We start from the raw sequence: 56,794 nt of genomic DNA, 5'->3' as shown, positions 1-56,794 counted from the left end.
GCGCCTCGGTGACCGTCTCGCCGCGGCACGTGTCGGTGATCGCGCAGGCGTGGGGCGCGGCGGATCCGGCGCTGCGCGATGTCGTCCGCGCCCGCGTCGAGGAGTTGCTCGACGAGCTGCCGTTGCACCGCCGCCCGCGGGTGTCCGTCCTCGTCCAGGAACGGCAGGGAACCCGATGACCACGCCCGTCGCACCGGAGAACGGCGCCGTCCCGGCCGAGCGTCCCGCACGCCCGGCGCCGTCGGACGCGGTGCTGCACAGACGCGCCCGCGCGGCGCTGACCAGGTCCGCAGCGGTCGACCGCATCCTCGCGGTGCTGATCGGATTCGTGCTCATGGCCGGGGGTGTGCTCGTCGCACTGCTGTCCTACGGCGTGTTCGGCGTCGCCCGGGCCGGACGGCCGCTGCTCGACCCGATGATCGTCGACGCGATGCGCGTCCAGCCCGACGTCGCGCGCCTCGTGGTCCTCGGCGCCGGCGTGCTGCTGGTGCTCCTGGGACTGACGTGGGCGGCACGGTCGCTGCGGCCCGAGCGGCACCCCGACCTCGTGCTCGACGGCGGACCGGACACCGCGATCGTCATCAGCTCCTCGGCCATGGCCGACGCGATCAGCGCCCAGGTGAGCGCCATCCCCGGTGTGGGACGGGCGAGGGCACGGATGGTCGGCACCGACGATGCGCCTGCGCTGCGCCTCACGCTGTGGCTGGCCGACGACGCCGAGGTGCGAACCGTGCTCGCCCGGCTGCACGACGAGGTGCTCGGGGTGGCCCGCGACTCGCTCGGGATCTCGGCGCTGCCCACCGCCGTACGGCTGGAGCTCGACACCTCGACGCCCCATCCCCGGGTGGCCTGACGCTCCGTTCACTCTCCCCACACCGCTGGTGGGGCAGGCTGCGCTGATAGGGCAGTCCTGGGCGCCCACCAGCAGGATCGGGAGGGCACGTGGCACGACCACCGCGTCATGCGGTCGCCGCAGTGCTCGTCTGCCTGGCCGCGCTCGTCGCGGGGTGCACCGTCGGCCCGTCACAACGCCCGCCGGTGGCCGTGCGCGGCGAGAACATGCCGGCCGTGCCGACGAGCCCCGCCGATCAGCCACCGCCCCCCGACGTCTCGCTGCCCGCGCCGGAGCAGCAGCACTCCTCGATGCCGTTCACCGACTGCACCGAGGACGAGCTCGCGATGCTGCCCACGCCCGTCCCTCCCGACCGGACGTTGCGGGTGGAGTGCAGCGAGCTCACGGTGCCCGCCGACCCCGACCAGCCGGGGCTCGGCGCCGCCTCGCTCGGCGTGGTGCGCGTCGGCCTGGCCTCGTCTCCGCTGGACAACCCGCCGCTGCTCGCCCTGGGCGACTCCACGGCCGTGCCGTCGGCCCGCAACGCCGTGCGGCTCGCGGAGCAGGTGTCGCCCGAGGTGTTGCAGCAGTACACGCTGATCGGGCTGGATCGCCGCGGCGCAGGCGAGGATCTGCTCGACTGCGCGCCCGACAACGCCCGCGCCGCCCTTGTCGACGCCGATCCCGGGAAGTCGGACGAGTCGACGCTCGACTCGCTGCTGGAGCAGGCCCGCGCGGTCGTGCAGGAGTGCAACCTCGCGCTCGACGGTGGGCTCAGCGGCTACCGCACATCGGCCTCGGCGTCGGACATCGAACTCCTCCGCGACGCGCTCGGCGTCGACCGGCTCTCCGCGATCGGTGTGGGCGACGGGGCGTCGGCGCTCGCCGACTGGGCGCGCACCACACCGACGGCGGTCGGCAGGCTCGTGCTCGACGGTCCCACGCACCCCACGCTCGACGAGCCCGACCTCAGCGAGAGCCGAGCCGGGGCCGCCGAGGCGGCGTTCGGGGCGTTCGCCGTGGCGTGCACGGCCCGCGCCGACTGCCCGCTCGGACAGGACCCGCGCGCCACGGTCATCGCACTGATCCAGCGGCTGCGCACGCAGCCCCTCGCCGGAGCCGACGGCGAACGGCTCACCGCGGGCGCCACCATCACGGCGCTGCTGGCCGGACTGGCCGAGCCGCGGGACTGGCCCGAGCTCGGCCGGGCGCTGGCCGCGGCGAACACCGGTGATCCCGCTCCCCTGCTCACCCGGCTCGCGCCGCTGGTCGGGCCGCGAGGGCAGTTCGACGGCATGCTCGCGGCCAGCTGCAACGATGCCCGGCGGCGCCTGTCCCCGGGAGAGATCAGCGATCTCGCGCAGCGGTGGCGCACGACGTACCCGATCTTCGGCGGGATGTTCGCGCTCCGGCTGCTGGACTGCGCGCCGTGGCCGGCGGGCGGTCCGGCGCCTGCGGCCGGCCAAGCCGACGGCGCACCTCCGATCCTGGTCATCGGCACGGCGGCCGATCCGCGCGGTCCGCAGGACGGCTCCCGGCGCACCGCCGACTCCCTGGCCTCTGCGCGCTTCCTCGGGTGGCAGGGCTCCGGGACAGGGGCCTACCCACGCACGCCCTGCGTCAGCTCGGTCGTGGACGCCATGCTGGTGGGAGGAGTCATCCCGCAAGCCGGAACGCTCTGCCCCCCGTGATCCCCCCACGGGAGCAGAGCGCGCCGACCCCCCAGGCTCAGCAGTAGAGATCCTTCGCCAGGTCGACGACCTCGGCCGCCTGCCTGCGCGGCACCGACGGAAGGGCGGCGGGCACCGTCCTCGCGATCTTGTCCGCGGTGACGCCCTTGCCGAGCTCCTCACAGATCACCGCGGCAGTCTCGATCTCCGCGCGGCCGGACCGGCTCGTCGGGATCTCGGCGGCACGCAGCGCCCGCAGGAAGGTCACGGCGCTCTCGCTCGTCGGGTCGACCTCCACGGGTCCGGTCCCCGGGCCGGGCGCGGGCGGCGGCACCTGGACCGCCGGAGCGGGCGGCGCCACCGTGGGAAGCGGCGAGCCGACGTCGGCCGGACTGCGATCGGGCCCGGCACTGACCAGCGCGGCGAGGAGAGCCACGATCGCCAGCACGACACCTACTCCGACGACCACCAGCACCGGCCGCCGGCCGAAGCGCCGCGGCTGCTGCTCGGCGAGCTTGCGGTCGAGCCGCCGCACCCGCTGGTCCTCGGCCACGGCCTCGTCGGACTCCGGCTCGTCGTCGAACTCGTCGACGTCGATGTCCTCCGCATAGTCCGCGTCGTACTCGTAGTCGCGGTCGTCGACCGGGAAGACGGTGGTCTCCGCCTCGGCGGCCTCGGCCGCGTGCCGGCGAGCCGCACGGCGACCGGCCGTCGCTCCCTCCACCGTCGGAGACTCGTCCGGCGGCACATCCCACGGAGCCCGCTCGGGGTGGCCCACGGGGAACATCGAGGGGTACGACGACGCCGGCCCGGGGGGCATCGGACGGCCCGGAGGCAGCGCACCCATACCCGGAGTCGCGCCCGGCATCACGGTCCATGACCGCGGGCCCTCGTCCGGTCCGCCCGCCAGCACCCACGAGGCCTGCCCTGGTCCGGCAGGCGCTCCCTGCCGGAGACCGGCATGCAGTGCCGCGCTGGTCCGTTCCTCGGCCGCAGCCGCGGCCGTCGCCTCGTCGGATGCCCGGCCGGCGGCGTCCGCCGCGGCCTCCGCCTCTTCGGCGGCCCGCGCGGCGGCCGCGATGGCCGCTGCAGCCCTGGCCGCCGCGGCAGCGGCGTCGATCTCGGCCACCATGGCAGCCTGCTCCGCGGCGGCCCGCCTGCGGGCGAGCTCGTCGAGCGCTTCCATGCTCACTGGCGGTGTCCTGAGGAGATCCCCCATGTACGGGCGATCCTCGGTCAGAACGCTCTCGCGGCCGTCACCCAGCACACCGCTCATACCGTCATCGGTCGCGGCGTGCCGGGCCAAGGGCCGTCCACTTACCACCTCACCGGCCATCGCACACTCCCCATCCAGGGCCGCCATCCGGCCTTTTCTCACTCGGGTCAACGACCCGATGTGGAAAAGAGCGCGGTCCCGGCGGAAGGGGTGCCTGGCTGAGTGAGACCCGGTACCACCTGTGGCGATTCCCGGGGCGCGATGTCCCGCATTTCTCACCCGATGTGATCGTCAACCCACGACAGAACCGTCCCCTTCGGCGTGTCGTGCGCTCCGGGTAATCACAGCGATCAAGCGGCGGCGTCGAGTGCGCCGCGAACGGCCGCGGTGAGCAGGTCGAGGTGATCGTCGGTGAGGGTGAGCGGCGGGGAGAACGCGACCGTGCTGATCATGGGTCGGATCAGGACGCCCCGCTCACGTGCGTGGCGTGCGACCGCGGCAGGAAGCCCCGGTTCCGAGGCCAGCCGCTCGGGGTCGAACTCCAGCGCCCCGAGCACCCCGGTGCCACCGCGGACCTCCGCCACCAGCGGATGGTCACCCAGCGAGCGCAGGGCCGCGTACAACGTGGTCTCCAGCGACTCGGCACGCTTGAGCAGGCCCTCGTCGGCCAGGACGTCGAGGTTGGCGAGGGCGGCGGCACAGACCGTCGGATGCCCGGCGTAGGTGGCGCCGTGGCGGAATGCGGGTGCACCCGGTTCCCAGAACGGAGCGGCCACGCGTTCGTGGACCACGACTCCGCCCAGCGGCAGGTACCCGCTCGTCACGCCCTTGGCGAAAACGACGAGATCGGGGACGACACCGAAACGGTCGACGCCGAACCAGTCGCCGAGCCGTCCGAAACCGCAGATCACGCTGTCGACCACGAACAGCACGCCGTGGCGGCTGCAGATATCGCGGGTCTGCTCGATATATCCCGGGGGCGGGGGAAGCACGCCGCCCGCACCGATCACCGGCTCCACGAAGAACGCGGCCACCCGCTCCGGCCCGATCAGCTCGATCTCCTTCTCGAGCGCGGCGGGGTCGTCGTAGGCGACGCGGACGACGTCCGGCACGAACGGCGCGGCGACCCGGTTGGCCGGCATGCCGCCGAGCGACGTGCCGAAGCCGTGGGTGCCGTGATAGGCGTACTCGCGGCTGATCAGCACCGTGCGCTCCGGCTCACCGGTGCGCGCGAAGTACTCCCGGGACATCTTGGCGGCGGTGTCGATCGCGTCCCCGCCGCCGCTGGCCAGGAAGATCTTGGCCCCTGGCATCGGCGCGAGCGCAGCGAGGCGGCGGCTGAGCTCCTGGGCCGGACGGTTCGCGAAGTCGCCGAAGGTCTGGTAGGTGGCGAGCTCGCGCATCTGGGCCGCGACCGCCTCGACGATCTCGGCGCGCCCGTGCCCGGCGTTGACGCACCACAGGCTCGCCGTGGCGTCCAGGTAGCGGCTCCCCTGCTCGTCGAAGAGCCACACGTCCTCGCCGCGGGTGATCACGAACTCGGAGTGGCGAACCGCGCCCATCGGGGCGAAGGGGTGCCAGAAAGCGGTGTCCGTCCCGGTATCGCTCATGCGCGATCACGCTACCCGCGAACGGGCATACACACCTCGGGCCCTATCCCTGGCCCTCTCCGCAACACCCGCGATCTGCGGCCTACCTCGCGAACAGCTGCGACCGGTCCTTGAACGCCTTGAACTCGAGCGCGTTGCCTGCGGGGTCGAGCAGGAACATCGTCCACTGCTCGCCGGGTTCGCCCGCGAACCGCAGGTAGGGCTCGATCACGAACTCCGTGCCCGCCGCGCGGAGCCGCTCGGCCATCTCGTGGAACCGCTCCACGGTGAGCACGAGCCCGAAGTGCGGCACCGGCACGCGGTGACCGTCCACATCACTGTGGCCGACGGGCCCGGAGCCCGGCGCCCGGTGGGTGACGAACTGGTGGCCGTCGAGGTCCCAGTCCACCCAGTGGACATCCGAGCGGCCTTCGGCGAGACCGAGCACGCCACCGTAGAACTCGCGGGCCCGCGCGATGTCGTCGACGGGGACGGCCAGGTGGAAGGGGGACAGTTCCGTCACGTTCGCTCCTGTCACGTTCATTCCTCGATCTCCGGACGCGCTCCGGCGCCCACCGCCGAGTCGACCACGCGTCCTGTGCCCGCGTCACGCCGGTCGGCCTCCGTCGTCCCCCGAGGCCTGCATCGCGAGGAGGACGACCGCGGCGTCCGTTGGCACCGTGACGTCGCGCCCGGTCAGCTCGGCGAAGCGCTGCAGCCTGCTCCGCACGGTGTTGCGGTGGCAGTACAGGCGCGCCGCGACGTCGGCGACGGATCCCGTGGCGGCGTAGGCGCGCACGGTCTCCACCAGCCGCTCTCGCTCGCGCGACGGCGCGAGCGAGAGCCCGGCCAGCTCGGCTCGCACGAGCTCGTCGGCGGTGTCGGCGAGCCTCGCCGCGGCGAGCGGGAGCCAGGCGTCGGGCAGCTCGCGCGGACCGTCGAGGCCGGGCAGGACGTCGGCCAGCTCACCCGCCAGCCGCGCGCTGCGCGGTACGGCCGCGACCCCGTGCGCGAGCGGGCCCACGCCGCACGGCACCCCGGCGAGCGCTGCCCGCACCGGTGCGCCGGTGCCGCCCTCCCAGCGCGCGAGGAGCACCACGTGCCGGCCGGTCGACTGGACGTGCACCTCCCGGCCGCCGGCGCCGAGCCGATCGGCGGCGCGCCGCAGCAGCTGCCCCGACGCGGGCGGGGCGGCCGCCACGAGCAGGTCGGCGTCCACGCCCACGTCGAGGGCGACCGCCACCCTAGCCACCTCGTCGCGGGTGGGGGCCTCGTTGTCCAGCAGCGCCGCCACGAGCATCGTGCGCTCGCCCAGCAGTTCGCGGGCGAGCAGCGCTGCCTCGGCCTGGTAGCTCACCTGGATCTGGGCGGAGTATTCCTCGACGACGTTCCAGACATCCTCGGCGTGAGCCACGAGCAGTGCCTCGTCGGCCGGGGCGGCGCGATCCCGTAGTGCCGACCAGAGCACGCGGAAGTCCAGCCGCACCGCCGTGAGCAGGTCGTCCAGCGGCACGCCGCGCCGGGCCCGGTCACGGCCGATCGTCGGCGCGATGGAGCGCATACGCTCGGGGAGGGTCTGGCCGGCCAGCCGGCGTAAGAGGACGTCGAAGGTGAAGGTCGCGTCGGTCACCAGCCGGTCCATCGGCACGACGCCGCGCCCGTAGGGCGGGATCACCTGCACCCGTTCGATGAACGCCACCACCAGTGTCGCCGCGTCGCCGCGCAGCCTGCCGATGAGCGCGGTCCAGCGCTCCCGCTCGGCGTCTTCAGGGTCGCCACCGTGCATCTGCACAACGTAACCGGCAATTTCCGTGCAGAATCACGCTACAAACGCCGTTCCAGAGGGCGCATGCTCATCCGATGCACCTCACGCCCCGGGAGCAGGAGCGCCTGCTCCTGGCGAGCGGCGCCGACCTGGCCCGTCGCCGGCTCGCGCGCGGCGCCCGGCTCGGCGCCCCCGAGGCGGTGGCGCTGGTGTGCGACGAGATCTGCGAGCTCGCCTGGGACGGTCTCCCGTACGACGAGGTCGTCGCCCGCGCTCGCGAGGTGCTCCGCCCCGCACAGCTCGTCGACGGTGTGGCCTCCGCGGTCCCGGCGCTGCAGGTGGAGGCGCTGTTCCCGCACGGAAGCGTGCTCGTGCACGTCGACGCGCCGTTCGGTCCGCCGCCCGCGGACGGAGCCGGGGCCGTCCGGCCCGCCGCCGGGGACATCGAGCTGGCGCCAGGGCGCGAACGGGCGGCCGCGGTGCTGCGCAATACCGGCCCGTCGGTGATCTGGGTGTCGTCGCACGTCCCGCTCGACCGGCTCAACCCCGCTCTCGACGTGCAGCTGCCCGCATCGGGCCGCTACCGGCTCGACGTCGCAGCAGGCTCCGCGGTGCGCGTGGACCCGGGAGCACAGCGCGAGGTCGCGGTCGTCCGGATCGGCGGTGACGCATGACTTCGCTTTCCCGGGCCGAGTATGCGCAGCTCTACGGACCCACTACCGGCGACCGGATCCGGCTCGCCGACACCGACCTCTGGATCGAGGTCGAGGCCGACGACACCGAGCCCGGCGAGGAGCTCATCGGCGGCTGCGGCAAGACCGCCCGGCACGGCGCGCTGGTGAGCAGCTCCGCCGACCGCGCCTCGGCACTGGACATGATCGTGCTCGGCGTCGTGCTGCTCGATCCCGTGCTCGGGATCCGCAAGACGTCCATCGGCATCAAGGACGGGCGTGTGGTGGGCGTCGGGCGCGCCGGCAACCCCGACGTGCAGGACGGCGTCGAGCTCGAGGTCGACGCGCACACCGCGATGATCACCGGTGAGGGGCTGATCGCGACACCCGGGATCGTCGACTCGCACGTCCATCTGTCCAACGCCGACCTGGCACCGGCAGCGCTGTCGGCCGGCGTCACGACGATCGTCGGGATGGGCATCGGCGGGGTCTGGGACGTCGGGGCCAACCCCCGCCACAACCTGCACTCCCTCATCGACGGCTGGGCGGGCGTTCCGGTCAACGCCGCGTTCCTGGCGCGCGGCTCGTCCACCTCGGCCGAGCTGCTGGAGGAGGCGGTGCTGTCGGGTTGCGGCGGCTTCAAGGTGCACGAGGACTGGGGCGCCACTCCCCCGGCGATCGACACCTGCCTCACCGTGGCCGAGCAGGTCGACCTGCCGGTGGCGCTGCACACCGACACACTGAACGAGGCGGGCTACCTCGCCGACACCCTTGCTGCGGTGGACGGCCGCGCGGTGCACGCCTACCACGTGGAGGGCGGCGGCGGGCACCCCGACCTGCTCTCGATCGTCTCCCGCGAGAACGTGCTCACCTCGTCGACCACGCCCACGCTGCCGCTCACGCCGTCCACGGTGGCGGAGCTCGGTCCGATGACGCTCACCGTGCACCGCGGCCACGCCCACGTGCCCAGCGACGCCGCGATCGCCTCAAGCCGCATCCGCGAGCACGCCATCTCCGCCGAGAACTGGCTGCACGACCAGGGCGCCATCAGCATCGTCAACTCCGACTCCCTGGGCATGGGCCGCATCGCCGAGACCGCCCGCCGTACGTGGCAGCTCGCGCACGTGCAGGCCACGCTCGCCGGCGAGACCGGCCCCGACGTCGTCAACAACGCCCGGGTCCTGCGCTACCTCGCCAAGCTCACCCACAACCCCGCCGTCGCGCACGGGCTCGCCGCTCACGTCGGGTCCGTGCGGCCCGGGCTGCTGGCCGACATCGTGCTGTGGAACCCGGCATGGTTCGGCGCCCAGCCGGAGCTGGTGATCAAGTCCGGATTCGTGGCCTGGGGCGCGGCCGGCTCGGGCTCCGGATCCACCCGGCTCACCCAGCCCCGCCGGATGCGCGCCTTCTACGGAGGGCTGGGCGCCGCACCCGCCCGGCTGGCGCACGTGTTCGTCTCGCAGGCGTGCCTCGACGACGCGAGCACGCGGGCCGCGCTCCCGGCCGGTCGCCGCTACTCACCCGTCGCCGGCAGCCGCGACCTGACGTGCGCGGACATGCTGCACAACACCGCCACCCCGCAGGTGGAGATCGCCCCGGAGCCGGTGCCCGTGCGCGCCGACGGCCGGGAGATCCCGCTGCACCGATCGCCGACGCTGCCGCTGACGCGGCTGCACCACCTGGGATGAGGGCGCGCGTACATGGATGTCGATCTGGTGGTGCGGGGCGCCTCCGTCGTGACGATGGACGACGAGCGTCCACGCGCCCGCAGTCTCGCCGTGCATCACGGGCGCGTGCTCGCCCTCGATGCCGAGGGCCTGCGCGGGCGCACCGAGATCGACGCACAGGGCGCCGCGCTCGTCCCGGGCTTCGGCGACGCACACAACCACATGGCCTGGTTCGGACAAAGGCTCGAGGCCCTCGACCTGTCCGGACTCACCGATCTCGCCACGCTCTACGAGCGCGTGGCCACCCGCGCCGCGGCACTGGACGCGGGCGCGATGGTCGTCGGCACGGGATACGACGACACCACGATCGGCGGGCACCCGCACCGCCGCGAGCTGGACCGGGCGGCCGGGGGGCGCCCGGTCTGGCTGCAGCACAGGACGGGCCACGTGTGCACGGTGAACGGTCCGCTGCTGGAGCGGATCGGGCTGCTGGACGGCTCGGCGAAGGTGCCGACCGGCGGGGTGGTCGTCACCGACGGCTCCGGCGAGCCCACCGGGGTGCTCGAGGAGCAGGCGCAGAACCTGATCGTGGATCTCGTGGTGCCCTACCCCGTCGACGAGCTGGCGCGGGCGATCGGGCGCGCGTCGACCGTCTACGCCGCGGACGGCCTGACCCACGTCACCGAGTGCGGGATCGGGGCCGGCTGGATCGGCCGGTCACCGCTCGAGCTGGCCGCCTACCAGCAGGCCCGCGACGCCGGTGAGCTCGGCGTGCGAGTGCAGCTGATGCCGACCGTGGGCGCGTTACGGCCGCTGTCCGGCCACGCCGACGACGCCGTACGGTTCGGCCTGGACCTGGGCGTGCGTACCGGGTTCGGCGACGACCGGCTGCGGATCGGGCCGATGAAGATCTTCCTCGACGGGTCCCTGGTGGCCCGCACCGCCGCGATGCTCGACCCGTTCTGCGACCGGCACTCGCACGGCTACCTTCAGGACGACCCCGACGTCATGCGCTCCCGGATCCTCGACGCGCACGCGTCGGGCTGGCGGATCGCGGCGCACGCGATCGGCGACCGCGCGGTCGACCTTGCCCTGGACGTGTTCGCCGAGGCACAGGCACGCCACCCGCGCCCCGGCGCGCGGCCACGGATCGAGCACGCCGCCGTCACCACGCCCGCGCAGATCACGCGGATGGCGCAGCTCGGCGTCACACCTGTGCCCCAGCCCCGGTTCCTGTACGAGATCGGCGACACGATGGCCGCCGCGATCGGGCCGGACCGCACCGACGGCCTCTACCGGCACGCGAGCTTCCTGCGGGCAGGCGTGCGCGTTCCCGGCAGCTCCGATCGTCCGGTCGCGGCGGGGGCACCGCTGCTCGGCATGCAGTCGATGGTGCAGCGGCTCTCGTCGTCGGGCGCGGTGATCGGCCCGGACGAGCGCGTCGACGCCACCACGGCCCTGCGGGCCTACACCCTCGACGCGGCGTGGATCGCGGGCGAGGAGGCCGAGCGGGGCAGCCTCACCCCCGGCAAGCTCGCCGACTTCGTGCTGCTCACCGACGACATCACCGACGAGCGCACGGTGCCTGCGGACCGGATCGGATCCACCGGCGTGGTCGCCACATTCGTCGGCGGGCGCTGCATTCACGGAGCCGCGGCGCTCGGTCTCGACCCGGAGGCGTGACCGTGGCCGAGCCGGCCTGGCCGGTGACCGTCAACGACGCGGACGCCCGCAAGGTCGCGTTCGGCGCATTCGTGGGCACCGCCCTGGAGTGGTACGACTTCTTCCTCTTCGGCACCGCCGCCTCGCTGGTGTTCAACCACCTGTTCTTCGCCAGTGACGACCCCGTGGTGGCCACAGCGGGCGCGTTCGCGTCCTTCGCCGTGGGCTTCGCCGCCCGGCCGCTCGGCGCGATCCTCTTCGGCCATCTCGGTGACCGGATCGGCAGACGGACGTGTCTGATCATCACGGTCGCGCTGATCGGTGTCGTCACCGGCGTGATCGGGCTGCTGCCCACCTACTTCTCCATCGGCGTCGCCGCGCCCGTGCTCCTCACGCTGCTGCGGCTCCTGCAGGGCGTGGCGGTCGGCGGTGAGTGGGGCGGTGCGGTCACCCTCGCCGTCGAGCACGCGCCGAAGGAGCACCGCGGCCGGTACGCGGCCATGCCGCAGATCGGCTCACCGATCGGCACCCTGCTCTCCTCCGGAGCGTTCCTCGCGGTGTCGCTGCTGCCGCCCGAGAGCTTCGACTCCTGGGGCTGGCGCCTGCCGTTCCTCGCCGCCTTCCCGTTGCTCGGCATCGCGCTCTGGATCCGGCGACGGGTGGAGGAGTCGCCGCTGTTCGAGCAGCTTCTGCGCGAGGACGAGCTGGCCCGCTCCCCCGTCACCGAGGTGTTTCGCCGGGCGTTCCCGCAGCTGCTGGTGGGCGCGGGCTCCACGCTGCTGGGAGTGGGCGGCTTCTACCTCGCCACCACCTTCGTGATCAGTTACGGCACCGAGTACCTGGGGATCGACAGCTCCGTCCTGCTCACCGGCACGCTCGTCGCGGCGGGCGTCGAGATCGTCGTGCTGCTCGTCGGCGGGCGGCTGGCGGAGTGGTACGGACCCGGCCGCGTGACGGTGGCGGGCGGCCTGGTGTCGGCGCTGGTCGCGTTCCCGGCGTTCTGGCTCATCGACACGGCGTCGACCACGCTCGTGATCCTCGGGGTGACTCTGGCCGTGGCCTGCCTCTCGCTCCCCTACGCCGTGTCCGGTGCACTGCTCACCGACCTCTTCCCGGCCCGGCTGCGCTACAGCGGCGTGGCGCTTTCGGCCAACATCGCGAGCGTGATCAGCGGTTTCGTCCCGCTGGTCGCCACCGCGCTGCTCGCCGTGAGCGGTGGGAGTTCCTGGACGCCCGCGCTGCTGCTCGTGGTGATCGCCCTGATCACCGCAGGCTCCGGGACGCTGGCCCCGCGGATCTCGCTCGGGCACGACGAGGTGGTCACCGGCTGAGGCGAAGGTCTACAGCCGCTTGGCGACGGCCGCAGAGACCTGGTGCATCGTGGTGAAGTCGCCGATCGTGTTCCGGTTCTTCAGCACGGCCACCGCGGTGCCGCTCGCTCGGTCGGCGAACGCGGCGGTCCCTCCGCTGCCGGGCATGCCGAAGACCGCCGGACCCTCGAACACGCCACCGAGCCCACCCACGGCGTATCCCAGCCCGCGCTGCACCGGGAACGAGAACACGGCGTCGACGCCCTCGACGGCCAGGGCCGTGACCTCCCGCAGCCGCGATTCCGAGATGAGCCGCACGCCGTCGACGTCGTGCATGAGTGCCGCGTACATCCGCGCCACCGCGCGGGCGGTCATGGTGCCGGTCGCCGGGATGTCGGTGGCGAGCAGGTCGGCGCGGTTGCCGAACGCGGCGACGGGCGCCGTCGCGGGCGGCGCCCACACCCAGCCCTCGGGTGCTCCCGGCGACGGCAACGCCGGCGGCTCCTCGTCCCCGCTCGCCGCGGACACGGGGTCCTCCAGCCGGGCGAGCCTGCTCATCTCCGTGGGCGGGACACCGAAGAAGAGCTCGTCGGCCACACCGAGCGGCTCGGCCACCTCATCGTGGAGCACCTGCGAGATCCGCTTCCCGGTTGCCCGCCGGACGATCTCGCCGACGATCCACCCGAACGTCTGCGCGTGGTAGCCGGTGGCCGTCCCCGGTTCCCACCAGGGCTCGGCGTCCGCGATCAGGGCGCACATCCCGTCCCAGTCGAGGAAGTCCTCGGGCTGCGTGGCGACCGGGAGCCCGGGAACGCCGGTGCTGTGCGTCAGCGCGTGCCGCAGTGTTGCGCCCTCCTTGCCGTTGGCACCGAACTCCGGCCACAGCTCCACGATCGGGGTGTCGTAGTCGAGCACGCCACGCTCGGCAAGGACGTGCACCACGGTCGCGGTGACACCCTTGCCCGTCGACGTGGCATAGAACGGGGTACTCGCCGTGACGGCCCGCCCGGTCTGCACGTCGGCCACACCCGCGACCGCGTCGACCACCTGCTCCCCGTTGCGATAGACGGCCACCTGCAGACCCCGCTCCGAGCCCGACTCGATGAGCCGGTCGAGTACCGCCTGTACGTCGCCCTGCATGTCGTCCATCGCGTTCATCCCTTCGTGGCGGCGCCGTGTGATGAGGTGTTCTCGGGTACGTCGGTGCCGGGGGCACCCCGCCGCGACAGCCGCCCGAGAGGAGACCGTCCGACATGTTGCTGCCCAACCAGCGCGTCGAGATCGTGCAGTACTGCCGTCAGATGCAGGCCGATGGGCTGACGGTGGGCACCTCGGGCAACCTGTCCGTTCGATACGGCGACCACATCGCCATCACGCCGAGCGGTGTGCCCTACGAGAACCTCACGGCCGCGTCGATCTGCGTGGTCGACCTCGACGGGAGGCCCGTGGAGGAGGGGCTCGCGCCGTCGTCGGAGCTCCCCATGCACACACGCGTCTATGCGGAGACCGACGCAGTGGCCGTGGTGCACACCCATCCGCTGTACGCCACCGCGCTGTCCACGTTGGTGGACGAGCTGCCCGCGATCCACTACATGGTGGCGCTGCTCGGCGGGCCGGTGCGGGTGGCGCCGTACGCCACGTACGGGAGCCCCGAGCTCGCGGAGGGCAGCGTGCGGGCGCTCGCCGGCCGCTACGGCGTGATCCTGCAGAACCACGGCGCCACCACCTACGGCGACACCCTCGAGAAGGCCTACACCCGCAGCATCTACCTGGAGTGGCTCTGCCGCCTGTACCACCAGGCGCAGCTGCTCGGGCAACCCCGCCTGCTGCCGCCCGAGGAGATCGAGCGGGTGGCCCGGATGCTCGGCAGCTACGGGCAGAACCCCCTCGGGCACGGGACGAACCCCGATCCGGTGTTTCCACTTCCGCGCAGCGAACCGGCAGGCCACCACTGAACCGCTGGTCGCCCGCTCGGAGCGCACCGCCTTCTACGCGCGCCCAGGCTGCAGCAGCGTCTTGACCATCCCGTCCTTCTTGGCCTGGAAGGCCTCGTACGCCTCCGGGGCGGCGTCCAGGGGCAGCCGGTGGGTGGCGAAATCCTCGGTGCCGAGCGGGTCGGCGTCGGTGAGCAGCGGGAGGATCTCGGGCACCCAGCGATGGACGTTGGCCTGGCCCATCCGCATCTGGATCTGCTTGTCGAACATCGTCTGCATCGGCATCGGGTCGGCCGTACCGCCGTAGACGCCGCTGATCGAGATCGTGCCGCCGCGGCGCACCAGCTCGATCGCCGAGTGGAGCGCGTTCAGCCGATCGGCACCGGCCGTCTCCATCAGCCGTGCGGCCAGCGCGTCGGGCAGCAGGCCCGTGAGCTGCTGGGCGAGCTTCCCGACCGGCGAGCCGTGGGCCTCCATCCCGACGGCGTCCACCACGGCGTCCGGGCCGCGGCCCTCGGTCATCTCGCGGACGTAGTCGCCGAGGTGACGGCCGTGGCCGGTCACGTCCAGCGCCGTGACGCCGCGGGCGCGCACCCGCTCCAGCCGCTCCGGCACGAGGTCCAGCCCGATGACCTTCTCGACCCCGCGGTGCAGGGCGATCCGCGTGACCATGTCACCGATCGGCCCGAGCCCGAGCACCACGAGGGACCCGCCCGGCGGGACAGCGGCGTACTCCACCGCCTGCCACGCCGTCGGCAGCACGTCGGAGAGGTAGACGAACCGGTCGTCGGGCGGCCCCTCGGGAACCGTGATGGGGAGCGTGTTGCCGAGCGGGACGCGCAGGTACTCGGCCTGGCCGCCCGGCACCTGGCCGTAGAGCTTCGTGTAGCCGAACAGCGCCGCGCCCTTGCCGTGTTCGCGCACCTGGGTGGTCTCGCACTGCGAGTGCAGCCCACGGCCGCACATGAAGCACGTGCCGCACGAAACGGTGAACGGGATCACGACCCGGTCGCCCGGACGCACCTCGGTGACCTGCTCCCCCACCTCCGCGACCACACCCATCGGCTCGTGCCCGAGGACGTCTCCCTCCTCGAGGAACGGCCCCATCACCTCGTAGAGGTGCAGGTCGGAGCCGCAGATCCCGGTCGACGTGATCCGCACGATGATGTCCGTGGGGTCCTGGATCGTCGGGTCGGGCACGGTGTCGACCCGGACGTCACGCCTGCCGTGCCAGGTGACCGCTCGCATGGAGCCCTCCTCGCCGCCTCGGCCGGTCGCTTGCTCGGCCGGTGATCGCTCGACGCAGACATTCCCCCACTGGAGCGGGGGAAACCGGGCGTAATCCCCCGACCACGGGGTAGCCGATCCGCATGACCTCTACTGAGAGCAAACCCTTGGCGGTCGTCACAGGTGCGTCGAGCGGGATCGGCCGGGAGCTGGCGAAGCAGCTCGCCAAGAACGGCTTCGATCTCCTCGTCAACGCCGAGGACGACCGCCTGGACGCCGCCGCGGCCGAGCTGCGTGGGTACGGCGCCTGGGTTCGTGCTGTCCGGGCGGACCTGCGCACCGCCGAGGGAGTGGAGAAGGTCTACGCGGCCGTCACGACGATCGGACGCCCGGTCGACGTCGCGGCGCTCAACGTAGGGGTCGGGCAGGGTGGTGCGTTCCTCGACAACGACCTGGCCGACGAGCTCGACATCATCGACCTGAACATCACCTCGACGGTGCGCCTGGCCAAGCGGCTCCTGCACGACATGGCCGTCCGCGACGAGGGGAAGGTGCTGATCACCTCCTCCATCGTGGCCACGGTGCCGGGCTCGTTCCAGGCCGTCTACAACGCGTCGAAGTCCTTCTTGCAGTCGTTCGGCCAAGCACTGCAGAACGAGCTCAAGGACACCCGCATCACCATCACAGTGCTGACGCCCGGCCCGACGGAGACCGATTTCTTCCGCCGCGCCGGCATGCGGGACACGAAGGTGGGCGCGTCGCCGAAGGACGACCCGGCCCGGGTCGCGGAGCAGGGCTTCCGGGTGCTGGTGAAGGGTGACCCGAAGGTCGTGGCCAGGTCGCTGGGCACGAGGGCGCAGGGAGTCGCGGCTGCACTGCTACCCGATCGGCTGAAGGCAGCCACCCACCGGCAGATGGCGAAGCCCGGCCCGTCCTCCCGCTGAGGACGAGCGCCGGACCCGACGCCGCGCCGGGCCCCCGCGCGGGTCGCCTGCCCTCGGTCAGGCCTTCCGGGACCTGTTCAGGTAGCGGCCGCCCGGAGCGCCGATGACCTTTCCGTCCTGGAACACGAGCTCGCCGCGCAGGAACGTCGAGGTGACCGTGGCGCCGATCTCCATACCGCGGAACGGGGTGTACTGCTGCGTCGACTCCGAGTCGGCCGGATCCACGACGAAAGACGTGTCGGGGTCGACGAGCGCGATGTCGGCGTCGAAGCCGGGGGCGATGTCGCCCTTGGTGGGCAGCCCGAAGCGGCGAGCCGGGGTCGCGGCCGTCAGCTCCGCGATCCGCGACAGGGACAGGCCCCGCTTGCGGCCCTCCCCCACCAGCCCGGGCAGCAGGTACTCGGTGCCGCCGAAGCCGGACTTGGCCGCGAACACGTCGGAGGGGTCCTCGCCGAACTTGGTCTCCTCCTTGCAGCAGGCGTGGTCGGACACCACCCAGCTGACGTTCCCGGCGAGCAGGTGCTCCCACAGCGCCTCCACGTCGGCGCGCGGGCGCAGCGGCGGGTTCACCTTGCCGCCGATCCCGTCGGCTGTGGTGACGTCGGCGAGCAGGTGACCGATCGTCACCTCCCTGCGGAAGTCCACGTGCGGGAACGTGCGGGCCATCAGCATCGCCGCCTCCATCGCCTTCGCCGACGACAGGTGCAGCAGGTTGATCGTGGGCAGCCCGGTCTCGTGGGCGAGGTAGGACGCGATGGTGACGGCGAGGCCCTCGGAGTGCGGCGGGCGCGAGGCGCTGTAGGCCTCCAGCCCGGACAGGTCACCGGCCTGCTCGACCATCCGCGTGTAGGCGGTCATGATCTCGGCGGTCTCGCAGTGCAGCGACAGGGAGATCTGGTCGGCGAGCTCCGGGTGCGCCTCGCGCGCTGCCTGCACGCCGCGCATCACGAACTCGAAGTGCGCGAGGTCGTAGCGCTCCCCCTCGGGGATCATCAGGAACGCGTTCTGGTCCGACGAGCGGCCGTGCAGCCCGTGGCTGCCGTAGAACATGAAGATCTTGAAGGACGTCACGCCGTGCTCGGCCACCAGCGCGGGGATCTCGTCGATGTGGGACGCCTGCATCGGCGCGAGGTGGAAGCCGTAGTCCACATAGGAGCGTCCCTGCGCCGCGGCGAGCACCTCGGGAAAGACCTCCGCGTAGCTCCCGCCCCGGTTCAGGTAGTACTGGCCGGTGCGCATGTAGGTGAGCGACGTGGTGACGCCGCCCTGCGCGCAGGCCCTGCTCTCGGAGGCCGTGTCGTCGGCGAGCGGGTTGTAGATGCCCCAGTGCTGGTGGGCGTCGACGACGCCGGGGAACGCGAGGCGGCCACGGCCGTCGTGCACGGTGGTGCCGGGCTCGGGTTCGATGCGTGGAGCCACCTGCGTGATGCGCCCGTCAGCCACCGCGATGTCGGCGGTGTCGACGTCCTCGACGCCGGGACGGACCACTCTGACGTCACGGATGATGAGGTCGGTCATCGATCACCTCTCGAGGGCGGTGTGCGGATCGGGTTGTCGCTGGTCATTCGGCTGACCGACGAGGGAGGCCAGGTGGTCGGCCGCAAGATAGGCGAGGCCGAGCGCGGGCAGCAGCCCGTTGCCGGCCAGGTAGCCGGCGGCTCCGTGGCCGGACATGCCGACCGCCGCGCCGCCTGACGCGTACAGGCCACCGAGCGGCGCGCCCGCGGTGTCGAGCACCTGGGCGTGTTCGTCGACCAGCAGGCCGCCCTGGGTGTGGAAGAGCGCGGGGACGACCTCGATCGCCTGGTACGGCGGGGCGAGCGGGGCAGCCACGTGTGTGCGACCGTGCGGGTCGCTCGCATCTCCCCTGGCCACCGCTGCCATCGCGGCGACCTCGGCGGCCAGGACCGGGGCGGACATCCCCGTGCGCTCCGCGAGCTCGCCGAGGGTGCCGGCGGTGCGCACGGCGCCGCTGTCGACGACGTCGCGGAAGTCGGTGAAGCTGCGGCAGAGCTCGTTGATGCGCTCGTCGAGCACGATCCAGCCGTACCCGCCGGGCTGCGCGGCCAGCAGCGCTGCGTACTCGGAGTAGCCGACGGTCTCGTCGCCGAAGCGGCGGCCCTCCCCATCGACCACCAGCCCACCCTGCATGACCGTCGTCCAGGTGACGAGGGTGCGCGCGGCGGCCGAGACCGCGGCGTGGCCCTGGTAGGCGTCCAGGCAACCGGTGGCCGCACCGAGCGACGCACCGATCCGCAGCGCGTCGCCGCGTGACTGTTCGCTGCCGTGGTAGTCGACCCCGGCGATCTCGGGAAGGTGGGTGCGGACGAGCTCGGGATCGGCGCCGAAGCCGTTGGTGGCGAGCAGCACGGCCCGCGCGCTGATCTCCTCACGCCGCCCGTCGGGGTACTCGACGACGGCGCTCCGGCTTCCTGTCCGATCGGCGCCCACGCCGACGAGGCGGGCCGGGGCCAGCAGGTCGATGCGGTCGTGCGCCCGCACGGCGTCGGTCAGGCACTGCAGCAGCACCGACCCGTGCCGTCCGGGCAGGGTGTGCATCCGCCGAGCGCTGTGCCCGGGATAGTCCACATCACCGGCCAGCTCGATCGGCATCCCGACGTGGTCGGCGAGCCACTCCACGAGTTCTGCGCTGACCGTGGCGAGGGCGGTCGCGACCCGGGGATCGGCCTGCCCGCCGGTCTTGGCGGCGATGTCGTCGAGGAACCCCTCCGGGGAGTCCTCGATGCCGGTAGCACGCTGAAAGCGCGAGCCGGCGCCCGGGATCATCGCCGTGGACATCGACGTGTTGTTGCCGCGCAGGTGGTGCTCGTCGGCCTCGACCACGAGCACGTCCATACCGAGCTGCGCCGTCCGGAGCGCGCCGGCGAGTCCACCGCCCGCTCCGGCGATCACGAGATCGACGTCCATCCGCCCCCTTCGTTCCGCTCATCGGAACGACTTCAGTCGTTCGATGCCTCTCATCTCTACCTCTCGGGCCAAAGAAGGGCAAGGCCAGCGACAGCGCTTCTTGACAGCCGAGAGAGACACCTTCAGGCTTGTTCCGTCAGGCGGTACGTTCGGACAGGCGGGGACAATGGTGACTACCGGGGCGACGACCGGGGAGCCGAGCGGAGGCACCGAGAGCACTGCGCGGGTCGCAGACGTTCTGTTGATGTTCACCGAGGGCCCGTCGGCGCTCGGCGTCTCGCGGATCGCCCGCGAGCTCGGCCTGAGCAAGGCCGTGGTGCACCGGATCCTGCAGTCGCTGGCAGGCCGGGAGCTCGTGGTGCTCGACCCGGCCACGCGGGAGTACCGGCTCGGCCCGGCCGTCGCAGCGCTCGGCGCCAGGGCGCTGCGCGACTCCGACCTGCGCTCCGCAGCGCTCGTCCTGTTGCGGCAGCTCCGCGACGAGTTCGGCGAGACCGCCACGCTCAGCACGCCGGTGCCGCACGGGCGCGTCTACCTCGACCAGGTGACCGGCACCCACGAGATCACGATGTCGGTGGAGCTGGGGCGCCGGTTCCCGCTGCACGCCGGCAGCAGCGGCAAGTGCATGCTCGCCTTCGCCGAGCCCGCGGTGATCGCCGGGGTCCTCGACGCTCCGCTGGAGAAGCTCACCCCGGCCACGATCGTCGACCCGGACGTGCTCACCGCCGAGCTCGCCATGGTCAGGGAGCGCGGCTTCGCCACCTCCGCAGGCGAGCGGCAGGGCGACGCGGCGTCGGTCGCGGCCCCGGTCTTCGGGCTCTCGGACGAGGTGGTCGGCGCGATCTCCGTGTGCGGCCCGCGCTACCGGATGGGTGAGGAGCTCGTCGGGCTGATCGCCCCGCGCGTCGTCGCGGTGGCCGAGCACATCTCGCGGCGCCTCGGCGCCACTCCCGGTGCCCACATGCGATCCGGCACCGGCACGAATGCGACCGCAGGCGCGGTTGCCACCGGAAGGACGTGATCACGACGCCGGACACAGTCAGCGGCGACGCTCTCGCAGGCCTGCGGGTTCTCGACGTCGCCACACTCTTCGCCGGGCCGCTGGCCGCCACCATGCTCGGCGACCACGGCGCCGAAGTGATCAAGATCGAGCACCCCCGCGGCGGCGACCCGTCGCGCACCCACGGCGTGCAGCGCGACGGCGTCGGGCTCTGGTGGAAGATGCTCGGCCGCAACAAGAAGTCGGTCACCCTCAACCTCTCCACCGCGGATGGCCAGGAGCTGTTCCGATCGCTCGCCGCCGACGCCGACGTCGTGATCGAGAACTTCCGGCCCGGCACGCTCGAGCGTTGGGGCATCGGCTGGGACGTGCTCAGCGAGCTCAACCCGCGACTGGTGCTCGCGCGGGTCACCGGTTTCGGCCAGTTCGGGCCGTACTCGAACCGGCCCGGCTTCGGCACCCTGGCCGAGGCGATGAGTGGCTTCGCCGCGATCACCGGTCAGCGGGACGGGCCACCGACGCTCCCGCCGTTCGGGCTCGCCGACGGTGTCGCCGCGCTGACCACCGCGTTCGGCATCATGACCGCGCTGCGCGCCCGCGACTCCACGGGCCGCGGCCAGGTGCTCGACATGGCGATCATCGAGCCGCTGCTCACGCTGCTCGGCCCGCAGATCATCGGGTACGACCAGCTCGGCGTGCTGCAGCAGCGCACCGGCAACCGCTCGGGCAACAACGCGCCGCGCAACACCTACCGCTGCGCCGACGGCCAGTGGGTCGCCGTCTCCACGAGCGCCCAGTCGATCGCCGAGCGGGTGCTGCACCTGGTCGGACGCCCCGACCTGGCAGCGCAGCCGTGGTTCGCCTCCGGCCGGCAGCGCGCCGAGCACGCCGACGAGCTCGACGACGCGGTGGGCGGCTGGATCGCCCGGCGCAACCGCGACGAGGTGATCGAGGAGTTCGAGAAGGCCCAGGCCGCCGTCGCCCCGATCTACACCGCGGCCGACGTGCTGGAGGACCCGCAGTTCCGGGCGCTCGGCAGCATCGTCCGGATCGACGACGACGAGCTGGGCCCGATCCGGTTCCAGAACGTGCCGTTCCGCCTGTCGGAGACCCCGGGCCGGGTCCGGACGTCGGGCCCGCCGCTGGGCCGGCACACCGCGGAGGTGCTCGCCCGCTACGGCGTCGACGAGGCACGGCTGGAGCAGCTGCGCGCGACGGGTGCGGTATGACCGCCCCGGCCACCGCGCTCGGCCGGGCCCGCAGCTGGCTCTACGTCCCCGCCCACCGCACCGACCTCGTGGGCAAGGCGCTGGCCGGCGCCGCCGACGCGGTGGTGCTCGACCTCGAGGACGCGGTACCGCCGCAGGCCAAGGACACCGCGCGCGCCGCGGCCGTCGCGGCCCTGGAGGCTCCCCGGGCCGTGCCGGTGTGGGTGCGGATGAACACCCTCGACAGCCCGTGGGCACGTGCCGACACCGATGCGCTCGCGAGCGCCCGTCCCGATGGGGTGCGCGTGCCCAAGGCGACCGACGCCGCCGCGGTCGCGGAGCTCGCCGAGCGGCTCGCCGTACCGGTGCACCTGCTGCTGGAGTCGGCACTGGGTGTCGAGAGCGCGTTCCTGCTGGCCCGCTCCCACCCGCTGGTCGCCGGAGTGTCACTCGGCGAGGCCGACCTGGCCGCCGACCTGCACGTCCGCAACCCGGCGGCGCTGCGGTGGGCCCGCCAGCGCGTGGTCGTGGCCAACCGGGCGGCCGGACTCCCGAGCCCGGTGGCCGCGGTCTGGACCGACCTCGCCGACCTCGACGGCCTCGTCGCCGACAGCATCGCCGCCCGCGACGACGGCTTCTTCGGCCGCTCGGTGATCCACCCCACCCAGCTCGAACCCGTGCACCGGGCGTTCACCCCGGCTCCGGCCGAGATCGACTCGGCACGTGCGCTGCTCGACTCGCTGCAGGCCGCCACGGAGAACGGGCAGAGCGCATTCGTGGACGACCGCGGCCGGTTCGTCGACCCCGCGGTGGTCGCGGGCGCGCGCTGGCTGCTCGACCTCGCCCCCGCACTCGACGATCCGGCCGCCCCGACGGCGGCCGGGAGGGAACGCACATGACGACCGCCCGAACCACAGGCGCCACCGACCCCACCACGGCCGCCCTGCTCGCCGCGATCGCCCGCGGCGTGCGGACCGTCGAGCTCAGCCATCCGCTCGTCACCGGCATGTCGACGTCGCCGAACCATCCCGGGTTCCGGATGACGTTGATCCGCCGCCACGGCGACACCGTGCGTCCCGACGGCGGGTCCGCCTCCAACGAGCTCATCATCACCGGCGGCCACGTCGGCACCCACGTCGACGCGCTCTCGCACGTCAGCCAGGACGGGTGCCTGCACGGCGGCGTGGACGCCGAGGCGGGGCAGCGCGGCGGCCGGCACGCCGAGCACGGTGCGGAGCGCATCCCGGCGATGATCACGCGCGGTGTGCTGCTCGACGTCGCGGCCACGCGTGGTGTCGAGGTGCTCGAGGGCGGCCACGGCATCACGGCCGAGGACCTCGCCGCGGCCGCGGAGCGGGCCGGCGCCGAACCCGGCCGGGGTGACGTCGCTCTGGTGCGCACCGGCTGGGCCCGGCACTTCGCCGACCCCGTGGCCTACATCGGCCACGACAGCGGCGTCCCGGGGGTCACCGAGGACGGTGCGCGCTGGCTGGTCGAGCGCGGCGTGATCGCGACCGGCGCCGACACCACGGCCTACGAGCGCATCCCGCCGGGAACGGGCCACCGTGTGCTGCCCGTGCACCGGATCCTGCTGGTGGAGAACGGCATCCACATCATCGAGCACCTGGACATGGAGGAGGCCTCCCGGCAGGGGCTCACCGAGTTCCTGTTCGTGCTGGCCCCGCTGCGGATCGTCGGGGGCACGGGGTCGCCGGTGCGTCCGGTGGCGGTGGTGGGGGCATGATCATGATTACGTCCACCCCGGCCCAGCAGGTGGGAATGCTCGCCGAGCGGGTTGTCCGCGACGGCCTGCCCGCCTTCCTGCGTGACGATCTTGCCGCCCGCGCGGTCGACGTTCTCGGCAACTGCCTCGCCGCACGAGGCGAGGAGCCCGCCCGGATCGTCGACGCCGTCGTGCGCGAGTGGGGCGGCACGGGTGTCGCGACCGCCGTCGGGTCACGCGACCGGCTGCCAGCGCCGTCGGCCGCGCTCGTCAACGGCACGCTCGCGCACAGCCTGGACTTCGACGACACCCACCTGCCGTCGGTGCTGCACCCGTCCTCCGCGGTGTTGCCCGCCGCGCTGGCCGTCGCCGAGCAGGTGGGGGCGTCCGGCACGGCGATGCTCGACGCCGCGGCCGTCGGCATCGAGGTGACCTGCCGGCTCGGGATGGCGGGCTACGACGAGGAACTGGGCAACTCGGTGTTCTTCGAGCACGGCCAGCACGCCACCGCGATCTGTGGGGCGATCGGGGCCGCCGTGGCCGCCGGGATGCTGCGCCGGCTCGACGCCGACACGATCACCTCGGTGATCGGCATCGCGGCGAGCATGGGCGCGGGCATCATCGAGGCCAACCGCACCGGCGGCACGATCAAGCGCGTGCACTGTGGGTGGGCGGCACACGCCGGTGTGGCCGCTGCCGACCTCGCGCGCCACGGGCTCACCGGACCACCGACCGTGTTGGAGGGCCGCTTCGGGTTCCTGCAGGCGTTCTGCGGCGACCGGGCGCACGTCGAACGGGTCACCGACGGGCTCGGCGAGCAGTGGGAGACGCCTGGCATCTTCTTCAAGCCCTATCCGTGCAACCACTTCACCCATGCCGGGATCGACGCGGCGCTGGCGCTGCGGGCGTCGGGGGTGACGGCGGAGTCCGTGCGGGGCCTGACGCTCGGCGTCCCCGCTCCCGTGCTGCGGACGATCGCCGAGCCGCCGGAGGAGAAGGCGCGGCCCCGCTCGGGCTACCACGCCGCCTTCAGCGGTCCGTACACCGTCGCGGCGGCTCTGCTGGGCGGCGGCGGCCTCGGGCTCTTCCACGAGGACTTCACCGACGCAGCCGCGGCCGACCCCGCCCGGCTGGCGCTCGCGGCGCTGGTGCGGTGCGAGGCCGACGCGGAGTCCACCGCGATCTTCCCGCGCCAGTTCCCCGCGGTGCTCACCGCCGAGCTGGCCGACGGCCGCACCGTCACCGAGCGGGTGCGGGCCAACCGCGGAGGCCCGCAGCGACCGCTGTCGGACGCCGAGCTGTCGGTGAAGTTCACCGGCAACGCCGAGCGGTCGGTGAGCCCCGAGGCTGCCGGGCAGCTCGCACAGGCCGTGTGGGACCTTCGGGACGGACGCGACGTCGCGGGTGTCACGGAACTTCTTCGCCAGGCGTCCTCATTGCGTTCCGCTTAGCGGAACGGTTGTAACGACCTGGTAGACACGCGCAATTGCGGGTTCAACACATTGACCCGGAATAGCACCGAGTGCCAGGCTCGACCGAACAAACGGAAAGCGTTCCGGTCAGCGGAACGAATTCGATGTGAGTCCGTTCCAGCCGCAGCACAGCGAGGTACGCCGCCAATGAGGACCCGTTTTCGCTGGGCGACGATCGTTCTGGTCGTCGCGCTGATCATCATCAACTACATCGACCGCAGCGCGATCTCCTTCGCCGTCGCTCCGTTGGAGCGGGAGTTCGGAATCACCACGGCCCAGTACGGCGTCATCAGCAGCGCCTTCTCGGTCGGCTACATGGTGTTCGCCTTCTTGTCCGGCCCGCTGGTCGACCGTTTCGGCCCACGCCGCGTGCTCCTGGTGGCGATCACCATCTTCTCGATCTCCGTGGCACTCATCCCGGTTGCCGGAGGGTTCGCCGGACTGTTGCTCCTGCGGATCCTCCTGGGGGCAGGCGAGGCACCCGCCTTTCCCGCCGCCACCCGGATCGTCAGTCGCTGGCTGCCGTCGGTGGAGCGCGGGTTCGCCCTGGCGCTCATCGGTGGGGTCGCCGTCTCCGGCAGCCTGCTGATCGCCGGCCCCCTGCTCACCCAGCTGATCGCCCTGATCGACTGGCGGGGCACGTTCTGGCTGATGGCCGTGCTCGGGATCGCCTGGGCGATCGCCGCGATCGGGCTGCTCACCAACACCCCCGAAGAGTCCCGCCGCGTCAACGGGCGCGAGTTGGCCCATATCGCAGCAGGGCGGGTGGCGGAGGAGTCGGCGAGCCGTGGCCGCGTCGACTGGAGGGCGCTGCTCACCAACCGCAACCTGTGGATCGTCGCCGCCGGCTACTTCGCCTGGGGCTTCATGTTCTGGGGCTTCCTCTACTGGCTGCCGCAGTACCTCTCGTCCTACGGGCTCAGCATCAAGGAGGTCGGCGCCTTCTCGGTGGCCCCGTGGGCCGCCGGCGTGGTCGGCGCGCTGGTCGGCGGGTTCGTCGTCGACCGGTTCTACGCCCGCACGCAGAGCATCCGCAGCCGCTTCACGATCATGGGCGTCGCGCTGTTGCTCTCGGCCTGCTCGCTCATCCCCGTCTTCCTCCACCCCACCCTCACCGTCGCGCTGGTGTTCATCTCGCTCGGCGTCGGGTTCGGGTTCATCACCGGCGGGATCTGGTGGGTCGCCTCGATCGACGCCGAGCCCGCCCAGCCGGCCAGCGCTGCCGGGTTCACCGACGCCTCGTTCGCCCTGTCCGGGATCGTGGCGCCGATCATCATGGGGCTGATCGTCTCCGGCACCGGCACGTTCACCAGCGGCTTCGTTCTCATGAGCGTGCTGGCCGCCGTCGGCGCACTGCTCATGCTGTTCTGCCCCCGGGAACGCCGTGCTGCACCGTCCGACACCGTGCGGGCCACCCCGGCGTGAGCCGGCGGCAGGCGGGTCAGAATGGCGCGATCGACCAGTCGCCGGACGACGTCACGATCGCGACGGCCGGGGCGCGCAACGGCACCGTGCCTTCGTAGGAGCCGATCTCGTTCACGGCGAGCTCGGTCGTGTCCCCGCCCACGATCCACACGGCGAAGTTCGACTCTCCGCGGTTCTTGATCAGCGCCCGGGTCGTGGCGCCGTTGATGGCGACCACGTCGTCGCCCGTCCCGGTGATCCTGGCCCCGTCGGTGATCCGCACAGCCGACAGGCCGGGCGTCACCGTCACCTTCCATGATCCGTTCGCGGTGATCGTCAGCACGGACGTCCGCGCGGTCTCGGAGACGTCGATGAGGTGGCGCCCCGAATAACCGCCGATCTCGTTGACCAGAAGTGCCTCTCTGCCGTCCGTCTTCAGCGCTGTGTTGCCGGAGCACTGGAGGCATTCGAAATCGAGCACGGCCACGCCGACCGGTTTCTCGAGGTTCAGCACCTCGTCGCCCTGTCCTTGGTAGGAGATCGGTGCGGCCGGCGGGCCCGGGGCCGGATCGACCGTGTCGGCCGGCACAGCTTTCACCGATGCCGGGACGTGTTCGCCGATGATCGTGGCCGGCGCGTCGGGTCCCGTACTCGTGTTGATCACGATGACGAACAGCACGGCGACGGCAGCCACGCTCCACGGCCACTTCTTCGTCCGCTTCACCTTCGGCACAACCAGCATCGGCCGGACCGGATAGGGCGGCGCCCAGTGCATGGGCTGTGTCGCCTCGGACGGCTGCGGGGCACGGCTGGGCGGCGCAGGGTGGTGAGACATCCGAGCTCCAACTCTCGATGGTCCCCCGACCCATGGAGCTATCGGCGACAGCAGTCGACGCCGTTACAACTGTGCGTGTCCGGCGTGTCACGCACGGTCAGAACGGCGCCGATCGCTCACCCGTCGAACTACGTCGCGGTGGAGTCGCTCGCGGCGGCCGGGACCGACGCCGGTGCCACCGCATCCGGCGCGGTGCGCCGCCACGGCCCTCCGAAGAAGCAGATGGCCACCCCGAAAACGACCATGCAGCCGGCCGTCACCCCCATCCACACCTGCCAGTTCGTGGCCGCGACCACCTGTGGCGCGACGAGGAGCACCACCACGGCCATGCCCTTCACGAGGAAGGAGAACAGGCCCCAGGCCGTGCCCTGCAAGCGCGGATCGATGTTCTCGGCGTCCTCGGAGAAGTTCGCCATCCACGGCGAGTAGGCCGCGCCGAGCAGCCCACCGAGGAAGAGCCCGGTGACCATGAGTGCGGGAATGGAAACGGTGTCGCGCCCGATCAGCCACACCAGCACCAGCAGGACGACCAGCCCGGCGATGGTGCCACCGAGCTCGAAGGGGCGGCGCAGTTGCCACCGGTCCGACAGGCGCCCGGCGGCGACGACGATCACCAGGTCCAGGATCCAGAACACCGTCATCACCGAGGACGCCTGAGCGGTGCTCATGTCGAAGGTCTGCACGAGCATCGTCTGCCCGTAGAGCGTGAGCGTCAGGTACAACACCAGCCAGAACGCGATGCCGATGACGTGAGCCCAGATCGTGCGGTGCACGAGCAGATCACGTATCTGCGGGGGCCGCGTCTCGTCCACGGCGGTGCGGACCGACCGCTCGGTCTGCACGATCTTGGCCCGCAACGCGGGAGAGAGCTCGGCGATGTTCAGCGCGATCACCACAGAGACCACGAGCGAGACCGCACCCATGATCACGAACTGGGACTCCCACGCGCCGTTGAACAGTGTCAGAGTGGCCCCGGCGATCGCCGCTGCCAGGAAGTTCGCCCCCACCGGTCCCCACGTCCAGAACCCGAAGGCCTGCGCACGGCCCATGCGAGGGGAGAAGTCGCGAACGAGCGGAGCAGTGCTGGCCACCGCGACACCGTCGATGAACGCCAGCACCACCCGGGCGACGAGCAGTTCGGTCGGCGTCTGGACCAGCACCATTCCGAAACAGCACAGGGAGGTGAGCATCATGAGCGGGACCAGCAGCCGTACGCGTCCGACCTTGTCGGTGAGTCTGCCGCCGATCATTCCGGCCACCGCACCTGCCACGGCCGCAGCGGCCGAGATCGCCCCGTACGTCCCCAGGCTCATGTGCAGGTCCTCGAGCAGGAGCGGCACGACCGGGGCGATCACCGCCTCGTAGGAGCAGATGAGGCTGGCCAGCACGGCCATCGCCAGGATGCGCAGCCTGCGACTGCCCGTGGGGTACTCGTCGAGTTGGCGTACGTACGAAGGGCTCACGGCGACCTCCTTGTCGCAAAGACCCGAATGTCACGCCAAGCCACACTTGGAATGCGGCTCTAGAAGACGCTTCTCAGATTCGTCCCCTGCGGGAGGAGATGTCAAGGTCGAGAACGGAGGTGCCGCGGCACCGGGTGCCGGTCGTCCCCGTCGAGCGCGGGCAGGCCTTCCGTCACTCGGCGGGTGCCGGTGCCGACCTGGTGACCAGAGCGACGCCGACCGCGGCCAGCACCGTTCCGATCATCGCCCCCACCTCGAGCGGTTGCCCCAGCAACGGGATGGCGGCCAACGCCGTCACGGGCGGAACCAGGAAGAGGTAGCTCGTGGCCGCCCCGCCACCCCTGCGCCGCAGCAGGACGAAGAGCAGGACGAGCCCGCCGATCGAGCTCACGAGGCTTGCCCACACGATGGGCCAGACCGCGGAGAACGTGAGCGGTATGGACAGGCCGCCATGGCCGAGCGCGAGCGGTGTGATCGCGGCCGTGGCCACGACCAGTTGCACCGTCAGACCACTCCGGAGATCCATCACCGCGCCGAATCGCTTCTGGTACAACGTGCCGCCGGCGAATGCCGCCAGCGATACCAGCAAGGCGAACAGTCCGGCCACGGAAACACCGCCGCCGAGTTCGGAACCGACCGCGGCCGCAACTCCTAGCAGGCCGAGCAGCAATCCGACCCATTGCCGCTTTCGCAGCAACTCACCGAACGCGGGGACGGCGATCGCCGCGATCACCAGCGGGCCCGCACTGGCGATGAGCGACGCGAGACCCGCGGACACCCCCATGCCCAAGCCGATGTAGATGCCGCCGAACTGAACGGCATGCAACACGAATCCCGTGACGATCAGATGGATCCACGCCATCGGCCTGCGCGGCCACCGGGCCCGGGTCGCAATGGCGACGGCGCCCATCACCACCGCGGCCACCAGGAATCGCCACCACAGCAGCGTGAGAGCCGACATCTCGCGCATGCCGATCTTCCCGACGAGATAGCCGCTCGACCAGATCGCGATGAACAGAGCGCCGGGAAGCGCGGCGAGCAGAAGAGCATTCACCTTCGCGGGCAGGCGGCCGGCCGCGCTGTCGCGCACATCGGAGGAACGCCCCCGGTGCCCGGTGGAGACCTCGGCAGAGCCTGCACGAGCAGCCGTGAGCGCAGCCAGTATTCGCATATCGTGAATCCGATCGTGAACGAGTGACGGGGAGTTCCGTTGGATGCTCTGCATTGCACGAACAGGCGTCACCACGGACGCGGGCAGGAGTCAGCCGCGGCAGGGCCCGTTTCCGGGTGCCGCAAAGAGAATTCGCAGGACTCGTACTTGCGGAGTTGCGACGTCGATCCGCCGGGATCGTGGGACGAAGGGGTCAGGCCTCGTTCGGGTTCGCGGCGTGCTTCGCGAAGAAGTCGGCCAGCGGGGCTCCCACCGCCCCGGGATCGTTCTCCGTCGGGATGTGGCCGGCATTGGCCACACGCACCAGCGTCGTGTTCGGCACCTCGGCGGCGAACCGCTCGGCGTGGTGAACCTGCTGGAAGGGATCGTCCTCGCCCCAGACCAGCAGCTTCGGAATGGTGGATGCGCGCAGCGACGGCATCAGGTCGAGGGTGTAGCGATTGTCCGCCGCAGCGGCGAAGGCCATCCAGGACCGCGCAACACGCTCCACGGCGAGCGGCTCGAGGTACTCCTCCACCAGCGCATCGGTCGCCGCGTCGGCCAGCGCGTCGACGACCGCCCCACGCCGGATCTCCACCAGATCGCGTGCCGACGTTGCGGCGACCAGGGCCGGATCGGCGAACCGGGCGATCCTCGGCTGCGGCCACGAGTCGTAGGTCACGCCGTTGACCAGCGCGAAGGCGTCGACGGCTCCCGCGGCGAGCAGGTGCTGCGCGATCGCGCCACCGATGTCGTGCCCGACGATCGACACGGGCCCCTCGACGCCGAGCACGCGGGCGAAGCGCAGCACCCAGGCGGCGAGGTCGGGGATGGTCGCGGTCCGCACCGTGAGCTCTCCCCCGGAGCGGCCGAATCCGGGCAGGTCCACGGCGACAGGCCGGAGACCCGCAGCGGCGAGATCGTCCAGGATCGGGAGGAAGACCCGGCTCCAGTACGTGCCGTGCAGCATCAGGACGACCGGGCCGTCACCGGCGGTCAAGTAGCTTGCCTGCGCGCCGTCGACGTCCACGGTCGCGCGCTTCTCATCGTTCAGTGACATCCGATCTCCTCCGTTTCCCGTTCGTCGTCGACGAACTTACTCGTATAAGCACCCCGGGATCGGTTCTTATGCCGGTCTCGGGGACCGGGACGTGTGCGTCGAGTCACGGCCATCCGAGGACGTCCGCGATGCTCTCGTGGGCGCCGGCCCGTCGATGCGGACCGGCGTCCGGCTCCGACTGTGCAGTGTCAGAAAATTTCTCGAAGAAGATGTGGAGGGGATGTCGAGACCGGCCTGGCGGCTCCGTCCCAGGGCCAGATGCAGCCACCGTGGCCGCACCGCACCAAGGAGACCCACCATGGCGAAGTACCTGCTTCTCAAGCACTACCGCGGCGCCCCCGAGGCCGTGAACCCCGTCCCGATGGACCAGTGGACCCCGCAGGAGGTCGAAGACCACGTGCAGTACATGAACGACTTCGCCGCCCGGCTCGAGAGCACCGGTGAGTTCGTCGACAGCCAGGCGCTCTCGTCCGAGGGCACGTTCGTCCGGTACGACGGGGAGGGCCGACCGCCGGTCACCGACGGGCCCTTCGCGGAGACCAAGGACGTCATCGCCGGCTGGATGGTGATCGATGTCGACACCTACGAGCGCGCGCTCGAGCTCGCCGGTGAGCTGTCGGCAGCCCCCGGAGCAGGCGGCAAGCCGATCCACGAATGGCTCGAGTTGCGCCCGTTCCTGGGCGCCACGCACACGGTCACCGAGTGACCCGCCCGGCTCGGCCAGGTCAGGGGCCAGATCAGGTGATGGACGAACTGCTGCTGAGGGAGCTGACTCCCGCGGTGATCGGCGTTCTCGTACGTCGCGGAGTCGATTTCGCGACGGCCGAGGACGCCGTGCAGGAAGCACTCATCCAAGCCGCGCTGACCTGGCCGGACCGGCAACCCGCCGACCCGAAGGGCTGGCTGGTCACGGTTGCCTGGCGCAAGTTCCTCGACACCCACCGCTCCGACGTCTCACGGCGCGACCGGGAGCAGCGGGTCGACGCCGAGCCGCCACCCGGACCGGCCGAGACCGCAGACGACACGCTGCAGCTCTTCTTCCTCTGCGCCCATCCGTCGCTGACCCCGGCGTCCGCGGTGGCCCTCACGCTGCGGGCCGTCGGTGGCTTGACCACCCGGCAGATCGCCCAGGCCTATCTCGTGCCGGAGGCGACGATGGCGCAGCGGATCAGCCGGGCCAAACGCACGGTCGGCGACGTGCGGTTCGAGGAGCCAGGCGACCTGGCGACGGTGCTACGGGTGCTCTACCTGGTCTTCAACGAGGGCTACACCGGCGACGTCGACCTGGCGGCCGAGGCGATCCGGCTCACCCGGCAGTTGGCGTCGATGACCGACGACGAGGAGACCGCGGGGCTGCTGGCGTTGATGCTGCTGCACCACGCTCGGAGACCGGCGCGGACCAGGCGCGACGGCAGCCTGGTCCCGCTGGCCGAGCAGGACCGCTGCCGCTGGAACACCTCGCTCATCGCCGAGGGCGTTGCGATCCTGCAGAAAGCGCTGGGTCGCGACCGACTCGGCGAGTTCCAGGCCCAGGCCGCCATCGCCGCCCTGCATGCCGATGCGCCGCGCGCCGAGGAGACCGACTGGGTGCAGATCGTCGGCTGGTACGACGAGCTGCTCCGGCTCACCGGGAGCCCGGTGGTGGAGCTCAACCGGGCGGTCGCGGTCGGCGAGGCCGACGGCGCCGCGGCCGGCCTCGCCGCCCTGGCCAAGGTGGACCCCGGCCTGCCTCGCCACACCGCCGCCTCGGCATACCTTCACGAGAAGGCGGGCGACCTCGAGACCGCGGCACGGCTGTATGCCGACGCCGCCCGGTCGGCCCCCAACCTGGCCGAACGTCACCACCTCACCCTGCAGGCGGCGCGGATCAGCCAAGCGCTGCGCGGGTGAGTCCGGCGCGCAAGCACGCTACTCGGAGCCGGGCCGGAAGTGCGTGATGATCCGGTCCGCGTAGAACACGTCCCACGGCACGTTCGGATGCTGCGCGGTGTGCTCCTTGTCGGAGCCGACGAGCACGTAGACCAGCTCGCTGGCGACCGGCGTGACGCCGAGGACCTCCGGCAGCCTCGACAGCTTGATCAACCAGTCGGCGTACCAGGAGGCCCAGTCGGCGTCCTCGCCGTCGACGAGGCGGTACACCTGGTGGTGAGTCTCACCGGCCCCGCGCAGAATCGCGGCCAACACGGTGACCTGGTCGTCCATCGTGGTCCTCCCGTCGATCGGGCCGTTCAGCCACTGTCCTCGCTGGTCACGCGGCGGGCGCGGCTCGGCTGCACCCGCATCGGCTCGCCGGGCATCTTGGGGTACTCGGGCGGGTAGGGCAGGTCGCCGAGCCCGCGGTCGCGCTCGTCGGCGGCATACCAGTCGAGCACGGTCTCGAGGCCGCCGATCGCATCGTCCATACCTTTGTGCGGGTCGCCGCGCTCCGCGAACAGACCCGGCACCGTCCTGACGTCGAAGTCCTCCGGCTCGACATCGGGAAGCGTGTCCCAGGTGACCGGCATCGACACCGTGGCCCGCGGACGCCCGCGAACCGACCACGCGGAGGCGACCGTGCGGTCGCGCGCGGCCTGGTTGTAGTCGAGGAACACGCGCTCGCCGCGCTCCTCCTTCCACCAGTCGACGGTGGCCTTCGCCGGCAGCCGCTCGGCCACCCGGCGCGCGATCGCGATCACCGCGTGCCGGACCGCGATGAAGTCCCACTCGGGCCGGATCCGGGAGAAGACGTGGATGCCCCGGCCGCCGGAGGTCTTGGGCCAGCCCACCAGACCGGCCTCGTCGAGCACCTCGCACAACACGCCCGCCACCTCCTTCGCGTCGGCGAAGTCGGTGCCCGGCTGGGGGTCGAGGTCGATGCGCAGCTCGTCCGGACGGTCGGTGTCGGCGCGGCGCACGGGCCAGGGGTGGAAGTCGAACGTGCCCATGTTCGCCGCCCACACCAGCACGGCCTGCTCCGTGGGGCAGAGCGACTCGGCGGTGCGCCCGCTCGGGAACGTCACCCGCGCGGTCTCGACGTAGTCGGGGGCGCCCTTCGGCAGCCGTTTCGAGTAGAACGGCTCGCCGTCGACCCCGTCGGGGTAACGCTTGAGGTTGGTCGGCCGATCACGCAGCACCCCGAGCAGCGGCCCCGCCACGGCGCGGTAGTACTCGACCACCTCGCCCTTCGTGATCCCGCGCTCCGGGAAGTACACCCGGTCGGCGCTGGTCAGCCGCACTTCACGGGGGCCGTGCGGCCCGGGGACGGTGAGCACCACCGCGCTCTTGCTCGCCACGGTGGCGCACGCTACCGGCTACCCTCGACCGATGCGCGAACTCCACGACCCGAAACGCACAACCAGGTCACGGCAGTTCGACGACGAGCTGATCGGCCTGGACCCCGACGACCCCGAAGCCCAGGCCTTCGCCGCGCACCTGGACCGCATGCAGCAGCACGGCCCCGCGTACACGGTGGAGGGCTATATCGCGGGCGTGAGCAACTTCGCCGACTCCGCCAACCGGGCGGAGGGCGGCCGACGCTGGGCGGCCGTGGTGGTGGTCATGCTGCTTCTCGCGGTGGCGGCCTACATCGTCTGGGAAGCCCTGGTGTTCGTGCTGGTCACCTGGCTCTAGCGGGCACGACCCCGCTCGGCGGCACGAAGGGCGCATCCGGACATAGTCTGGAGAGCATGGATCCCCAGACCGATCAACCACCGAAGGTCGTCAAGACCGACGCCGAGTGGCGCGAGCAGCTCACCCCCGCCGAGTACCAGGTCCTGCGCAAGGCCGGCACGGAGCGGGCGTTCACCGGTGAGTACACCGACACCAAGACCGCCGGCGTCTACTCCTGCCGGGCGTGCGGTGCCGAGCTGTTCCGTTCCGACACCAAGTTCGAGTCGCACTGCGGCTGGCCCTCGTTCTTCACCCCGCTCGCGGGCGACGCCGTGATCGAGCGCGTCGACACGAGCTTGGGGATGAAGCGCGTGGAGGTGCTGTGCGCCAACTGCCACAGCCACCTCGGGCACGTCTTCGAGGGCGAGGGCTACGGCACACCCACCGACCTGCGCTACTGCATCAACTCGATCTCGCTGCGTCTGGAGCCCGACAACTCCTAGCGATCTCCTCCGCTCAGCTCTTTTATCCGGCTCGCCCGACCGGTAGGAGTGTGATCCACACCCAGTCGCCGCGCCGGAGGTTCTCCATGCCGCGTTCCCGTCCGCTGCACATCCTGCTGGCCGGCGTGATCGGACTGACTGCGTGGACACCGGGAGTCGCGGCGGCGGATCCGCCGGATGACGGCCTCAACGGGAGCAGGCCGTGGCCGGGCTACATGATCGTGCTGCCCGAGCTCGACCCGCTTCCCGTGGGCGGCGGCGAGACCACGCTCTTCGTCGGGATCAACGAACACGCGGGCTACGCGGCCGAGGTCCCGCCGCAGTGGAACGGCGACCTCGTCCTGTGGGCCCACGGCTTCCGCGGCAACGGCGCGGACCTCACGGTCGACGCGCCGCCGTACGGGCTGCGGGAGCGGTTCATCGCGCAGGGATACGCGTGGGCGGCGTCGTCCTACGACCGCAACGGTTACGACGTCGCCTCCGGCGTGCAGTCCACTGCGGCACTGGCGACGGAGTTCACCGAGCTCGTCAGGGCACCGGAGCGGACGTACCTCGCGGGCGTCTCGATGGGCGGGCACGTGGTGGCCCGGGCGCTGGAGGAACACCCCGGTACCTACGCCGGCGCGCTGCCGATGTGCGGCGTGCTCGGCGACCACGAGCTCTTCGACTACTTCCTCGACTACCAGCTGACCGCAGGCGCTCTGGCCGACGTGCCGGCCTACCCGGCGGGTCCCGACTTCGCCACGGCGGTGCTCCCACGGATCTACGGCGGTCTCGGGCTCGCCGACGGCAACCCAGCCGTCGACACCCCGGCTGCACAGCAGCTACGGGCGGCCACCGTGCTCGACTCCGGCGGTCCGCGACCCGGCACCGACGCCTCGTTCGCCTACTGGAAGGACTACCTGTTCGGCCTCGGCGTGCCGGACGCGTCGCCGACACCCGTCGAGGGCGTGGCCGCCGATCCCGGGGTCGTGGCAGGCAACGTCGGCACCGACTACGCCCCCGACGAGCCGGTCGACCTCGACGCGGACGTGCAGCGCGTGGAAGTGGCCGACGAGCGCACGCGGGAGTCCCGCGATCTCACCCCCGTCGCGCAGGTGTTCGGCAAGCCGGACGCGCCCGTGCTGTCGCTGCACGACCTCGGCGACATGTTCGTGCCGTTCTCCATGGAGCAGATCTACGCGCAGGAGGTGCAGGCGGCCGGCCGCGACGAGCTCCTCGTGCAGCGGGCGATCCGCGCCACCGGCCACTGCGAGTTCTCCCCCGCCGAGGCCGGCCAGGCGTGGGACGACCTCGTGGCCTGGGTAGAGGACGGCACACGGCCCGACGGCGACGACGTGACGGACCCCGAGACCGTGGCCGACCCGGACTTCGGCTGCCGCTTCACCGATGCGGCCGCCTACTCCGCGAGCGGCAGCCCCGGCGAGGACAACACGCGCCCGTTGTTCGCGCCCTGCCCCTGAGCGCGGTCAGCCGAACCGGACGATCAGGGGAAGGAGACGACGAGCTCGCTCGGCTGCACCCGCGGCCCGGTGAAGAACGGCACCTCCTGCCGGACGTGCCTGCGCGCCTCCGTGGCCCGCAGGTGCCGCATGAGGTCGACGATCCGGTCGAGCTGGTCGGCCTCGAAGGCGAGGATCCACTCGTAGTCGCCCAGCGCGAAGGCCGGCACGGTGTTGGCGCGAACGTCGGGGTAGCCGCGGGCCTGCATGCCGTGGTCGGCGAGCATCTGGCGGCGCTCGTCGTCGGGCAGGAGGTACCAGTCCAGCGACCGCACGAAGGGGTAGACGCAGACGTAGTGCTTGGGGTCCTCCCCCGCGATGAACGCGGGCAGGTGGCTCTTGTTGAACTCAGCCGGGCGGTGCAGCGCCACCTGGCTCCAGACCGGTGCGAGGACGCGGCCGAGCGCGGTGGTGCGGCGGAGGTCGGCGTACGCGGCCTGCAACGCCTCGACGTTCTCGGCGTGCCACCAGATCATGAAGTCCGCGTCGGCACGCATCCCCGCGAGGTCGTACACGCCGCGGACGGCCACACCCTTGTCGGCCAGCGCGTCGAGGAACTCCGTGAACTGCGCGGCCGTCGCGGTGCGGTCCTCACCGAGCTTCCCCGGCTCCACCCGGAACACCGACCACATGGTGTAGCGGATGGTGGCGTTCAGGTCGGCATAGTCGAGACGAGCCATGCCTCCATCCTGCCACTGCGCAGGCACCGCACGAACGGCACTCTCGATCACTGAAACCGGGCGAACGGGCCGTTCACGTGGAATGCGGTCACACTGGCGCGGGATGCGCCGTCAGGTGCTCGACGAGCCGGTCGGCGGCCGCTCGGCCCGTGCCGATGCACGCCGGGACCCCCACGCCGTGCAGGGCCGACCCCGCCACGGCGAGCCCAGCGGGGAGCCCGTGCTCGATCGCCCGCACACGGTCGAGGTGACCCACCCCGTACTGCGGCAGGCCCCCGCCCCAGCGCTGGACGTGGACGGCGACAGGTTCGGCCGAGATCCCGGTGAGCGTGGCGAGATCGGCCCGGACCCGGCGGACGAGCTCGGCGTCGTCGACCTGCAGGGTGGCGGCCTCGCCGAACCGGCCGAGGGACGCGCGCAGCCGGACCAGGCCGTCGGGCGACAGGTGGGACCACTTGTTCGTCGAGTGCGTGAAGGCCTTCGCCGACAGCGGCTCCCCGGTGGCGATCAGCACACCAGAGGTGGGCGGGAGGCCCGCCGTGTCCTCGCCGCGGTAGGCCAGCGCGACGACGACCGAGGAGGCCAGCTCGATCTCCGCCGCGGCACGGGCGGCGGACGGCGCCGCCTCGGACAGCAGCCGGGCTGCCGCGGGTGCCGGGATCGCCAGCACCACGGCGTCCACGTCGAGCCCCTCTGGGGCCGTGGTGGGCCCCAGGGTGAGCCGCCAGCCGGTCTCCTGGGGACACAGCTCCCGGACCGTGGTGCCGAGCCGCACGTGGGCGTCCGCCTCGGCCGCGAGGGCGTCGAGGAGCACCCGGTAGCCACCGGAGAGGGCACCGAAGACGGGCGCCGGGGCATCCCCGCGAGCGGGCGGAGGAGCCGGGGTGGCCGCGTCGGCCGCAGCCGTCAGGGACGGGGCGCCGTCGTCGAGGGCAGCGGCGAGAGCGGGGATGGTGGCCCGCAGGCCGAGCGCGTCGACCCGGCCCGAGTAGACCCCGCCCAGCAACGGGTCGGCGAGGCGGTCGGCGAGCTCCTCGCCGAACCGCTCGCGCAGCAACCCGCCTAGCGCGACGTCGCCCCCACGCTCCCAGCCCAGCGGCAGGGCAGGCTCGGCGGCGACGGTGGCCAGCCCGGCCGCGGAGAGCAGGCCGTCGAGCCGGGCGGCGCTCGTAGGCACCCCGAGCAGGGTGGCGGCGGGCAGCGCCGCGCTGTGCCCGCCGGCCCGCAGCGACGCCTTCGCCGCAGTGGGGTGCACCTGCTCGCCGCTGAGCCCCAGCTCGGCGAGCAGAACCGCCATCTCGGGGCGCCTGGCCAGGAACGCCTCCGCGCCGACGTCATAGGGCACGCCGGCGAGGTCGACAGTGCGCAGCACGCCTCCGGTGCGGTCGCGCTGCTCGAGCACCGTGATCGTCGCGCCGGAGCCGAGCCGCGCGCGCAGCCGGTGTGCCGCGGCGAGCCCGGAGACGCCTGCGCCCACCACGGCGATCCGCGGGGCGCCGGACGAGGTCGTGCCGTTCGTCACGGCTGCAGGCCGTGCACCAGGTCGACGAGCCGGGTGAGGACGTCCGGATCCGTGCTGGGCAGCACCCCGTGGCCGAGGTTGAAGATGTGGCCCGGCGCCCGGTGTCCCTCCTCGACGATCCGGCGGGTCTCGGCCTCGATGGACGCCCAGTCGGCGAAGAGCACGGCGGGGTCGAGGTTGCCCTGCACCGCATGGGCGTAGCCGAGCCGGCGCGCGGCCTCGTCGAGCGGGATGCGCCAGTCGACGCCCACGACGTCGGCGCCCGCCTCCGCCATGGCGCCGAGCATCTCGCCAGTGCCCACACCGAAGTGGATCCGCGGCACACCGGCGTCGGCGAGCCCGGTGAGCACCTTGGCCGAGTGCGGCTGGGCGTAGGCCCTGTAGTCGCGCTCCGAGAGCGCCCCGGCCCACGAGTCGAACAGTTGGACGGCGTCGACGCCTGCGTCGATCTGGGCCCGCAGGAACACCTCGGTGGTCTCGGCGAGCCGGCCCATCAGCGCGTGCCAGACCTCGGGGGCGGACCGCATGAGCGCCTTCGTCCGCTCGTGGTTGCGGCTGGGGCCGCCCTCCACGAGGTAGGACGCGAGGGTGAACGGGGCGCCGGCGAAACCGATGAGCGGGGTGTTCCCCAGCTCGCGCAGCAGCAGGCCGATCGCGTCGGCCACCGGGGCGACCTGCTCGGCGTGCAGCCGCGGGATGCGATCGACGTCGGCCATCGTGCGTACCGGCTCGGCGACCACCGGCCCCGTGCCCGGCACGATGTCCACGCCGACGCCCGCGATGTAGAGGGGCACGACGATGTCGCTGTAGAGGACCGCCGCATCGACGCCGTGGCGGCGCACCGGCTGGAGCGTGATCTCGCACGCCAGATCCGGCGTGAGGCAGCACTGCAGCATGCCGATGCCGGTGCTGGCGCGCAGCGCGCGGTACTCGGGCAGCGAACGCCCCGCCTGCCGCATGAACCAGACCGGGAGGTGCGCGGGGACCTCGCCACGCGCCGCGGCGAGCAGCGGCGCGGAACGCAGGTCACGCCGAGCCACACGCGCGGAGTCGAGCATCATGACCTCATGGTCGCACGGACCCGAAGTTGATCACCCGTCCGTGCACCTTCGGGCGTGCGATCGCGCGGCGCGCCTCGGCACCCGAATACGGAGAGCGACCTAGAGTGATCGCTCGTGCCCGACGCGACCGCGCAACCCCCGGAGTTCCTGGAGGCGGTCGCCTCCCTGCGCGCTGTCCGACCGAGGCCCGAACTGCTCGTCTCGGCCCTGGAGGCGCCACCCCGGCTCGCCCCGTACACGTGGGCGTTCAGCGTGGAGGCGGACGCCGGCCGCAGCCCAGGTGAGGACCTCGACGAGCCCGACACCTCCGGCCGCCTGATCCTGCTGCACGATCCCGCCGGCCAGGAGGCGTGGGAGGGAACGTTCAGGCTCGTGTGTTTCGTGCAGGCCCGCCTCGATCCGGAACAGCTCGGCGACGAAATGCTGCCCGTCGTCGGATGGTCATGGCTCACAGAGGCCCTGGACCATTGCGGTGCGGAGTACGTTGCCCTCGGCGGCACAGTCACCCAGACGTCCTCGGTACGCTTCGGCGACATCGCAGGTCCGCGCCGCGACGACGACGTGGAGCTGCGCGCCTCGTGGACACCTACCGCACCGGATCTGTCCCGTCACGCAGAGGCATTCTGCGGTCTCGTGGCCTCGGCGGCCGGTCTGCCGCCGGTCGGGGTGCTTCCGCTCGGTCACCGAACACACTGAATGCGCTGCGACCTGCGCATTCCACCCCGGACGTGATCAGTCCCATCACCCGTGTGGGTGGATGGATATCGACAACGCTGTAACTTTCACCCGGAGAACTTCGAACCACCACACGACGTTAGACCGCTTGGGGGGCTACGCTTCCTCCACGACACCTCCTCGGGCGGTCGGGCGACAGCTCCATCCGACCGGGGTTCTGGTGCCGGTCGGGGGGCAACGACCGACTCCAGGGAGGTAGTGACGTGGCCGTTGTGGGCCAGGGCGCACCAGCTCGCGGCACTCCGGGTGCTGTGCTGTCGCCCGCGATGGTCCCGCATCCGCGGGAAGAGCTGTTCTCGGTGCTGGTGGTCGACGACCACCCGCTCCTACGCGAGGCGATCGCCGCGCGGCTGCGTTCCATGGGAGCAGGCACGGTGTACGAGGCCGCATCGGTGGCCGAGGCGCGGGCGCGAGCCCATGCCAACGGGCCATGCGACCTCGCGATACTCGATCTCGGCCTGCCCGACGGCAGCGGGCTCGACCTCGTCACCGAACTGCGCTCGCTGGGCTGGAACAGGCTCGTCGTGCTGGCGTCCTCGGACGACCCGTACGCGGTCCGCTCGGCGTTCCAGGCCGGGGCGCAGGCCTACCTGCTGAAATCGGCGTCGGCGGCGATCGTCACCGACGGCGTCAAGCGGGTGCTCGACGGCGGTGTCTACGCCGATCCGACGGTGGCACCTCTGCTCGCCACAGGCACGCGGGTGCCGGGCACCGACAACACGCCGCGCGAGCTCTCCGCCCGCGAGGTCGAGGTGCTCCAGCTCGTGGCCGACGGGCAGTCCAACAAGGAGATCGGGGAGGCCCTGAGCCTCTCGGCTCTCACGGTCAAGAGCCACCTCTCCCGGATCGGGCGCAAGCTCGGCACGGGTGACCGCGCCCAGATGGTTGCTCTTGCGATGCGTGCCGGGGTCATCCGCTGACCGCAGAACCTCAGCACCACGCACACGAGCCGGACGCTCCGTCACCCGTTCCTCCACCCGTTCCGCTGCTGGCGCCCCGCGATGGGCTCACCGGGGTCGTCAGCCACCGCGATGCGCTGCTGCGCACCGCGGAGGCTTTCGCTGCGGGCAGCGGACCCATCGCGGTGGACGCCGAGCGGGCGTCGGGCTTCCGGTATTCGCAGCGCGCTTATCTCGTACAACTGCGCAGAGCCGGTGCGGGTACGGCCCTCATCGATCCGATTCCGTTGCGGAGCGATCTTTCTGAGCTCGCATCGGCTCTCGACGGCGCGGAGTGGGTGCTGCACGCGGCGAACCAGGATCTGGCGTGCCTCGCCGAGACGGGCCTCACCCCGTCGGAGCTGTTCGACACCGAGTTGGCCGGACGGCTGGCCGGGCTTCCGCGCGTCGGCCTCGGGCCATTGGTGGAGCAGATGCTCGGCCTCAGCCTGGAGAAGGGTCACGGCGCTGCCGACTGGTCACGCCGCCCCCTTCCCGAGGACTGGCTCGTCTACGCGGCACTCGACGTCGAGGTGCTGGTCGAGCTGCGCGACGTGCTGGCAGGCCTGCTCGCCGAACAGGGCAAGCTGGAGTGGGCGAAGCAGGAGTTCGAGGCCGTGCGCACGGCCGGCCCACCCCCGCCCCGAGCCGAACCGTGGCGGCGCACCTCGGGCCTGCACAAGCTGCGCAAGCCGCGTGCCCTCGCCATCGTCCGGGCCCTGTGGGAGGCACGCGACCGGCTTGCGGCGGAACGCGACATCGCACCCGGTCGTGTCCTTCCCGATTCGGCGATCATCGAGGCCGCTTCGTCCGCACCCGCGTCGCCGAACGAGCTCTCCGAGCTACCGGTCTTCCGCGGGCGCTCCCAGCGGCGCCTCACGGGCTACTGGTTCGGCGCGCTCCGGCAGGCCGCGGCGCTCGACCCCGCCGAGCTACCCAAGGTCGCTCCGCCCGCGGACGGGCCGCCTCCGGTAGGTCGCTGGCCAGATCGCGATCCCGATGCGGCCGCCCGCCTCGCCGCCGCCCGCGCCGCGGTCGCGGGCGTCAGCCAGGAGCGGTCCGTGCCGGTGGAGAACCTGCTGCAGCCCGATCTCCTCCGCCGCCTGTGCTGGTCGCCACCGGCCGACGGGGACGTGCCCGCGGCCCTGCGGGCGGGCGGCGCCCGGCCATGGCAGGTCGAGCTGCTCACGCCGCTCCTGGAGGCCGCGCTCCAGGCCCGCAGCTGATCACCCCGCCGGCAGTCGCACCGTCACCGTGAGGCCGCCACCGGGCACCGGTTCGCCGCGCACGATTCCGCCGTGTGCCTGCACCACCGCTCGCACGATCGAGAGCCCCAGCCCCGAGCCCGGTGTGTCGGCGGTGCGCTCCACCGGTCCACGCCGGAAGGGCTCGAACAGCTCGGGCACACGCTCGGCGGGGATCATCGGGCCACTCGAGGTCACCCGCAGCTCGGCGGAGCCGTCGCGTACCCCGGTGCAGACGTCCACCCAACCGCCGGTCACGTTGTGCCGCACCGCGTTCTCCAGCAGGTTCCCGGCCACGCGCTCGAGCAGCACGGGATCACCCCTGGTCGGAGCGGGCGCGGCGCGGACCTGCACCCGCAGCCCCCGCGCGGCCACGTCGGCGCGCACAGCGGCCAGTGCGGGCCCCGCGAGCGCGGCGAGGTCGACGGGCCGCACGTCGGCCAGCTCGGCACCCTCGGTACGGGCCAGGAGCAGCAGACCGGCGATGAGATCGTCGGCACGACGGGTGGCCTGCCGGACCACCTCGGCCATCCGGCGCAGCTCCGTGACGTCGGCCGCAGGGTCGGAGAGCGTGACGTCCACCTCTGTGCGCAACACCGACAGCGGCGTCCGCAGCTCGTGGCTGGCGTTGGCGACGAAGCGCCGCTGAGCGTCGAACGCCGCCTGCAGCCGGTCCAGCATCGCGTCGAAGCCCGCCGCCAGCTCTGCGACCTCACCGCGTGCGTCGCGCACCCCCGTGCGGGTGTCCAGCGACTCGACGGTGAGCCTCCGCGCCGTGGCCGTGACGGCGTGCAGCGGGCCGAGCACCCGGCCGACCAGCACCCACGACACCACCGCAGCCGCCACGACGAGGAGCGGGAAGGCGATCAGCCCCGCCCGTAGCACGTCGGCCCGCGCGGCGGCGCCGACCGCGTCCTGGAGCTGCTCGGCGGGCACGGCCACGTCGCCAACGCGAACGGTGGTGCCGGGCGGCAGCGACGGAACGGCCCGGGCCACTCCCCCGACCAGCAACCAGCCCAGCCACAGCAGCAGCGCACTCACCAGCGCCACGACGACCGTGCTGACCAGCGTCAGCCGCGGACGCAGTCCGACACTCCGGCCACCGAACCGCCACCAGGCGCCCGGGGGAGGCGCCTGCTCGCTCCCATCGGGGCGCACGGCGCCCTGCGCGGGCTCCTGCACCCTCGCCACCGGCCTTGCTGGTTCGGCCATGGCAGCCCTCGTCAGCCTGCGGCCGGCACCCGGTAACCCGCGCCGACCACGGTCTCGATCACACCGGGCTCACCGAGCTTCTTGCGCAGGGTCATCACCGTGACCCGGACGGTGGTGGTGAACGGGTCGGCGTTCTCGTCCCAGACGCGCTCCAGCAACTCCTCGCTGCTCACCACCGCGCCGCCCGCACCGAGCAGCACCTCCAGCACGCCGAACTCCTTGCGCGTCAGCTCAACGGGCCGGTTGGCCCGGAGCACGGTACGCCGGGCCGGGTCGAGCGCGAGATCGCCTGCGGTGAGCAACGGCGGCACGGCCGGGGTGGCCCGGCGGCCGAGCGCACGGCAGCGAGCCACGAGTTCGGGGAAGTCGAACGGCTTGGCGAGGTAGTCGTCGGCGCCGCGGGACAGGCCGTCGATCTTGTCGGCCAGCGTGCCGCTGGCGGTGAGCATCAGCACCCGCGTGGTGGCCCCGGAGGCGACGATCTCGGCGCACAGCCGGTCGCCCGACATCCCGGGCAGATCCCGATCGAGCACCACCACGTCGTAGCGCGTGACGACCGACTTCTCGTGGCCCGTGTCGCCGTCGTAGGCGACGTCGACGGCCATGCCCTCCCGGCGTAGTCCACGTGCCACGGCGTCGGCCAGCGCCCGTTCGTCCTCGACGATGAGAACGCGCATCAGCGCGCCTGCTCTCCCCGGGCCGACGGCGCGGGCTCGTCGACGACCTGGAAGCCGGGGAGGGCAGCAGCCCACTCGGTGACCCGCCGCGACACGTCCTGCGCGGTCAGTCCGGCGGCGGCGAGCACGTCGGCCCGGCTGCCGTGGTCGAGGAACTGCTGCGGGATCGCGAGGTCGCGCAGCGGGACGTCGCACTCGGCGGCACGCAGCGCGTCGGCGAGGGCGGAACCGAACCCGCCGTGGCGTCCGCAGTCGGAGACCGTGACGACGAGCCGGTGGTCGCGCGCCAGGCGCACGAGCACCTCCGGCACCGGCAGCACCCAGCGCGGGTCGACGACGGTGACCGTGATGCCCTGCTGCTCCAGCCGCTGCGCGGCCGCGACGCCCAGCTCACCGAATGCCCCGGCGCACACCATGAGCACGGTGGAGCTCCGGTCGGCTGCCGGGCCGGGCTCACGCAGGACGTCGACGCCGTCGATACGGCGCACGGCGGGCACCGACTCGATCACGGCGCCCTTGGGGAACCGGATGGCCGTCGGCCCGTCGTCGACGGCGACCGCCTCCGCCAACTCCTCCCGCAGCGTGTGCGCGTCGCGTGGCGCCGCCACCCGCATGCCGGGCACGATCCCGAGCACCGACAGGTCCCACATCCCGTTGTGCGACGGCCCGTCGTTGCCGGTGACGCCGGCACGGTCCAGCACGAGGGTGACGGCCTTGCCGTGCAGCGCCACGTCCATCAGCAGCTGGTCGAAGGCCCGGTTGAGGAACGTCGAGTACAGGGCGACGACGGGATGCAGGCCGCCCGCCGCGAGTCCGGCGGCGGAGGTGAGCGCGTGCTGCTCGGCGATGCCGACGTCGATGCAGCGCTCGGGGAACGCCGCGGCGAACGGGGCGAGGCCGGTGGGGCCGAGCATCGCCGCCGTGATCGCGACGACGTCGGGCCGCCGCGTGCCGAGCGCCACCATCTCCTCGGAGAAGACGCTCGTCCAGCCGACGGACGGAGGCCCGGTCGGGAGCCCCGTCTCCGGGTCGAACGCGGACGGGCTGTGCATCTGCTCGGCGGTGTCGTTCTCCGCGGGCGGGTAGCCCGCGCCCTTGCGCGTGACGGCGTGGACGATCACCGGGCCGCCGAAGTGGCGGGCGCGGCGCAGCGCCGACTCCATCGCGGCGATGTCGTGCCCGTCGACGGGGCCGAAGTACTTGAGGCCGAGGTCGGAGAAGAGCTCCTGCGGGCTCAGCGCGTCCTTCATGCCCGCCTTGAGCGCGTGCAGTCCGGAGTAGAGGGCGTTGCCGACCACCGGAGTGCGCGCGAGCGCCTGCTTGCCGGCGTCGAGCACACGCTCGTAGCCCGGCTGCAGGCGCAGCGTGGCCAGCCGGTCGGCCAGCCCGCCGATCGTCGGCGAGTACGAGCGGCCGTTGTCGTTGACCACGATGACGATGTTGCGGTCCCCGGCACCGGGCGTACGGGCCGCGGGGTCGTCCACACCGGACGCGCCCCCGATGGCGCCCGGGCCGCGCCCGACGGCGGCGTCGGCGCTGGGCCTGCGTCCACCGGTGGCGATATTGTTCAACGCCTCCCAGGCCATCCCGCCGGTGAGCGCACCGTCGCCGATCACGGCGACGACGTGGCGCTGCTGCCCGGTGAGCGCGTAGGCGCGCGCGATGCCGTCGGCCCACGACAGCGAGGTGGACGCGTGGCTGTTCTCGACGTGGTCGTGCTCGCTCTCCGCCCGGGACGGATAGCCGGAGAGACCGCCGGTCTTCTTGAGCTGCTCCCAGCCGTTCTGACGGCCGGTGAGCATCTTGTGCACGTACGCCTGGTGTCCGGTGTCCCAGATCAGCGTGTCGCGCGGGGAGTCGAACACGCGATGCAGCGCGATGGTCAGTTCGACGACGCCGAGGTTGGGGCCCAGGTGCCCGCCGGTGCGGGAGACCGAGGCCACGAGCTCTCTGCGGATCTCCGCGGCAAGAGGGGCGAGCTGGTCGGCCCCCAGTCGCTTGAGATCGGCCGGTCCGCGGATCGATCGCAACACGGTCACCGACCCAGCTTACGAGAGGCAGCCCGCACCGGCTTCATGGTGGCGTTCAGGTGCCGCTGCGCGGGCCAGGGATCTCCACCGGTCCAGCGAAGCGCACCAGGTTGCGCCCGTCACGCTTCGCTGCGTACAGCGATGCGTCGGCGGCGTTCAGCACCTGTTCGAGGGTGGTGCCCTCGTTCGGCACCGCGGCGCCCCCCACGGAGATGGACAGGCCCGAGATGCTGAGGTCGCCGTCCGGGGTGCCGACCGGGACCACGAGCTCCGCCACGCGCTTGCGGAGGCGCTCGGCGATGGTGCGCATCTCGGTGTTCCCGTCCGGTCCGGGAGCGAGGTCGGGCAGCAGCACCACGAACTCCTCACCGCCGAACCGGCCCACGATGTCCTGCTCGCGTACCGAGTTGCGCAGCTCCGTCGCCACCGCGGCCAGCACCTCGTCGCCTGCGAGGTGTCCGTAGGAGTCGTTCACCAGCTTGAAGTGGTCGAGATCGAGGATCAGCACGGCGGCCGTGCCGCGTGAGCGGTGCACGCGGCGCACGATCCGCGCGCCCTGCACCTGCCAGGCCGCGGCGTTCAGGAGCCCTGTCTTGGCGTCGGTGCTCGCCACCTCCTCGAGCTGCCGGACGAGCACGGCGCGGTGCAGCACGAGGATCGGTGGCAGGACGAGAGCCACGAGGCCCGGCGTGGAGCCGAGCGCGACGGCGGCCAGGGCACCCATGCAGATGGTGGCGATCTCGACGGCGTTGTCGTCCCACCCGCCGAAGATGTCCCGCAGCCCGGGGCGCTCGCTGGTGAGGACGATCACCACGGCGACGAGCACCGCGTTGACCAGGACGTAGAGCAGCACGGCGAGCGCGATCCCGGCGACGCCGCCCAGATCAGCGGCGGCGGTGGGCAGGCCGCCCGCCCCCTGTACCACGGCGTGCGCCGCGTTGGCCGCGAGCACCACGGTGGCTGTGGTGTAGACGTGCCGGTGCAGCGGCACCTTCGCCGGCCGCCACACCCGCTGCCACAGGTGGAGGTACACCGCCGCGATGACGGCCGCGGCGAGCATCGGCGGGAGCAGCAGCGCGGCCGCGAACGTCCACACGGAGCTCAGGTCGAAGTAAGCGGTCTGGGCCGCGCGCCGCCGGATCCGCTCTATACCGGTGGCGAGTTCGGTGTGCACCACGCTGAGCACCGTCAGGAAGACGGCGAGCCCGATCGCTCCCGGCGGCGGCGTGGCGCTACCGGCGACGACGAGCGCGACAGCGGAGACCTCGACGGCCAGGACGACGACGACCGCCCGCCGGGGCAGGGCCCACAGGTCGTTCCTGCCCGAAGTCGGCGACAACGGCTCGTCCACGACCGCGATCCCCCTTTCGCCGACACCGAGAACGGGTGCGGCGCCGAGGTTAGTGAGCCGCAGTTGACGTGTCAGGAGGTTCGTGATCGCTCTTCGGGGTGGACTAGTCGACCTTGTCGTCACCCTCTGTATCGAAGTGGTGTCACTCCGGGGTGTTGTCAGCCGGTGGCAGCCGGCGGCTCGCCCGCCGCTGCAGAGAGGTGGGGCGAGTGCTGAACGGCGTGGTGACTGGGCACCGTGAACCCCATCCGCACCACGTTGCGCCCCGCGCGCTTGGCCGTGTAGAGGGCGGTGTCGGCGATCTGGAGCAGGGTGCGGAGGTCGCCGCCCTCGGCGGGCGAGATGGCCGCTCCGATCGACACCGTCAGACCGGCGACCGTCAGCGGACCGTCGGGGGTGGGGATCTCCACCCGCAGATCGGCGACCCGACGGCGGATCCGCTCCCCCACCGCCTCGAGCTCCGCCGTGCCGCTGCCCTCCAGGCCACCGAGCAGGATCACGAACTCCTCGCCGCCGAACCGGCCGACGAGGTCGCGATCACGGACCTCGGTGCGCAGGGCGTCGGCGACGGCGGCGAGCACCTGGTCGCCCGCAAGGTGACCGTGGGTGTCGTTGACCAGCTTGAAGTGGTCGAGGTCGAGGACGAGCACGCCGCGGGCGCCGTCGTGGCGGCTCACCCGGCGCAGGGCCCGCTCGGCCTGGGCGTGCCACGCGGCCGCGTTGAGCAGCCCCGTCTTGCCGTCGGTGCTGGCGGCCTGTTCGAGCTGGCGGACGAGAACGGCGCGGTGCAGCACCAGTAGGGGTGGCAGGACGAGCAGCACGAGCCACGGGTTGATGCCGAGCGCGACGGCGGTGAGCGCACCGAGGCAGAGGGTGGCGATCTCCAGCATGTTCTCGTCCCATGGCGCGAACACCTTGGAGAGGTTGGCCTCCGGGGTGCTCACCGCGATGGCGCCGGCCACCAGACAGCTGTTGACCGTGGTGTAGACGAGCAGCGCGAGCGCCAGGGCCCAGAGCTGGTGGTCACTGCCGGGATCGGTGCCACCGCCGGCTCGCTCGAGGACGGTGGCGGCCGCGAGGCACGCGAGCACCACGGTGGCGGTGTTGAACACCTGTTTGTAGAGCGGGACACGCAGCCGCCACGCGCGCCACCACAGATGGCAGTGCACGATCACGGCCACGAGCGCCGCGTACGACGCGGGCAGGGCCACCGCGGCCGCGAACGTCCACACCGAGCTGAGGTCGACGTGGTTGCCGTCGGTGACCCGGCGGCGGACACGCTCGACGCCGAGGGCGACCTCGGTGTGGGCGATGCCGAGCAGACACAGCACCACCGCCACCTGGAGCTGACCAGGAGTCAGCGGAGGGTGGCCGAACAGCCCGAGGACGACGAGCGCCAGCGACGTGGCCTCGACGAGCAGCACAGGGCCCACCAGCCGCGTGGGGAGCGACCAGACCGCCCACTGCCGAACGGCGAACGCGCGCGCCCGTGAACTGCCCTTCTCAGTGGCTTCGTCAGTTCCCATCCGCGCTCTCTGTGTCCGCTGGGCGTGGGCCGAAGCCTAGTGGAGCCCGACGACAAGGACCACCCACTCGGGGAGTGAGGACACCCGCTCGTGTCACAGTGACGCGGCTCGGAGCGACAGGCCGTAACGATCCCACTTCCGGGTCAGTGAGGTAGGCCGAATGCACGGCGCTCCGAGGTTCGCGCGGCGAAAACCAACACAAGTATGCAACAAAGTCCGCTTCGTGCTCCGAAGCGCTTGTGCGGGACCGCCGGCGCATCTCTCCTGCAATTCGACTACTCACGCCTGCGTCGGCGCCTCACGACGTCCGCTGAGTGACGACACGAGCGATGCGAGGAGGCAGTGGCATGCGCAACCACAACTGGTGATTCGGGCGAGCGTCAAGCGTCAACACCTAAGGAGGAGGAGAGAGCCGTGCGCAACCACAACTGGTGAAACCGCCATAGCGCCCCGACCGCACCGACCGAGGAGAGCTTCGTGCGCAACCACAACTGGTGAACCGCTCCGCTACCCGCCGACCGCCGAGGAGTGCCCGTGCGCAACCACAACTGGTGAACCGCGTCCCATCCGTCACCCGGCCCACAGAGGAGGCCTTCGTGCGCAACCACAACTGGTGAGACCGCTCGTCCCCGACCGGCCCGAGAGAGGAGGACCCGTGCGCAACCACAACTGGTGAGCCCTCGCCCGACGACCCGCACGGCACGCAAGGAGGCGGCAATGCGCAACCACAACTGGTGAGCACACCCCGGCATCCGACCGCAAAAGGAAGAGAGGACGTCATGCGTAACCACAACTGGTGAGCACTCCCCCGCACTCATATCCCGAAGGAGAGACGCGACATGCGCAACCACAACTGGTGAACCCGCCCCGAAGCCGCACCGAGCGAGGAGGCCCCGTGCGCAACCACAACTGGTGACGAATAGCCCGACCACCCGCACGGCCCAAGGAGGTGGCAATGCGCAACCACAACTGGTGACCAGACCACAGCAGACCACCCACGAATGGAAGAGAGGACGTCATGCGCAACCACAACTGGTGAGCACTCCCCCGCACTCATATCCCGAAGGAGAGACGCGACATGCGCAACCACAACTGGTGAACCCGGGCTTCACCCCTACCACCCGTCCGTGAAGGAGGCCATGTGCGCAACCACAACTGGTGACCGACTCCCGCGCCCCGTCCAGCCCGAAGGAGAGCACCCCGTGCGCAACCACAACTGGTGACCAACCCCCACACCCCCGCCCGACCCGAAGGAGAGCACCCCGTGCGCAACCACAACTGGTGACCAACCCCCACACCCCCGCCCGACCCGAAGGAGAGCACCCCGTGCGCAACCACAACTGGTGACCAACCCCCACACCCCCGCCCGACCCGAAGGAGAGCACGCCATGCGCAACCACAACTGGTGAACCGGACCCGTCGCACCGATGAAGGAAGGAGGACGCGCGATGCGCAACCACAACTGGTGACCGACAACCACCTGCGGGCAAGGCCGGGATCAGCCGCTCGCCAGCACTGTCGTAGCGACAGGCTCGCTGCTCCGGTTGGCGCGGTGCCACGCCACCGCGACCCCGGACGACAGGAGCACTCCCACCGCTCCGGCGACCGCGATAGCAGTCGCCGGATCCCAGTGGTCGGCCAGCACCCCACCGATGAGGACGGCCACCCCCTGGGCCGCGATGATCCCGGACGCGGCGACCCCGATCGCCCGGCCGCGGCCCGCCGCAGGCGTGGCCCGCACGAAGCTCGCTTGGGTCTGCAGGAGGTAGGCGGTGGACAACATCCCCGACACCGCCCACAGCAGCAGAGTGAGCGGGACCGGCGGGCGGAACAAGCAGAACACCAACGGAACGCCTGCGCCGGCGGCGAGCACCCCCACGAGCCGAGCCCGGATCACGCTTGGAACGAACCGCACGAAGAGCCAGGCGCCGACCACGCTCCCCAGCGGGTCGGCCGCCATCAGGAACCCGACGACCGTGGGGCCCGCACCGACCTGGTCGGCGTAGGGCGCCGCGAGCGCCTCAGGCACGACGTACCAGCCGACGAGCCACGCAAGGAGCACGAGCGCGCGCCGCCGTGGGTCGGCGGCGATCTCGGTGAGTGCGGCGACCACGCCGCCCAGCCCCGCGGCGGGGGCGTCGGCTGCGACGGTCGCGTCGCCGCGGTCGTCCCCGTCCGTGGCGGGCACCGGCCGGTCGCGCAGTCCCGCCCGGACCAGCACAGCCGACAAGGCGAACGACACGGCGTTGCCCAGGAGCGCCATGGACGGGCTGATGGCGGCCACGAGCACGCCACCGCTCGCGAACCCGGCCAGCTGCGCGGTCTGGCTCGTGATCTGGCGAACGGCGAGCCCGCGCTCGTAGAGCTCGCCGCGCAGGATCTCGGGGAGGAGCGCGCCCTGGGCAGCGGTGTGCGGGGCGCCGAGCAACACCACCACGACGAGGAGCATGCAGAGCGCCCACAGCGGTAGGTCCGGGATCGCCATGGCGGCGACGAACACGGCGCGCACCACGTCCGCGGCGATCATGACCTCGCGACGGCGGTACCGGTCGGCGAGGCCCGACAGCAGCACCCCGCCGAGCAGTGCCGGCAGGAATGTGAGGGCATAGGTCGCGGCCGCCCACGCCGCAGAGCCGGTGCGGCCGTAGACCAGGACCGCCAGCGCGACACGCGCCAACTGGTCGCCCGCGATCGAGAACAGCTCCGCGGCCCAGACGATCTGGAACTCCCGTATGCGGAACACCGCGCGCAGCTCTGCACCCGCCATCCGGACGTTCTCCCCTCGAGTGCGCCAGGCCGCCTCGTGGGCCGGCTCAACGGAGGGTAGGCGAACCAACGCATCCGGTCAGGACGGCACATGAACGCTTCCGGACCGGAACCACCCGGCCCTGCGGCACGGAACGGATCCGCGACGGATGGGGCGGGCCGGCCCTCGGGCGGCGTCAGCGCAGGTCAGGCAGAGCGTCACTCAACGGCACGGCCGCCATTCCGTGGGCGGCGGCCACCTCGGGCTGCACGATCTGCCCGGCAGCGACATTGACGCCGGCCGCGAGGGCGGGGTCGGCAGCCACGGCGCCCGCGGGCCCGCGGTCGGCAAGGGCGAGCACGTAGGGCAGCGTGGCGTTGGTGAGCGCGCGAGTGGACGTGTTCGGCACCGCACCGGGCATGTTCGCCACGCAGTAGAAGATCGAGTCGTGCACGGGGAACACCGGGTCGTCGTGGGTGGTCGGCTGGGAGCCCTCGAAGCAGCCGCCCTGGTCGATCGCGATGTCCACGAGCACCGACCCCGGCCGCATCCTCGCCACGAGGTCGTTCGACACCAGCTTCGGCGCCTTCGCCCCGGGCACCAGTACGGCCCCGATGACGAGGTCGGCCCAGAGGCACGCGCGCTCGATCTCGTAGGCGTTGCTGGTGATCGTCTGCAGGTGCCCCCGGTAGCTGAAGTCGATCTGGCGCAGCCGGTTGATGTTCGTGTCGAGCACCCTCACCTCGGCCTGCATCCCCACCGCGATGCTGGCGGCGTTCATGCCCGAGACACCGGACCCGATGACGGCCACCTTCCCGGCGGGCACGCCGGACACCCCGCCGAGCAGCACGCCCCGCCCACCGGCGGTCCGCTGCAGATAGTGCGCACCGACCTGGGGGGCCATCCGGCCTGCCACCTCGCTCATCGGCGCGAGCAGCGGCAGCGAGCCGTCGGCGAGCCGGACGGTTTCGTAGGCGATGGCCGTGGCACCCGCGGTGACCAGGGCGTCGGTGCACTCCTTCGACGCGGCCAGGTGCAGGTAGGTGAAGAGGACCTGGCCCGGGCGCAGCCGGTGGTACTCCTGCGGGATCGGTTCCTTGACCTTCAGGACGAGCTCGGCCACGCTCCAGACCTCGTCGGGGTCGGCGCTGGTGCGCGCCCCGGCCGCGACGAAGTCGGCGTCGGGCAGGCCCGCACCCACTCCGGCGTCACGTTCGATGAGCACCTCGTGGCCTCGGCCCGTGAGCTCACGCACGCCGGCCGGGGTGATCGCCACCCGGTACTCGTGGTTCTTGAGCTCGCGCGGGACTCCAACCAGCACCTGGCCGATCCTGCCCTAGTCGACGCCCGCCGTCATGGTGAGAAGGTCGCTCACGTGGGCGATCTCGTTCACCGTCCGGACCACCCGGCGCCCGTCACGACCGGCGATGACGCGGGTGATCCCCGTGTAGTCCAGTGGGAAGGTCAGCGGGCGGGCGAGGCCGAGCAGGTGGGCGAGCCAGGTGTTCACCACCCCGGCGTGGGCGATCACCACTGCGCTCGACCGGCCGGGATGAGCCGCGATGATCTGTTCGAGAGCGCCGTCGACCCGCGCGGTGAACGCCGGGACGTCGACGTGCTCGGGCAGGAGTCCGGCGAGCATGCGCTGCCACGCGGCGGGGTCGAGCCGGGCCATCTCATGGACGGGCACGTAGTGCTCGGAGTCGGCGTCCGAGCTCCGTCAGCCCGGGGTCGGCGGGACCGCCCGCCCGGTCGGCGTGCGCCGCATCGGAGGCGTGGATGCGTTCCGGCAGCGCATGCCGGACGAGCATGAGCTGCACCGTGGTCAGTCCGGGACGTGCGCGGCGTGGCCTGCGGCGCGCAGGGCGACGCGCAGCTTCTCCGCGTGGGCGTCCTGCTCCGCGGCGTCGACCGACTTCGCCGCGTTGGCGAAGTCGAAGGCCGCCATGTCCCAGGCCGGGAACACGTGCAGGTGCAGGTGGGGCACCTCGAAGCCGGCGACGAGCAGCCCGACGCGCGGCGGCTCCCACAGCTCCTGCACGGCGGCGCCGATGGTGTGGGACACGCTCGTCAGGTGGGCGAGCAGGTCGGGACCGGCGTCGATCCAGTGGTCGACCTCCTCGCGCGGCACGACGAGCGTGTGCCCGGGTCCGAGAGGATTGATCGACAGGAAGCCGACGGCACGCTCGTCCGACCAGACGAAACGCGCGGGCAGCTCGCCGTTGATGATCTTCGTGAAGAGAGTGGCCATCAGACGTGACCCTAGCGGCTCGATGGGCGTCTTCTAGGCTCGGAGGATGGCCAGGACCATCGCTACCAACACCGAGGTCGACCGCGACGAGCTCGTCGCGTTCCTCCGGCCACGCCACCACGTGATCCTCCTGACACCACGCAACGACGGCAGCTGGCAGGGCTCGCCGGTCACCTCCGGCGTCGACGCCGAGGGCCGGATCGTCATCTCCACCTACCCCGAACGGGCGAAGGCGATCAACGTCGCCCGGCACGGCAAGGCCGCCGTGGTGGTGCTCTCCGAGGACTTCAACGGCCCGTGGGTTCAGGTCGACGGGGATGCCGAGCTGCTCACCCTCCCCGATGCGCTCGAACCGCTCGTCGACTACTTCCGTTCGATCTCCGGCGAGCACCCGGACTGGGACGAGTACCGCGCCGCGATGACTACTCAGGGCAAGGCCCTGATCCGGATCACGCCCACCAGGTGGAGCCCGGTGGCCACCGGCGGATTCCCCGCTCACCTGGCCTGACACCCCGCACCAACGCCCGGTGCGCCGCTGCATCCGGCGGAATCTCCACTCACCCCGGTAGCCTCACACGGACGGAGCGTCGCCGCTCCGACGCGCCTGAAGATCGAGTACGACGGCCGTGGCCGATCGCTGATTGACAACACCGGAGGAACTTGATGCGGCCGTGGCCAGGTCACGCCTACCCGCTGGGCGCCAGCTACGACGGCGCGGGCACGAATTTCGCGATCTTCTCGGAGGTCGCTGAGCGAGTGGAGCTCTGCCTCTTCACGCCCGACGGTGAGGAGGAGCGGATCTCGCTCGTCGAGGTCGACGGCTTCGTCCACCACGGCTATCTACCGAACGTCGAGCCCGGGCAGCGCTACGGCTACCGCGTGCACGGCCCGTACGACCCTGCGAAGGGCCTGCGGTGCAACCCCAACAAGCTGCTCATCGACCCCTACGCCAAGGCGCTCGACGGCCCGGTCCAGTGGGACGAGGCGGTGTTCGGCTACCCCTTCGGCGATCCCGACGCCCGCAGCGACACCGACTCGGCGCCGTTCGTGCCCAAGTCGGTGGTGGTCAACCCGTTCTTCGACTGGGGCACCGACCGCTCGCCGCGCATCCCCTACCACGAGACGGTGATCTACGAGGCCCACGTCAAGGGCCTCACCATCGCGCACCCGGAGATCCCGGAGGACCTGCGCGGCACCTACACCGGGCTCGCCCACCCGGTGATGATCGACCACCTCAAGAACCTCGGCGTCACGGCCGTGGAGCTCATGCCCGTGCACGAGTTCCTCAACGACCACCACCTGCAGGAGAAGGGCCTCTGCAACTACTGGGGCTACAACACCATCGCCTACCTCGCCCCGCACCACGCCTACGCGATGCCGGGCCCGCGCCCCGGCAACCAGGTGCAGGAGTTCAAGGCGATGGTGCGCGACCTGCACGACGCCGGCATCGAGGTGATCCTCGACGTGGTCTACAACCACACGGCCGAGGGCAACCACATGGGCCCCACGCTCTCGCTGCGCGGCATCGACAACAGCGCCTACTACCGGCTGGTCGACGACGACCCGCGGTACTACATGGACTACACCGGCACCGGCAACTCGCTGAATGTCCGCAGCCCGCACACGCTGCAGCTGATCATGGACTCGCTGCGGTACTGGGTCACCGAGATGCACGTCGACGGCTTCCGCTTCGACCTCGCCTCCACCCTCGCCCGCGAGTTCTACGACGTCGACCGGCTGTCGGTGTTCTTCGACCTCGTGCAGCAGGACCCGGTGATCAGCCAGGCCAAGCTCATCGCGGAGCCGTGGGACGTCGGCCCCGGCGGCTACCAGGTGGGCAACTTCCCGCCGCTGTGGACGGAGTGGAACGGCAAGTTCCGCGACACCGTGCGCGACTTCTGGCGCGGCGAGCCGGGCACCATCGGCGAGTTCGCCTCCCGGCTCACCGGCAGCTCCGACCTGTACAAGGACGACGGCCGGCGCCCGTACGCGTCGATCAACTTCGTCACGGCGCACGACGGCTTCACGCTCGCCGACCTGGTCTCCTACAACGGGAAGCACAACGAGGCCAACCTCGAGGGCGGCAACGACGGCGAGAGCCACAACCGTTCCTGGAACTGCGGGGTGGAAGGCCCCACCGACGACGCCGCGGTGCTCGACCTGCGCGCCCGCCAGCAGCGCAACTTCCTCACCACGCTGATGCTGAGCCAGGGCGTCCCGATGCTGCTGCACGGCGACGAGCTCGGCCGTAGCCAGGCAGGCAACAACAACGTCTACTGCCAGGACGGACCCGTCTCGTGGGTCGACTGGTCGCTGGCCACGAAGAACGCGCCCCTGCTCCACTTCACCGCGGGCGTCGTGGCGCTGCGCACAGCCCACCCGGTGTTCCGGCGGCGTCGATTCTTCGACGGCAGGCCGATCCGGCCCCGGCGCCGCGGTGGCGACGCGCTGCAGGACATCGCCTGGTTCACCCCGGCCGGTGAGGAGATGACCGACCA

Annotated in this window: 51 protein-coding genes (2 of these 51 running past the window's edge); 25 read left to right on the top strand and 26 right to left on the bottom strand. The window is 71.8% G+C overall.

From position 1 onward, the window contains the following. From ACQPZQ_RS12510 to ACQPZQ_RS12500, 3 genes are all read left to right on the top strand, one after another. On the top strand, positions 1–179 hold the final stretch of the coding sequence (locus ACQPZQ_RS12510) for a DUF6286 domain-containing protein (protein WP_433295201.1). It extends 361 nt beyond the left edge of the window; the window shows 179 of its 540 coding nt (coding positions 362–540); the start codon falls outside the window, past its left edge; the stop codon is at positions 177–179. Beyond that, on the top strand, positions 176–853 hold the full coding sequence (locus ACQPZQ_RS12505) for an alkaline shock response membrane anchor protein AmaP (RefSeq protein WP_433295199.1): 678 nt from the start codon (positions 176–178) through the stop codon (positions 851–853). Before ACQPZQ_RS12510 ends, ACQPZQ_RS12505 begins: the two co-directional genes overlap by 4 nt. Positions 854–942: 89 nt before the next feature. Continuing rightward, a complete protein-coding gene (locus ACQPZQ_RS12500) occupies positions 943–2,523 on the top strand; it encodes an alpha/beta hydrolase (RefSeq protein WP_433295197.1) in 1,581 nt (526 codons plus the stop codon). A gap of 37 nt (positions 2,524–2,560) precedes the next feature. Here the strand turns inward: ACQPZQ_RS12500 and ACQPZQ_RS12495 are convergent, their stop codons facing one another. The 4 genes from ACQPZQ_RS12495 to ACQPZQ_RS12480 form a co-directional block, all read right to left on the bottom strand. After that, positions 2,561–3,778, bottom strand: a complete 1,218-nt coding sequence (locus ACQPZQ_RS12495; protein WP_433295195.1) for a DUF732 domain-containing protein — start codon at positions 3,776–3,778, stop codon at positions 2,561–2,563. A 290-nt stretch (positions 3,779–4,068) separates the two neighbouring features. Then, on the bottom strand, positions 4,069–5,328 hold the full coding sequence (locus ACQPZQ_RS12490; protein ID WP_433295193.1) for an aspartate aminotransferase family protein: 1,260 nt from the start codon (positions 5,326–5,328) through the stop codon (positions 4,069–4,071). Between the two features lie 82 nt (positions 5,329–5,410). Beyond that, the gene (locus tag ACQPZQ_RS12485; protein WP_344724154.1) at positions 5,411–5,830 is read right to left on the bottom strand and encodes a VOC family protein; all 420 of its coding nucleotides are present in this window, start codon (positions 5,828–5,830) and stop codon (positions 5,411–5,413) included. Positions 5,831–5,914: 84 nt separating this feature from the next. Then, the gene (locus ACQPZQ_RS12480) at positions 5,915–7,093 is read right to left on the bottom strand and encodes a PucR family transcriptional regulator (RefSeq protein ID WP_433295191.1); all 1,179 of its coding nucleotides are present in this window, start codon (positions 7,091–7,093) and stop codon (positions 5,915–5,917) included. A gap of 74 nt (positions 7,094–7,167) precedes the next feature. Here ACQPZQ_RS12480 and ACQPZQ_RS12475 point away from each other — a divergent pair, with 74 nt between their 5' ends. The 4 genes from ACQPZQ_RS12475 to ACQPZQ_RS12460 are packed head-to-tail and all read left to right on the top strand — an operon-like array spanning position 7,168 to position 12,403. Continuing rightward, positions 7,168–7,746 (top strand): urease subunit gamma, encoded by a 579-nt coding sequence (locus tag ACQPZQ_RS12475; RefSeq protein WP_433295189.1) that lies wholly within the window; start codon positions 7,168–7,170, stop codon positions 7,744–7,746. Beyond that, entirely contained in the window at positions 7,743–9,431 is a 1,689-nt protein-coding gene (locus ACQPZQ_RS12470; RefSeq protein ID WP_433295187.1) for an urease subunit alpha, read from the top strand. The genes ACQPZQ_RS12475 and ACQPZQ_RS12470 overlap by 4 nt, the downstream gene beginning before the upstream one ends. Positions 9,432–9,443: 12 nt before the next feature. Continuing rightward, on the top strand, positions 9,444–11,093 hold the full coding sequence (locus ACQPZQ_RS12465) for an amidohydrolase (RefSeq protein WP_433295185.1): 1,650 nt from the start codon (positions 9,444–9,446) through the stop codon (positions 11,091–11,093). Between the two features lie 2 nt (positions 11,094–11,095). Beyond that, on the top strand, positions 11,096–12,403 hold the full coding sequence (locus ACQPZQ_RS12460) for an MFS transporter (RefSeq protein WP_433295183.1): 1,308 nt from the start codon (positions 11,096–11,098) through the stop codon (positions 12,401–12,403). 9 nt (positions 12,404–12,412) lie between these two features. Here the strand turns inward: ACQPZQ_RS12460 and ACQPZQ_RS12455 are convergent, their stop codons facing one another. After that, positions 12,413–13,531 (bottom strand): serine hydrolase domain-containing protein, encoded by a 1,119-nt coding sequence (locus ACQPZQ_RS12455; protein ID WP_433295181.1) that lies wholly within the window; start codon positions 13,529–13,531, stop codon positions 12,413–12,415. Positions 13,532–13,635: 104 nt separating this feature from the next. On the opposite strand from ACQPZQ_RS12455, the gene ACQPZQ_RS12450 reads away from it, so the two are divergent. Continuing rightward, positions 13,636–14,337: a class II aldolase/adducin family protein gene (locus tag ACQPZQ_RS12450; RefSeq protein WP_433295179.1), complete on the top strand. Its 702-nt coding sequence runs from the start codon at positions 13,636–13,638 to the stop codon at positions 14,335–14,337. A 33-nt stretch (positions 14,338–14,370) separates the two neighbouring features. Here ACQPZQ_RS12450 and ACQPZQ_RS12445 read toward each other — a convergent pair whose 3' ends face one another. Then, complete coding sequence (locus ACQPZQ_RS12445; protein WP_433295177.1) at positions 14,371–15,564, bottom strand: zinc-dependent alcohol dehydrogenase; 1,194 nt, start codon at positions 15,562–15,564, stop codon at positions 14,371–14,373. Positions 15,565–15,686: 122 nt separating this feature from the next. Here ACQPZQ_RS12445 and ACQPZQ_RS12440 point away from each other — a divergent pair, with 122 nt between their 5' ends. Continuing rightward, positions 15,687–16,487 (top strand): SDR family NAD(P)-dependent oxidoreductase, encoded by an 801-nt coding sequence (locus ACQPZQ_RS12440; protein WP_433295175.1) that lies wholly within the window; start codon positions 15,687–15,689, stop codon positions 16,485–16,487. Positions 16,488–16,544: 57 nt separating this feature from the next. Here ACQPZQ_RS12440 and ACQPZQ_RS12435 read toward each other — a convergent pair whose 3' ends face one another. Next, complete coding sequence (locus tag ACQPZQ_RS12435) at positions 16,545–18,005, bottom strand: dihydroorotase (protein WP_433295173.1); 1,461 nt, start codon at positions 18,003–18,005, stop codon at positions 16,545–16,547. A gap of 3 nt (positions 18,006–18,008) precedes the next feature. After that, positions 18,009–19,415, bottom strand: a complete 1,407-nt coding sequence (locus ACQPZQ_RS12430) for an FAD-dependent oxidoreductase (protein ID WP_433295171.1) — start codon at positions 19,413–19,415, stop codon at positions 18,009–18,011. Between the two features lie 166 nt (positions 19,416–19,581). Between ACQPZQ_RS12430 and ACQPZQ_RS12425 the strand changes: the two genes are divergently transcribed. The 6 genes from ACQPZQ_RS12425 to ACQPZQ_RS12400 all read left to right on the top strand — a co-directional run bounded on the left by ACQPZQ_RS12425 (position 19,582) and on the right by ACQPZQ_RS12400 (position 26,243). Beyond that, a complete protein-coding gene (locus tag ACQPZQ_RS12425; RefSeq protein ID WP_433295169.1) occupies positions 19,582–20,436 on the top strand; it encodes an IclR family transcriptional regulator in 855 nt (284 codons plus the stop codon). Beyond that, complete coding sequence (locus ACQPZQ_RS12420; protein WP_433299156.1) at positions 20,436–21,644, top strand: CaiB/BaiF CoA transferase family protein; 1,209 nt, start codon at positions 20,436–20,438, stop codon at positions 21,642–21,644. The genes ACQPZQ_RS12425 and ACQPZQ_RS12420 overlap by 1 nt, the downstream gene beginning before the upstream one ends. Continuing rightward, positions 21,641–22,522, top strand: coding sequence for an HpcH/HpaI aldolase/citrate lyase family protein (locus ACQPZQ_RS12415; protein WP_433295167.1), 882 nt, complete (start codon positions 21,641–21,643; stop codon positions 22,520–22,522). The genes ACQPZQ_RS12420 and ACQPZQ_RS12415 overlap by 4 nt, the downstream gene beginning before the upstream one ends. Further along, a complete protein-coding gene (locus ACQPZQ_RS12410) occupies positions 22,519–23,367 on the top strand; it encodes a cyclase family protein (RefSeq protein WP_433295165.1) in 849 nt (282 codons plus the stop codon). Before ACQPZQ_RS12415 ends, ACQPZQ_RS12410 begins: the two co-directional genes overlap by 4 nt. Beyond that, complete coding sequence (locus tag ACQPZQ_RS12405; protein ID WP_433295163.1) at positions 23,364–24,797, top strand: MmgE/PrpD family protein; 1,434 nt, start codon at positions 23,364–23,366, stop codon at positions 24,795–24,797. The genes ACQPZQ_RS12410 and ACQPZQ_RS12405 overlap by 4 nt, the downstream gene beginning before the upstream one ends. 168 nt (positions 24,798–24,965) lie before the next feature. Then, positions 24,966–26,243, top strand: a complete 1,278-nt coding sequence (locus ACQPZQ_RS12400) for an MFS transporter (protein ID WP_433295161.1) — start codon at positions 24,966–24,968, stop codon at positions 26,241–26,243. Between the two features lie 16 nt (positions 26,244–26,259). Here ACQPZQ_RS12400 and ACQPZQ_RS12395 read toward each other — a convergent pair whose 3' ends face one another. The 4 genes from ACQPZQ_RS12395 to ACQPZQ_RS12380 all read right to left on the bottom strand — a co-directional run bounded on the left by ACQPZQ_RS12395 (position 26,260) and on the right by ACQPZQ_RS12380 (position 30,730). After that, positions 26,260–26,964 (bottom strand): hypothetical protein, encoded by a 705-nt coding sequence (locus ACQPZQ_RS12395; RefSeq protein ID WP_433295159.1) that lies wholly within the window; start codon positions 26,962–26,964, stop codon positions 26,260–26,262. 221 nt (positions 26,965–27,185) lie between these two features. Next, positions 27,186–28,520: an MFS transporter gene (locus ACQPZQ_RS12390; RefSeq protein ID WP_433295157.1), complete on the bottom strand. Its 1,335-nt coding sequence runs from the start codon at positions 28,518–28,520 to the stop codon at positions 27,186–27,188. 172 nt (positions 28,521–28,692) lie between these two features. Further along, positions 28,693–29,691, bottom strand: coding sequence for a DMT family transporter (locus ACQPZQ_RS12385; protein ID WP_433295155.1), 999 nt, complete (start codon positions 29,689–29,691; stop codon positions 28,693–28,695). Between the two features lie 193 nt (positions 29,692–29,884). Beyond that, positions 29,885–30,730 carry an alpha/beta fold hydrolase gene (locus ACQPZQ_RS12380; protein ID WP_433295153.1) on the bottom strand — a complete coding sequence of 282 codons (846 nt, stop codon included), beginning with the start codon at positions 30,728–30,730 and terminating at the stop codon, positions 29,885–29,887. A 298-nt stretch (positions 30,731–31,028) separates the two neighbouring features. Here ACQPZQ_RS12380 and ACQPZQ_RS12375 point away from each other — a divergent pair, with 298 nt between their 5' ends. Then, complete coding sequence (locus ACQPZQ_RS12375; RefSeq protein ID WP_433295151.1) at positions 31,029–31,436, top strand: YciI family protein; 408 nt, start codon at positions 31,029–31,031, stop codon at positions 31,434–31,436. A gap of 38 nt (positions 31,437–31,474) precedes the next feature. Then, positions 31,475–32,620, top strand: coding sequence for an RNA polymerase sigma factor (locus ACQPZQ_RS12370; protein ID WP_433295149.1), 1,146 nt, complete (start codon positions 31,475–31,477; stop codon positions 32,618–32,620). Between the two features lie 18 nt (positions 32,621–32,638). On the opposite strand, the gene ACQPZQ_RS12365 is transcribed toward ACQPZQ_RS12370, so the two are convergent. After that, positions 32,639–32,932 carry a hypothetical protein gene (locus ACQPZQ_RS12365; protein ID WP_433295147.1) on the bottom strand — a complete coding sequence of 98 codons (294 nt, stop codon included), beginning with the start codon at positions 32,930–32,932 and terminating at the stop codon, positions 32,639–32,641. Between the two features lie 26 nt (positions 32,933–32,958). Continuing rightward, a complete protein-coding gene (gene ligD / locus ACQPZQ_RS12360) occupies positions 32,959–34,002 on the bottom strand; it encodes a non-homologous end-joining DNA ligase (protein WP_433295145.1) in 1,044 nt (347 codons plus the stop codon). A 31-nt stretch (positions 34,003–34,033) separates the two neighbouring features. Between ligD and ACQPZQ_RS12355 the strand changes: the two genes are divergently transcribed. The 3 genes from ACQPZQ_RS12355 (at position 34,034) to ACQPZQ_RS12345 (ending at position 36,284) form a co-directional block, all read left to right on the top strand. After that, positions 34,034–34,339: a hypothetical protein gene (locus tag ACQPZQ_RS12355; RefSeq protein ID WP_433295143.1), complete on the top strand. Its 306-nt coding sequence runs from the start codon at positions 34,034–34,036 to the stop codon at positions 34,337–34,339. A gap of 56 nt (positions 34,340–34,395) precedes the next feature. Continuing rightward, positions 34,396–34,821, top strand: coding sequence for a peptide-methionine (R)-S-oxide reductase MsrB (gene msrB, locus ACQPZQ_RS12350; protein ID WP_433295141.1), 426 nt, complete (start codon positions 34,396–34,398; stop codon positions 34,819–34,821). Positions 34,822–34,907: 86 nt separating this feature from the next. After that, positions 34,908–36,284 carry a hypothetical protein gene (locus ACQPZQ_RS12345; protein ID WP_433295139.1) on the top strand — a complete coding sequence of 459 codons (1,377 nt, stop codon included), beginning with the start codon at positions 34,908–34,910 and terminating at the stop codon, positions 36,282–36,284. 23 nt (positions 36,285–36,307) lie between these two features. On the opposite strand, the gene hemQ is transcribed toward ACQPZQ_RS12345, so the two are convergent. From hemQ to hemE, 3 genes are all read right to left on the bottom strand, one after another. Then, complete coding sequence (hemQ, locus tag ACQPZQ_RS12340) at positions 36,308–37,003, bottom strand: hydrogen peroxide-dependent heme synthase (protein ID WP_433295137.1); 696 nt, start codon at positions 37,001–37,003, stop codon at positions 36,308–36,310. 88 nt (positions 37,004–37,091) lie between these two features. Further along, positions 37,092–38,525 (bottom strand): protoporphyrinogen oxidase, encoded by a 1,434-nt coding sequence (hemG, locus tag ACQPZQ_RS12335; protein ID WP_433295135.1) that lies wholly within the window; start codon positions 38,523–38,525, stop codon positions 37,092–37,094. After that, positions 38,522–39,583 carry a uroporphyrinogen decarboxylase gene (hemE, locus tag ACQPZQ_RS12330; RefSeq protein WP_433299154.1) on the bottom strand — a complete coding sequence of 354 codons (1,062 nt, stop codon included), beginning with the start codon at positions 39,581–39,583 and terminating at the stop codon, positions 38,522–38,524. Before hemE ends, hemG begins: the two co-directional genes overlap by 4 nt. 117 nt (positions 39,584–39,700) lie before the next feature. On the opposite strand from hemE, the gene ACQPZQ_RS12325 reads away from it, so the two are divergent. The 3 genes from ACQPZQ_RS12325 (at position 39,701) to ACQPZQ_RS12315 (ending at position 42,485) form a co-directional block, all read left to right on the top strand. Further along, positions 39,701–40,282, top strand: coding sequence for a DUF3000 domain-containing protein (locus ACQPZQ_RS12325; protein ID WP_433295133.1), 582 nt, complete (start codon positions 39,701–39,703; stop codon positions 40,280–40,282). A gap of 305 nt (positions 40,283–40,587) precedes the next feature. Then, positions 40,588–41,241, top strand: a complete 654-nt coding sequence (locus ACQPZQ_RS12320; protein ID WP_075949948.1) for a LuxR C-terminal-related transcriptional regulator — start codon at positions 40,588–40,590, stop codon at positions 41,239–41,241. Positions 41,242–41,306: 65 nt separating this feature from the next. Continuing rightward, entirely contained in the window at positions 41,307–42,485 is a 1,179-nt protein-coding gene (locus ACQPZQ_RS12315) for an HRDC domain-containing protein (protein ID WP_433299152.1), read from the top strand. Here ACQPZQ_RS12315 and ACQPZQ_RS12310 read toward each other — a convergent pair whose 3' ends face one another. The 9 genes from ACQPZQ_RS12310 to ACQPZQ_RS12270 all read right to left on the bottom strand — a co-directional run bounded on the left by ACQPZQ_RS12310 (position 42,486) and on the right by ACQPZQ_RS12270 (position 54,296). Continuing rightward, on the bottom strand, positions 42,486–43,715 hold the full coding sequence (locus ACQPZQ_RS12310) for a sensor histidine kinase (protein ID WP_433295131.1): 1,230 nt from the start codon (positions 43,713–43,715) through the stop codon (positions 42,486–42,488). It lies immediately after the preceding gene. An 11-nt stretch (positions 43,716–43,726) separates the two neighbouring features. After that, the gene (locus tag ACQPZQ_RS12305; protein WP_241039179.1) at positions 43,727–44,392 is read right to left on the bottom strand and encodes a response regulator transcription factor; all 666 of its coding nucleotides are present in this window, start codon (positions 44,390–44,392) and stop codon (positions 43,727–43,729) included. After that, positions 44,392–46,431, bottom strand: coding sequence for a 1-deoxy-D-xylulose-5-phosphate synthase (locus ACQPZQ_RS12300; RefSeq protein WP_433295129.1), 2,040 nt, complete (start codon positions 46,429–46,431; stop codon positions 44,392–44,394). Before ACQPZQ_RS12300 ends, ACQPZQ_RS12305 begins: the two co-directional genes overlap by 1 nt. A gap of 46 nt (positions 46,432–46,477) precedes the next feature. Then, the gene (locus tag ACQPZQ_RS12295) at positions 46,478–47,773 is read right to left on the bottom strand and encodes a GGDEF domain-containing protein (RefSeq protein ID WP_433295127.1); all 1,296 of its coding nucleotides are present in this window, start codon (positions 47,771–47,773) and stop codon (positions 46,478–46,480) included. A gap of 158 nt (positions 47,774–47,931) precedes the next feature. Further along, complete coding sequence (locus ACQPZQ_RS12290; RefSeq protein WP_433295125.1) at positions 47,932–49,299, bottom strand: GGDEF domain-containing protein; 1,368 nt, start codon at positions 49,297–49,299, stop codon at positions 47,932–47,934. A gap of 1,498 nt (positions 49,300–50,797) precedes the next feature. Then, positions 50,798–52,066: an MFS transporter gene (locus tag ACQPZQ_RS12285; RefSeq protein WP_433295123.1), complete on the bottom strand. Its 1,269-nt coding sequence runs from the start codon at positions 52,064–52,066 to the stop codon at positions 50,798–50,800. Between the two features lie 175 nt (positions 52,067–52,241). Then, the gene (gene ald / locus ACQPZQ_RS12280; protein ID WP_433295121.1) at positions 52,242–53,366 is read right to left on the bottom strand and encodes an alanine dehydrogenase; all 1,125 of its coding nucleotides are present in this window, start codon (positions 53,364–53,366) and stop codon (positions 52,242–52,244) included. A gap of 15 nt (positions 53,367–53,381) precedes the next feature. After that, entirely contained in the window at positions 53,382–53,735 is a 354-nt protein-coding gene (locus ACQPZQ_RS12275; protein WP_433295119.1) for a histidine phosphatase family protein, read from the bottom strand. Positions 53,736–53,870: 135 nt separating this feature from the next. Next, a complete protein-coding gene (locus tag ACQPZQ_RS12270) occupies positions 53,871–54,296 on the bottom strand; it encodes an HIT family protein (RefSeq protein WP_241039172.1) in 426 nt (141 codons plus the stop codon). 46 nt (positions 54,297–54,342) lie between these two features. On the opposite strand from ACQPZQ_RS12270, the gene ACQPZQ_RS12265 reads away from it, so the two are divergent. Both ACQPZQ_RS12265 and glgX read left to right on the top strand, forming a co-directional pair. Further along, positions 54,343–54,804 carry a PPOX class F420-dependent oxidoreductase gene (locus ACQPZQ_RS12265; RefSeq protein ID WP_433295117.1) on the top strand — a complete coding sequence of 154 codons (462 nt, stop codon included), beginning with the start codon at positions 54,343–54,345 and terminating at the stop codon, positions 54,802–54,804. Positions 54,805–54,959: 155 nt separating this feature from the next. Next, a protein-coding gene (gene glgX / locus ACQPZQ_RS12260; RefSeq protein WP_433295115.1) for a glycogen debranching protein GlgX crosses the window boundary here: on the top strand, positions 54,960–56,794 show its 5' portion. The gene runs 334 nt beyond the window's last position; 1,835 of the gene's 2,169 nt are visible here — the first part of the coding sequence; its start codon is at positions 54,960–54,962; the stop codon falls past the right edge of the window.

This window comes from Pseudonocardia sp. CA-142604, assembly GCF_050948475.1.
Lineage (GTDB): Bacteria > Actinomycetota > Actinomycetes > Mycobacteriales > Pseudonocardiaceae > Pseudonocardia > Pseudonocardia alaniniphila.
Note: the sequence above shows the minus strand (reverse complement) of the source record. Positions and strands in the feature narration are given on the sequence as shown.

Excerpts from the sequence above, each read along its gene's own strand:
- ACQPZQ_RS12505 (WP_433295199.1), top strand. The coding sequence starts at position 176 with ATGACCACGCCCGTCGCACCGGAGAACGGCGCCGTCCCGGCCGAGCGT.
- ACQPZQ_RS12495 (WP_433295195.1), bottom strand. The coding sequence starts at position 3,778 with ATGAGCGGTGTGCTGGGTGACGGCCGCGAGAGCGTTCTGACCGAGGAT.
- ACQPZQ_RS12490 (WP_433295193.1), bottom strand. The coding sequence starts at position 5,328 with ATGAGCGATACCGGGACGGACACCGCTTTCTGGCACCCCTTCGCCCCG.
- ACQPZQ_RS12480 (WP_433295191.1), bottom strand. The coding sequence starts at position 7,093 with ATGCACGGTGGCGACCCTGAAGACGCCGAGCGGGAGCGCTGGACCGCG.
- ACQPZQ_RS12475 (WP_433295189.1), top strand. The coding sequence starts at position 7,168 with ATGCACCTCACGCCCCGGGAGCAGGAGCGCCTGCTCCTGGCGAGCGGC.
- ACQPZQ_RS12470 (WP_433295187.1), top strand. The coding sequence starts at position 7,743 with ATGACTTCGCTTTCCCGGGCCGAGTATGCGCAGCTCTACGGACCCACT.
- ACQPZQ_RS12465 (WP_433295185.1), top strand. The coding sequence starts at position 9,444 with ATGGATGTCGATCTGGTGGTGCGGGGCGCCTCCGTCGTGACGATGGAC.
- ACQPZQ_RS12455 (WP_433295181.1), bottom strand. The coding sequence starts at position 13,531 with ATGGACGACATGCAGGGCGACGTACAGGCGGTACTCGACCGGCTCATC.
- ACQPZQ_RS12450 (WP_433295179.1), top strand. The coding sequence starts at position 13,636 with ATGTTGCTGCCCAACCAGCGCGTCGAGATCGTGCAGTACTGCCGTCAG.
- ACQPZQ_RS12445 (WP_433295177.1), bottom strand. The coding sequence starts at position 15,564 with ATGCGAGCGGTCACCTGGCACGGCAGGCGTGACGTCCGGGTCGACACC.
- ACQPZQ_RS12440 (WP_433295175.1), top strand. The coding sequence starts at position 15,687 with ATGACCTCTACTGAGAGCAAACCCTTGGCGGTCGTCACAGGTGCGTCG.
- ACQPZQ_RS12435 (WP_433295173.1), bottom strand. The coding sequence starts at position 18,005 with ATGACCGACCTCATCATCCGTGACGTCAGAGTGGTCCGTCCCGGCGTC.
- ACQPZQ_RS12430 (WP_433295171.1), bottom strand. The coding sequence starts at position 19,415 with ATGGACGTCGATCTCGTGATCGCCGGAGCGGGCGGTGGACTCGCCGGC.
- ACQPZQ_RS12425 (WP_433295169.1), top strand. The coding sequence starts at position 19,582 with ATGGTGACTACCGGGGCGACGACCGGGGAGCCGAGCGGAGGCACCGAG.
- ACQPZQ_RS12415 (WP_433295167.1), top strand. The coding sequence starts at position 21,641 with ATGACCGCCCCGGCCACCGCGCTCGGCCGGGCCCGCAGCTGGCTCTAC.
- ACQPZQ_RS12410 (WP_433295165.1), top strand. The coding sequence starts at position 22,519 with ATGACGACCGCCCGAACCACAGGCGCCACCGACCCCACCACGGCCGCC.
- ACQPZQ_RS12405 (WP_433295163.1), top strand. The coding sequence starts at position 23,364 with ATGATCATGATTACGTCCACCCCGGCCCAGCAGGTGGGAATGCTCGCC.
- ACQPZQ_RS12400 (WP_433295161.1), top strand. The coding sequence starts at position 24,966 with ATGAGGACCCGTTTTCGCTGGGCGACGATCGTTCTGGTCGTCGCGCTG.
- ACQPZQ_RS12395 (WP_433295159.1), bottom strand. The coding sequence starts at position 26,964 with ATGCTGGTTGTGCCGAAGGTGAAGCGGACGAAGAAGTGGCCGTGGAGC.
- ACQPZQ_RS12385 (WP_433295155.1), bottom strand. The coding sequence starts at position 29,691 with ATGCGAATACTGGCTGCGCTCACGGCTGCTCGTGCAGGCTCTGCCGAG.
- ACQPZQ_RS12380 (WP_433295153.1), bottom strand. The coding sequence starts at position 30,730 with ATGTCACTGAACGATGAGAAGCGCGCGACCGTGGACGTCGACGGCGCG.
- ACQPZQ_RS12375 (WP_433295151.1), top strand. The coding sequence starts at position 31,029 with ATGGCGAAGTACCTGCTTCTCAAGCACTACCGCGGCGCCCCCGAGGCC.
- ACQPZQ_RS12370 (WP_433295149.1), top strand. The coding sequence starts at position 31,475 with ATGGACGAACTGCTGCTGAGGGAGCTGACTCCCGCGGTGATCGGCGTT.
- ACQPZQ_RS12365 (WP_433295147.1), bottom strand. The coding sequence starts at position 32,932 with ATGGACGACCAGGTCACCGTGTTGGCCGCGATTCTGCGCGGGGCCGGT.
- ACQPZQ_RS12355 (WP_433295143.1), top strand. The coding sequence starts at position 34,034 with ATGCGCGAACTCCACGACCCGAAACGCACAACCAGGTCACGGCAGTTC.
- msrB (WP_433295141.1), top strand. The coding sequence starts at position 34,396 with ATGGATCCCCAGACCGATCAACCACCGAAGGTCGTCAAGACCGACGCC.
- ACQPZQ_RS12345 (WP_433295139.1), top strand. The coding sequence starts at position 34,908 with ATGCCGCGTTCCCGTCCGCTGCACATCCTGCTGGCCGGCGTGATCGGA.
- hemQ (WP_433295137.1), bottom strand. The coding sequence starts at position 37,003 with ATGGCTCGTCTCGACTATGCCGACCTGAACGCCACCATCCGCTACACC.
- hemE (WP_433299154.1), bottom strand. The coding sequence starts at position 39,583 with ATGCTCGACTCCGCGCGTGTGGCTCGGCGTGACCTGCGTTCCGCGCCG.
- ACQPZQ_RS12320 (WP_075949948.1), top strand. The coding sequence starts at position 40,588 with ATGGTCCCGCATCCGCGGGAAGAGCTGTTCTCGGTGCTGGTGGTCGAC.
- ACQPZQ_RS12310 (WP_433295131.1), bottom strand. The coding sequence starts at position 43,715 with ATGGCCGAACCAGCAAGGCCGGTGGCGAGGGTGCAGGAGCCCGCGCAG.
- ACQPZQ_RS12305 (WP_241039179.1), bottom strand. The coding sequence starts at position 44,392 with ATGCGCGTTCTCATCGTCGAGGACGAACGGGCGCTGGCCGACGCCGTG.
- ACQPZQ_RS12290 (WP_433295125.1), bottom strand. The coding sequence starts at position 49,299 with ATGGGAACTGACGAAGCCACTGAGAAGGGCAGTTCACGGGCGCGCGCG.
- ACQPZQ_RS12285 (WP_433295123.1), bottom strand. The coding sequence starts at position 52,066 with ATGGCGGGTGCAGAGCTGCGCGCGGTGTTCCGCATACGGGAGTTCCAG.
- ACQPZQ_RS12270 (WP_241039172.1), bottom strand. The coding sequence starts at position 54,296 with ATGGCCACTCTCTTCACGAAGATCATCAACGGCGAGCTGCCCGCGCGT.
- ACQPZQ_RS12265 (WP_433295117.1), top strand. The coding sequence starts at position 54,343 with ATGGCCAGGACCATCGCTACCAACACCGAGGTCGACCGCGACGAGCTC.